Genomic DNA, 56,175 nt, shown 5'->3' with positions numbered 1-56,175 from the left:
CTGGCGAGCCGGTCGTCCGTGCTTGTCGTGGGGGTGTACGGGCTGCTGCTCGTCCTCTGCGGCCTGGTGATCGAACTCAGCAGGCGCGGCCGGACCCGGCTCGGCAGCTATCTCCTCGCCGTCGGTCTGGTGGCAGCCCTGGTCATGGACTGGGTGGTGCTTGCCTGACCGGCATGGGTGCTGGGTGCGGGGGATGAGAGGCGGGAAAGGCCTCGCCCGGGGACGAAAGAAGCCCCTCGCTTCCGCGAGGGGCTTCTTCCCGTCTGTGCGCCGCCAGGGACTCGAACCCCGGACCCGCTGATTAAGAGTCAGCTGCTCTAACCAACTGAGCTAGCGGCGCCTGCTGACTCGAAAATAATACCTGGTCCCGGAGGGTGCTCGGGACCGCCCGCGAGGCGTGCCTAGATCGCCAGCGAGAGCAGCACCGGCGCCGCCCCGCGGTTGAGCGTCTGTGCCGCTTCCCGCAGCCGGTGCGCGTGCTCCACCGGCAGGGAGAGCGCCAGGCAGCCGACCGCGGAGCCCGCGGTGATGGGGACGGCGGCGCAGACCGTGCCGACCGCGTACTCCTGGAGGTCGAGGACCGGGACCGTCGCGGGCTGGGCGGCAAGGCTGTTCAGGAGGACACGCTCGTTCGTGATCGTGCGCGAGGTGAGGCGGGCCATCTTGTGGCGGGAGAGGTGGTCCCTGCGGCCGTTCAGGTCGAGCTGGGTCAGCAGGCTCTTGCCGACCGCGCTGGCGTGCGCGGAGGAGCGGAAGTCCACCCACTCGTTGACCTTGGGGGTGCGGGGGCCGTCCGCGAAGTCGGTGATCTTGATTTCGCCGTCCTCGTACCGGCTGATGTAGACGGCGGCGCCGATCGAGTCGCGCAGCCCGTCGAGCGTCAGCTTCAGCTTGTCCCGCAGGGCCTGCTCGCGGCGGTGGGCCGAGCCGAGGCGGGCGAGGGACTCGCCGGACACGTACGCACCGTCGGCGACCTGCTCGACGTAGGCCTCGCGGCGCAGCATGCGCAGCAGGGCGGCGAGCTGGGGTGCGGGGAGTCTGGTCTGCCGGGCGAGCTCGGCGTCGGTGACGCCGCCGTCGTGCCGGGCGACGATTTCGAGCACCCGCAGGGCGCTCTGCACCGAGTGCTGCGGCGTGGTCGGCTCGTGCTTCAGCGCCACGGCTTCCCCCTGCGTGGAACGGTTCCGGACAGCTGGGCTCCGTCCCACGATAGCCGCCAAGAGGTGCATATGGAGCGGCTGTTGAGGAGATTGGTGGCGCGTTCCAGCTCTGTCAGCTGGAACGCGCCACTCTGGCATATGCCAGTGTCAAGCCCAAGCGCCATGGGTGCGGCTGATGCTCCTCAGATCCGCGAGTGATCGCAGTGCTCGACTGGGGAACCCGTGGATCGCGACCGCCGGGAGCTGGCGTCGAGGCCCATTCGATGAGACTGGGACATCCCGCTCTTCTCTAGCGAGCGGGCATGCGCCCACTGGCCCATCAAATTGCCGAGACAGATTTGGACTGACGTTGTACTTAACGCCCCCGGTCATCCGTGAAATCCGCCTATAGCCCCTGGGCAAATAAGGTCATGATGGATATTTGCGACAAGGGCCGCTTCCAGGCGAGATTCGAGTTCCAGCTTCCCGATGATATGTGTTATATGGGATTTCACTGTGCGCTCAGCTATGCCCAGTTTGCTGGCTAGGGCTCGGGTGGGCAAGCCGCCGCCCAGCAAGGCCAGCACCTGTCGCTCTCGCCCTGTCAGCCTATCCACTGGTGGCTGCGTTTCGTTCGCCTTTCGTGCTAGTTGACACGAGCAGAAGCCTTCGCTGAGTGAGGCTTCGTGAGGGCGATTTTGGTCATACGCACTCTTCGCCACAGACGTTCCACACCTTCCCCGTTTGACGTACCATCAGCTGGCATCCTAAGGGAATATCGCTCGTAGCGGGATGGAAGTGGAACGTTGCGTATCTCATTTCGAGGTTACTGAAATTGCCACCCTGCGCAGGCCAGGGCGGCGCACCCGCGACGATGACTAGAGGCCCGCTCCTCGCGAGCCCGTGACATCAGGCCCTGATGCAGACCTTTGCTTCGCTCCGTGCTGTGCTGTCGTCACCCGGGTGATTCACGTAGGTGTGAACGCAGATCTTCTGCTTGCCACGGGGGTTCTTCTTCTTCAGGATCTTGCCGTGCGTGTACTTACCGCCGCCGCCAAGGGTGGTCTTGGCGGGACGAAGAAGTCGTCCGTTGATGCTTATGACGCTGACGGTGACCTTCGGGGCAGCCCTCTTGCACTGGCCGTCCGCGACGCCTCGAATCGTGCGGCCACTGACGCTGAGCGCGGCATAGACCCGGCACTTCACCTTGTAAGCGGGCGGACCTAGCTTCGTCCAGTCACCGTACTTGTCCCTTGCAATCACTCGGCTAGCACCATTATCGCTCTGCGTGTCGTCCGGTGAGGCGGAGGCCGAGGGGGCGGTGCCCAGCAGACTGAGTGCAGCCATGGCGGCCACTGCGAAGGACGCTGTTCGCCGGGCGCGCGGACGGCGGACTGTGGATATGGACACGGTGCGGCTCCTGGGCGTTGGTAGTTCGGTGTGTGAGCAGAGTCTTCAATAGGCTTGCTCCGTCGCGCTATTGGACCTTTGGGAGGTGTCCAATGGGGCACTGCTCGACACTTGGTTGCTGGTACCGCGAGAGAAGCGAAAGAAAGGGCCCGGCCACCTGATCGGGGAGCCGGGCCCACGGCGTGTCGCCTTGACTGCTGGTGACTAGAGCACCGCGCTAAGGAACTCCCGAGTGCGTTCGTGCTCTGGCTCCGTGAAGATTTTCTCCGGCGTACCGGATTCGATGACGCGGCCGGAGTCAAACATCAGGACCTGGTCCGAGATGTCACGGGCGAAGTTCATCTCGTGGGTCACGCAGAGCATCGTGATGTCCGTGGTGTGCGCGATGTCCCTAAGGACATCGAGCACACCAGCCACAAGCTCGGGGTCGAGCGCGGATGTGACCTCGTCCAAGAGAAGCACCTGCGGGCGCATCGCGAGGGCACGCGCGATCGCCACTCGCTGCTGCTGTCCACCGGAGAGCTGCGTCGGATAGTCGTCGCAGCGGTCACCGAGGCCGACCAGGTCGAGGAGCTCGCGGGCCCGTTGTTCGGCCTCGTCCTTCGACAGCCCAAGAACGTTGACGGGGGCCTCCATGATGTTGCGAAGGACCTTCATGTTCGGGAAGAGGTTGAACTGCTGGAAGACCATCCCGATGTTCTTGCGGACCTCGCGGATGTGCTTCTCGCCGGCCGGGACCAGCTTGCCGTTCTTCTGCTCGTGAGTGAGGTACTGGCCGCCCACCTTGATCGTGCCCTCGTTGGGCTTGATCAAGGTCATCAGGAGCCGCAGGATCGTGGTCTTGCCGGAGCCGGACGGGCCGATCAGCGTGACGTGCTTGCCGGACGCCACAGAGAAGTCGAGCTCGTCGAGGACAGTGTTCGAGCCGAAGCGCTTGATGACCTTGTCGAAGCGGATCAGCTCGCTGCCGTCCACGCCGGGGTTGGCCGTTTCCTTCGAGAGGCTGTTGTCAGCGGACAAGACGACGCTCCAAGGCTCGGAGGAGGAGGGATGCCGGGTAGGCGATGACGATGAAGGCGACGCCGACGAGGGTCAGCGCCTCGGTGGTGAAAGTTTCGTCGCTGTACGCGCGGGCCTCACCGAGCATGTCGAGGGCGCCAATGATTGCGATCATTGGCGAGTCCTTCAGCATGGCGATCACGTAATTGCCGAGCGCGGGCACCACGCGCCGAATGGCTTGCGGCAGAATCACCGCGCGCCAGGTATGGGTGCGGGACAGGCTGAGTGCGGTACTTGCTTCCCACTGGCCGACCGGCACGGCGTCGATGCCGGCCCGGTAAACCTCGGCGGTGTACGTCGAGTAGTGCAGGCCGAGCCCGATTATGCCCGTGGTGAGCGGGGACATCGAAGGGCCCCACTCCGGCACCACGTAGAAAAGGAAGAACAGTTGCACCAGGAGCGGGGTGTTGCGGATGAATTCGGTGATGGCCGTGACCGGCCAGCGGATCCAAACCAGTGATGACCGCTGCGCGATGGCCCAGACGAGGCCGAGCGAGAACGCGATGAGCGAGCCGAAGAGCAGCGCCTGCAGCGTGACCTGCACGCCGTCCCAGAAGCGCGGCATGAAGTCGTCGATGACGCTCCAGTCCCAGTTCACTTGACACCTCCGGTACCGGTGATGACATCAGTGGAGGGCTTGGCACGCAGGCCGCTGAACAGGCCGGACTTGTCGGGTGCTCGGCCCACCTTCTTCTTGGCGTGCCGCTCAAGCACCCTCATGCCGCGCGTGAGGATGAAAGCGAAGACGAAGTAGAGGACGAGGAGCAGCGAGTAGATCGGAGCGCTCTCGTTCTTGGCCAGCCGAACGAGGCCACCCGCGAAGGTCATGTCGGCGACCGTGATGATGGAGACCAGCGCTGTGCCCTTCATCAGCTCGATCAGCAGGTTGTTGAAGGCTGGGACCATCTCGGGCCAGGCCTGAGGCAGCTCGATGCGGCGTAGACGCTGCATCTTCGTGAAGCTCAGCGCGACCCCCGCCTCGCGCTGGGCCGTGGGCACGGCGGCCAAAGCGCCGCGCACAACTTCGGAACCGTACGCGCCGTAGGTCAGACCAAGGGCCAGGACGCCCGAGGCCATGGGTACGAACTGCCATCCGGCGAGCAGCGGTAGGGCGAATGCCATCCAGAACATCAGGACAAGAGCCGACGTTCCGCGGAAGAGCTCGAAGTAGATACCTGAGAGGAATCGGACGATCCACAGCCGCGATGTGCGCAGCGTGCCGATGGCGAAGGCTACGACCAGGGCCAGAGCGGCGCTGTACAGCGTCACCTGGACAGTGATCCAGATGCCGGGCAGGAACCAGGTCTCGAAGAACTCGGATGTCATCATCAGCCGCACAACTCCTTGGCGGTGAGGTCCGTCATCTCGTCCTCGGTGAAGCCGAAGGGGCGCACGATGCGAAGGAGTTCGCCGGACTTCTTGAGCTTGTGCAACTCCTCGTTGAAAGCGTCGCGAAGGTTCTTCTCGAACTGCCGGAACGCGAACCCGCCAGCACCGTAGGCCGGCTTGCCGTCGACCTCGGGCTGGAACGGCTCGCTCGACTCCGCACGGTTGGAGCCCTTCACCACACCCTTGACGGTGACGTTCGTTCCGGCGAAGGCGTCGACCCGGCCTTGGGCCACGGCATCGAGTCCTGCCACCTGATCGGGCAGGATCATGACTTCCTTCACCCCTGCGGCCTTGGCGTAGTCAATCTCGGCGTATGACTTGCCGCTCGCCAGTTTGAGACCCTTCTTGGCCACGTCCTCGTACGTCTTGATCCCATGCGGGTTGCCCTTCTTCACGATGAAGGCGTCAAGCATGAGGTAGTCAGGGTCAGAGAACAGCACTTGCTCGCAGCGGACTGGGTTGATGTACATGCCTGCCGACACGACATCGAACTGTTGCGCCTTCAAGCCCGGGATCAACGCTCCGAACTCCACAGGGATCGCCCGGATCTCCGGCACACCAAGGCGCCTGAAGATGACGCGAGCGATCTCCGGTGCCTCTCCGGTGGCTTCACCGTCTTCGTTGATGTAGCCGAACGGCGGCTCACTCGCAATGCCTACCCGAACGCTCCCCGCGTCGCGGAGCCGGTCGAGGAGGCTACCTCCTTTGATCGTGCCCTCACTTGGGACACGACTGCAGCCCGCAGCGCCCACCGCACCAAGTGCGGCCATGCCCGCGAGAAGGGATCGTCGGCGCACACCGCGCCGCTCATCAGGTAGCTGAAGTTGGTCTCGTCTTGTCAGAGCCATGGGCGCGCAGCTACCCGAATGGACGCAAGGTATGCCGATAGTTTCCGGCCCTTTGTCGAGGTGGGCAGTTGGGTATCGAAGGCACCGAATCTGGCGATACTTCTTGTATGTCCCACGGTAACGAGGTGTACCCGATGGCCAGGTGAAGCCATCGGGTACGAACTCTGTTACTGACAGGGGCTGTTAGATGGAGGGGGGATGAACCCGGCTGTAAGCGTGAGCATCTCCCGGTCCCTGGAGCGCACTTGATACTCCGGGCAGAGCATGCCGGAGCACATGCTCTGAAGTGCGCACCCTGCAGGACGGTGGCACAGCGGACTTGTGACTGCGGGTTCTACGGGGCAGGTAGATACAGCTCTGCTTTGTCCTAGGAGTGTGTCTATTGGTTCCGTGTGGATTCCCTGGAATTCTCGTAGGGAACTACCATTTCATGCTGATCTTGGACGACTTTCGGTAGGGTACTACGAGCGTCAGCTTCCCCTTGGGCATGTTCTTGCACTTGAACTTCTTAGGCCCCCACTTTTCCTTGATTTCTCCCGCACAGAGAATGCGGCCCCGGTGTCGCACATCCCACCCCAAGGTGACGCTTTGGCCACCGTTGTTGTTGAGGCTCACGGTCACAGTTCCCCGGTGGGGGTGCGTGCGAGTGAGCTTGCAGTTGGCCCAGCCGTAGTCACAGGTTTTGCTGGTTCGTGGTGGCGGCGCCGCGTCCGCGGGGGCGCTTCCGAGCACGATGCTGGTAGTCAGTGTGAGCGCCAGGACTCCCAGCGAGGCGCTCCGCCCGGGACTCTTCGCACGCTTGACCATTGGCGTGGCGGTCTTCTGGGTCACGACAGGCAACTCCTTCTTCGGATCTTGCGGCACGCAAGATTGTTCCGGGCTGGATGTCTCGGCCGCTACTGACCTTTGGGGAGGTGGCTGAAGGGGCAGGAGTCGCGTGAGAGCGCGAGCGCGATCTGTAGATGATAGGAGGAACTCTGTGGCAGACCGATTCATCGAAGTCTCCCTCGCCAAGCGGGGAGTTCAGTGCACGGCAAAGCTGCTCGACGACCGGGCCCCGTTGACCTGTGCGGCGGTGTGGGAGGCACTTCCGCTCAGCGAGGACGTCTATCACGCGAAGTACGCCCGCAATGAGATCTACGCCCTCTTTCCGGCTTTCGCGGACCGTGAGCCACCTCTGGAGAACCCGACAGTCACCCCCATTCCCGGCGACCTCTGCTATTTCTCCTTCAACGGGACGCAGCTGGGCACGCAGGCCTATGGGTACGAACCGGCCGCGGACGTCAAGGCGGGCGCCACGGTCGTGGACCTCGCCCTCTTCTACGAGCGCAACAACCTGCTGCTCAACGGCGACGTCGGCTGGGTCCCCGGCATCGTCTGGGGGCAGGTGGTCGACGGCCTCGACCAGATGGCCGAGGCCTGCAACGACCTGTGGCGCGGCGGCGCGCAGGGCGAGACGCTGAATTTCCGCAGGGCGTAGACGCCCAGGGAGCTCAGTTCACCGCGGGCGGCGCGATCCTCGCGCTGCCCGCTTCGTACAGCGCGTGCGCGGCCCGCAGGACGAGCGCGTCCGCGTGCCGCGCCCCCACGAGCTGCACCCCGATCGGCAGCCCCTCCCCGTCCACCCCGCAGGGGACCGTCGCGGCCGGCTGCTGCGTCATGTTGAAGGGGTACGTGAACGGCGTCCATCCCGTCCACCGACGATGGCCGGAACCTTTCGGTACCTCCGCTCCCGCCTCGAACGCGGTGATCGGCAACGTCGGAGTGACCAGGAGGTCGTACGTCTGATGGAAGCGGCCCATGCGACGGCCGAGCTCCATGCGTACGTCAACTGCGGCAAGGTAGTCGAGCGCGCTGTACCGGGCGCCCTGCGCACAGATCTCACGCAACCCCGGGTCGAGCAACTCCCGGCGTTCGGGCGGCAGATGCTGCGTCACCCGCGCGGCGCCGCTGAACCACAGCGTGTGGAAGGCCTCCACCGGGTCCGTGAAGTCGGGGTCCGTCTCCTCGACGTAGGCACCCTGCGCGGCGAGGGACTCCACCGCCTGCCGCACCGCGGCGGCCACCGCGGGCCGCACCGCGACCTGGCCGCCGAGCGAGGGTGAGTACGCGATGCGCAGGCCGCGTACGCCGCCTTCGATACCCGCGCTGAAGCTGTCCGCGACCGGGCCGAGTTGAGACCAGTCTCGCGCGTCGGGCCCGCTGATCACGTCCATCACGAGCGCCGCGTCCGCCGCGTCCCGCGTCATGGGCCCGACGTGCGCCAGGGTGCCGAACGCGGACGCGGGGTACAGCGGCACCCGGCCGTACGTCGGCTTCAGCGCGAAGATGCCGCAGAAGGCGCCCGGGATCCGAACCGAGCCGCCGCCGTCCGTGCCCAGCGATACCGGCGCCGCACCGAGCGCCACGGCCGCCGCGCTGCCGCCGCTGGAGCCACCCGCGGTGCGCGAGGTGTCGTACGGATTGCGGGTGGTCCCGCTCTGCGGGCTGTCCGTGACGCCCTTCCAGCCGAACTCGGGCGTCGTCGTCTTGCCGATGAAGACCGCGCCGTGCTCACGCAGCCGCGCCACCGACGGCGCGTCCTCGTCCCAAGTCCCCTCCGTACGGACCGTCTTCGAACCCCGCAGCGTCGGGCCGCCGCGCTGCAGCAGGATGTCCTTGACCGAGACCGGGACCCCGTCGAGGAGGCCCCGCGGCTCACCGCGCCGCCACCGCTCGGCACTCGACTCGGCCTGAGCGAGGGCCTCCTCGGTGTCGACGCGCACGAAGGCGTTCACCGCGGGCTGCACTTCCTCGGCCCTGCGCAGCGCCGCCCGTGTCGCGTCGACCGGACTGACCTCGCCCTTGCGGTAGGAGTCGACGAGTTGAACCGCGGTGAGATCCGTGAGCTCGGTCATGCACGCTCCTCAGGGGGTGGGACGTGACGTTCGGCAGTGATCAATTCCCGGGTACATACCCACGTTTCTTGTCGACCACGTTGGAAAGAGGCCGCCCGGCCGCCCACTCCTCGTACAACTCGACGAACTGAGCGCCCAGTTCATCGCGCCAGCCCACCGTGTCGCCGCTCATGTGCGGGGAGACGATGAGGCCCGGCGCCGTCCACAGCGGGCTCTCCGGGGGCAGCGGCTCGTGCTCGAAGACGTCCAGCGCGGCGCCCGCGATCCACCTCTTCGACAGGGCGGCCGCGAGATCGTCCTCCACGACGAGCGCGCCGCGCCCGATGTTGATGAAGCGCGCCGACGGCTGCATCATCCCGAAGCGCCGCGCGTCGAACATGCCGCGCGTGTCGTCCGTGAGCGGCGCCGCGCACACCACCCAGTCGGCCCGCGCCATCAGCCGGTCGAGCTCGTCGGGGCCGTGCACGCCGCCCCGCGCGCTGCGCCCCACCAGGGCGGTGATGATCCCGAGCCCCTTCAGCATGCGGACGATGGCGTGCCCGATCGGTCCCGAACCCACCACGCACGCGCGCGTACGGGCGACTCGCTGGGTCTCGCGGTGGCGCCAGGTGCGCTCGCCCTGGAGCTGGAGGGTGCGCGGCAGATCCTTCGCCATGGCGAGGACGAGGGCGGCCACGTACTCGGCGATCGGCTGGTCGAAGACGCCGCGGGCGTTGGTCACCAGCGTGTCGGACTCGGCGAGCTCCGGGCACATGAGGCGGTCCACGCCCGCGCTCGCGGTGTGCACCCAGCGGGGCCTGCGGCCCTCGCCCGGCCAGGCGTCGCGCACGGCGTCCGAGAGGAAGTCCCACACCAGCAGCACGTCGGCGAGGGGGAGTTGGTCCGCCAGGGTGTCCGCGTCCGCGTGCAGGATCCGGGCGCGCCCGGTGAGGCTGCCGAGACGGGGCGGCGGAGCGGGGGACGGGGCGTCAAGGACCAGAACGGTTGTTTCGGACATCGGGTCCTTCGTCGATTCGGAGGCCGATTCGGAAGGCGAGGACATCGAGGACATCGAGGAGAAACCGCTTCGCAATGAGAGTCCGCTTCCCTTAGTTCTGTGTCGGCCAGAGCCGTCTGAGATGCGCGGATTGACCACGCTCGCACCTGAAACTACCTTCGTCAACAGAGGTGCTCTATCACAAGCACCCCACGGTTCAGTACGCTCCGTACGAGGCCGTAGCACACTCTGTAGCGCCTTCTCGGCGCCTTCTGCCCCATCCCGACGTCCCGGCGCGTCGCCGGTTCCGCATCTCCCGGCCCCCGGCCGGTCCCTCCAATGCACGCACGCACGAACTTGGGGCCTGCTCATGGACGTCTCCTTCCTCGGCGGACCACACCCTCAACGCGGTGTAGGTGTCGTCGCCCCTTTCGACTTCGCACTCGACCGGGAGCTCTGGCGCTGGGTGCCGGACGAGATCTCCCTCCACCTGACCCGCACCCCGTACGTCCCCGTCGAGGTAAGCCTTGACCTGGCACGACTCGTCAGCGAGCACGAAACCCTCGGCGAGGCGGTGCGCGCGCTGAGCGCGATCGGGCCCGAAGTCCTCGCGTACGCCTGCACATCGGGCAGCTTCGTCGGTGGGATCGCGGGCGAGCGCGCGATGTGCGAGGCCATGACCCGCGAGGGTGAGGTCTCCGCCGTCACCACGTCGGGCGCGCTGCTCGAAGCGCTCGAGGATCTGGGCGCGCGGCGCATCGCGCTCGTCACGCCCTACACCTGGTCCGTGACGCAGTCCCTGGAGGAGTACCTGGGCGAGTCGGGCGTGTCCGTCACCGGCCGCGCCTACCTGGGCCTGACCAGGCACATCTGGAAAGTCCCCTACAAGGACGTGGCGGACATGGCGCGGCGGGCGGTGCTCGGCGGGGCCGACGCGCTCTTCATCAGCTGCACCAACCTCGCCACGTACGACGTCATTCCGCAGCTGGAGGCCGAGCTGCGGATGCCCGTGATCTCCGCGAACCAGGTGACGATGTGGTCCGCCCTGCGCCGGTTGGGTACCCATGCCGTAGGGCCCTACCAGGCGCTGATCAATCCGAGTGCCAGGCCGGGCGCGGGCCCGGTCGCCGCGCCGGGTGAGCTGCCCGGTGTGGTACCGCTCGATCCGCCCCAGGGTCTGCCCGAAGGACCACCAACGCTGCCTTGAAGGAGGCTGGAAGTGACCGCACTTGGTTTCCTCTATCCGGGTCACTCGGCTGAGGACGACTACCCCCGCATGGAGCAGATGCTGGGGAGTGATGTCCGGCTGCAGGTCGTCCACACCGACATCGGCGAGGACGCGCACCGGGTCGACGCACTCCTGGAGATGGGGTCGACGGCACGGCTCGCCGCCGGGGTCGAGGAGCTGCGTCTGTCCGGGGCCGAGGCGGTGGTGTGGGCCTGCACCAGCGCGAGCTTCGTCTTCGGCTGGGAGGGTGCGCACGACCAGGTCCGCGCCCTCGCCCGCTCCGCGGGCCTGCCGGCTTCCAGTACGTCCTTCGCGTTCGCGCACGCGGCGCGGGAGGTGGGGGCGGGTCGAGTCGCCGTCGCCGCCACGTATCCGGAGGACGTGGCGGGGCTCTTCGCCTCGTTCCTCAAGGCGGCCGGCGTGGAGGTCGTGTCGACGCAGTCGAACGGCATCATCACGGCTGCGGAGGTGGGTACGTGGGGTTGGGAGCAGGTCAAGGCCATGGCCCAGGCGGGCGACCACCCCGACGCGGAGGCGCTCCTGCTTCCCGATACGGCGCTGCACACCGCGGCGTACATCCATGAGCTGGAGCAGGACCTGGGCAAGCCGGTCCTGACGGCGAACCAGGTCACGGTCTGGGAGGCGCTACGCCTGGCGTCCCGGCGGGTGAACGCCCCTTCCCTGGGCGCACTCTTCACTAAGGAGCCGGTGGTGCAGGCTCGGGGGTAGCGCGGGTCCGTCCGTCCGTGCGTCCGTCCGTCCGTGTGTGGGTGCGGGGCCGCGCCGGTATGTCCGTCCTCGCTATCGTCCGGCGTCCGTTGGGTTGCTTCGGTTCCGGAGCCTTCGGGAACCGTGCTCCGGGCAGACATACCGGCACGTCCCCTTGCGTGTGCTGCCGGCTGCGGGCGCGTGGGACTTCGGGGCCGGTCCTCCCTTGGGTGCGGGGCCGCGCCGGTATGTCCGTCCTCGCTATCGTCCAGTGACCGCAGGGCTACTTCGCTCCCGGAGCGCCGCGAACTGCGCTCCGGGCAGACATACCGGCACGTCCCCTTGCGTGCGCTGCCGGCTGCGGGTGCGTAGGGCTTCGGAGCCGGTCCTCCCTTGGGTGCGGGGCCGCGCCGGTATGTCCGTCCTCGCTATCGTTTGGTGGGCGCAGGGCTACTTCGCTCCCGGAGTGCCGCGAGCCGTGCTCCGGGCAGACATACCGGCACGGCCCCTCCCGCGCGCTACCGGCTGCGGGTGCGTGGCGCTGCCTGCCCAGGCGGCGTGCCCCCCCCACCCAGCCGCTGGTGGTAGGGGCCGTTCGTCGCCCCCCCGGTCGGCCCCTTCCCCCCCTTCTCGGGCCCGGCTGCCCCAATCCCACCCGCCCGATACGCCCACCCACCCCCTGTCACCGCGGGGCAATCGGGTGGGTGGGAGGGAAAGGCTTGTTCGTTCACCGGTGGATGCGGGGTGATCGAGTGGGTGGGTGGGAGAGGTTGTTCGGGTAGGGGGATGCCGGGGGAATAAAACGGAGCCCGCCTCCTGTTGGGGCGGGGAGTAGGAATTCGTACCGCGCAGCAGGAGGCTGGACCCCGTGACAGTGGACCCGAGCGACGACATCCGCGGCGAGCGGCACGGCAGCGCGCCGGTCCCGCTCTCCGTACTGGACCTGGTGACCGTGGGCGCGGGGCGGACGGCCACCGACGCCCTGCAGAAGAGCGTGGAGATCGCCGGGCTGGCGGAGAGCCGCGGATACCACCGCTACTGGGTGGCCGAGCATCACTCCATGCCGGGAGTCGCCTCCTCCTCCCCGGCAGTCATCCTCGCCCACCTCGCCGCCCACACCGACCGCATCCGCCTGGGATCGGGCGGCGTCATGCTCCCGAACCACGCCCCCCTCGTCATCGCGGAGCAGTTCGGCACCCTGGAAGCCATGGCCCCGGGCCGCATCGACCTGGGCCTGGGCCGAGCCCCGGGCACCGACGGCGCGACCGCCGCAGCGCTCCGCAGGACGGACCGCCTGAACGAAGGCGCCGACGATTTCCCGCAGCAGCTCGCCGAGCTGACCCGCTTCCTGGACGACGATTTCCCCGACGGGCACCCGTACGGCCGTATCCACGCCGTCCCGGGTCCGGTCCAGGCCACCTCACCCGGCGGCGTCCAGTCCCCGCACCGCCCGCCCCTGTGGCTGCTCGGTTCCTCCGGGTTCAGCGCCCGCCTCGCCGGAGTCCTCGGCCTGCCCTTCGCCTTCGCCCACCACTTCTCCGCGCAGAACACGATCCCGGCCCTCGACCTCTACCGCGAGTCCTTCAAGCCGTCCGCCGTCCTCGACGCCCCGTACGCCCTCATCGGCGTCTCCGCGCTGGCCACCGACGACGAGCAGGAAGCCCGGCGGCAAGTCCTCGCCGCCGCGCTGAACATGGTCCGCCTCCGCACCGGGAAGCCGGGGCTCGTCCCGACTCCCGAGGAGGCCGAGGCGTACGAATTCAGCGAGATGGAGCGGGAGTTCATCCAGAATTGGAACTCCAATGTCCTTCATGGCACCGCTGACCAGGTTCGCACCGGCCTCGACGACCTCGCCAAGCGCACCGGTGCCGACGAGATGATGATCACGGCCAACGCCCACAGCGGTGAAGTGCGTCTGCGTTCCTACGAGTTGATCGCCGATGCGTATGGGCTGCCCAGCGCGTAGTCCTTAACCCGCCGCCAGCAAGGCGGAGATACGATCCGGCGCCACCGGGCGGGAGTACAGCCACCCCTGCCCGGTGTCGCAGCCGATCCGCCGCAGCCGCGCCGCCTGGGACGAGGTTTCCACGCACTCCGCCGTGACGGTCAGGCCGAGCCGGTGCGCCAGTTGCACCAGGGCCTCGACGATGACCTCGTCGGCGGGGTTGATGTGCGCCTCGCCCGCTTCCGCGTCGTACTGGAAGCCGCGTACGAAGGAGCCGTCCAGCTTGAGGACGGAGACCGGCAGCCGGCTCAGGTACGCGAGGTTCGAGTACCCCGTGCCGAAGTCGTCGATGGCGATCCGCACCCCCATGTCGCTGAGCGACTGGAGAGCTTGGAGCGGGCGGCCCGCCGAGCCCATCACCGCTGATTCCGTGAGCTCCAACTGGAGGAGCTCGGGGGAGAGTTCCGTTTCGGCGAGGATCTCCGCCACATCGGCCACCAGGTCCGAGTCCCACACCTGCCGCACCGCGACGTTGACGCTCACGAAGACCGGCGGCCGCTCCGGGTGCTCCAGCTGCCACTGCCGGGCCTGGCGGCACGCCGTCCGCAGCACCCAGCGGCCCAGCTGCACGATCGAACCGTCCTCCTCCGCCAATCCGATGAACCGATTCGGCGTCAGAAGACCGAAGCGCGGATGCTGCCACCGCACCAGCGCCTCGACCCCCCGCACCCCGCCGTCCTCAAGTCGCACCAACGGCTGGTAGTCCAGCAGGAATTCACCGCGCTCGACGGCGGGGCGAAGGGAACTCGACAGCGTCTGGCGGGTCATGCGGTGGGCGTTGCGCTCGGGGTCGAAGAGCGTCCAGCGCGCCTTGCCGTCCGACTTCGCCCAGTACAGCGTCGTGTCGGCCGCCTGCATGAGACACGTGGTGGTCGTCCCGGCCGCGCGGCGCTCCACCACGCCGATCGACGCCGAGACCGAGAGCCGCTGGCCCGACAGGTCGAAGGGGTCCTGCAGCGCCTTGAGCGCAGCGTCGGCGAGGTCCGCGAGCTGGTCCGTGCCCGTCGAGTCCTCCACGAGCAGCGCGAACTCGTCGCCACCGAGCCGCGCGACCAGTGGCGTCGAGGCCCTGCCGTGACCGGCCTCGTCGGCGCACCGCGTCAGCCGCTCCGCGACCGCCGCCAGCAGCCGGTCGCCGACCCGGTGGCCGAGGGTGTCGTTGACCGCCTTGAACCCGTCCAGGTCCAGATAGCAGAGCCCGATCCGGCCGGTGCCCGTGTCGTCGTACGCCCCCGCTTCGAGCGCGGCGGCCAGCCGCTCGAAGAACAGGCTGCGGTTGGGCAGCCGGGTCACGGGGTCGTGCATCTGCAGATGCCGCAGCCGGGCCTGGAGCTCGCGGCGCGCGCTGATGTCGGTGGCGGCGAGCAGCACCGTACGCCCGCCGGGCATCGGCGAGACGGTGATCTGGACCCACAGCGAGTGCCCGTCGGGGTGTTTCAGGCGCCGGGTGCAGCGCAGCTTCGCCTGCCGGCCGCGGAGTACCTCGCGGTAGGCGTGCCAGGTGCGCGCGTCCGACGCCAGGTCCACCAGATCGGCGGCGAGACGGCCCACGAGCTCGTCCGGGGACGCGCCGAGCAGCTCGGCGAGCGCGTCGTTGGCATCGACGACGAGGCCCTCGCCGTCCACGACCCCGAGGGCGAGAGGGGCGGCGGCGAAAGCGGCTCGATGGTCGGGCCGCTGCCCCCGATGGCGACGCTCCGTGATGGGCGCCCTGGCGAGGTCGGGTGCTGTGACCGCTGTGGGCGCTTGGCCTTCAGACGTTCCGTTCACCACTTGCTCCCGCAGTGCAGTTGTTCGGCGAGGCCGGGCCCGCGCAGGAAAGTGTGCCGATCATAGGGGCTGGCCCGAGGGCGCATCCAGCCACAGAGCGGCGGCGCGTGGCGGCCACGGTAGGCATAGGACAGGCGCATGCCCGGCGCGGATGTGGCGCCCACCCGGCGGCAGATCGTTTCTGCTCGCACGTGTACTGCTTCCTTTACGCCTCGATCCGCCCGGCGACAACTTGTGACGTTCCGTGAGCGCTCCGGGAGTGGCGCGTCACCCGGCTGGGTCAGTCAAACAGGGCGTAATGGAAAAAAGCGGCACAGGGTGGGTGGGATGCCCCGTAACCCGCACCCGGAGGTCGACGTGCCGCGTCAGCTACCCCCCTGGGGACTCACCCGTGGAGGGGAGAGACCCCGGTTGCGCAGCACGGCCGCCGCCTTTACGTCCCTGACCGCACTCGCCGCCACGGGGCTCGTCGCGGGACCCGCGATCGCCGAGACCCCGGTGGTCCCGTGCGCACTCCAGCGCACACCGGCGCATCACTCGGAGGGCCTCGACTCCTGGAACGGCGCCTACACGCGCCCCGACCGGTCCCTCGACGCGGTGATGGTCTTCCTCTCCTTCCCCGACTCCCCGCCCCAGATCGCCCCCGAGGAGCTTGCGGCCGACTACTTCCCCGCCACGAGCCAGTTCTTCGACCGCGCCTCCTACGGCAGGTTCGCCCTGCGCCCGCACCCGCAGCGCGAGTGGGTGGAGATGCCGGACGACTCCACCTCGTACGCCATACAGCGCGACTGGAACGCCTCCAAGCGCAGCGCCTACCTGCGGGACGCGGTGAGCGCCGCCGATCCGCACGTCGACTTCTCGCGGTACGACGTCGTCTACTTCGTCGCCGACCCGGACGCGCCGGGCGTCAACTCGGACGCGACGAAGGTCGTCAATTTCGACCGGCCGATGCGGGCCGACGGTACGGACATCAAGCGCATCGTCACGGTCTTCGAGCGGCATCCGCCGGACCGCAACGTCCTCGCCCACGAGACCGGCCACGTCTTCGACCTGCCCGACCTCTACCACCGGCCGACGGAGGGCGAGGGCGACTGGGACACGCACGTCGGTGACTGGGACGTCATGGGCAGCCAGTTCGGGCTCTCCCCCGACCTCTTCGGCTGGCACAAGTGGAAGCTCGGCTGGCTCGACCGGCGGCAGGTGGCGTGCGTGGAGGGCGAGGGGCGGCGGCTGACGCTGGAGCCGCTGTCGAAGCGGCCCGCGCGCGGGGGCGTCGGCGGCACCAAGCTCGCGGTCGTCCGCACGGGGCGCGGCAGCGCGATCGCCTTCGAGGCGCGCGGGGCACAGGGCAACGACCGCGCGACGTGCACCGAGGGGGTGCTCGTCTATCGCGTACGCAACGAGGCGCCGTCCGGCGGTGGCCCGGTCGAGGTCCTCGACGCCCATCCGGAGTCGGAGGCGTGCTGGGGCGACTCGGTGTATCCGCCGCTCGCTGACGCGCCGGTGGTGGCGGGGGAGAGCTTCACGGTGCCGGACGAGGATGAGGGCGAGGCCGTGCGCGTCGAGGTCGAGGGGCGGACGGCGTCCGGGGCGTGGACGGTGAACGTGTCGGTGGGCTGAGGTGGTCTACGCCGGCGGGTGGCTCACTGGCGGGTGGCTCACCGGCGGGTGCTCACCGGGGCAGCGGGCATGAAAGAAGCCCCCCGCTTGCGCGAGGGGCTTCTTTCTGTCTGTGCGCCGCCAGGGACTCGAACCCCGGACCCGCTGATTAAGAGTCAGCTGCTCTAACCAACTGAGCTAGCGGCGCCTGCTGACGTCGTAGACCTTAGCACCCTGATCGCCGCCAGGAAAAATCGATATACGGACCGCGGAGCCGGCCGCCGAGCGGGCCGCGCGGACGCAGGCCCAGAGCATGACCTCGGGCCCGGGAAGCCAGGGATGCCGGGCGTCGGGGGCCACCAGCCAGCGCGATTCGAGGTGGCCCTGGGGGTGACCGGAGGATGCGGCATCGCGGGTTTTCGCGGTGACCGGCGGCACCGTCACGGCGTCCCCCGTGCCGTGGCAGAGGATGCCGGGCACTGCACGGCCCCACTCCTCCCACTCGAGGAGCGAGGGCAGCCGCTGGGCGGTCCCGGGGGCGGCGAACAGCAGTGTGCGCCCGCGGTGCGCGGCCACGGGTCCCGAGCCGGGGCCGTCCTCCCATAAGCGGTCGAGCATCCGCCGGCCGAACACCGCGGGGACGCTCACCACGTCGAACACGGAGCCGCAGGGGAGGACGGCGGGGGCGGTGGGGCGGCTGCGCCAGTGGGCGAGCGTGCTGCGCGGATACGTTTCCGCGGAGGCGAGCCAGGCGGCTCCCTCGGTGGTGACGTCGGAGATGTCCTGGGCGGGGGCCGGGTGGAGACGTGTGCTGCTCATGGCAACTACATCTACCGGTAGTGAGGGTTCCAGTTCGGAGAGTTGCCAGAAACCGGGACAACAGGGGGTGGGAGGGAGTACCTTGCCCCGTGGCATATGCCCCGCGACCTTCTCGCGGAGGACTCCTCCGGGGGCGCCTCAGGCCTCCGGGCCGCCGCCACCGGTACCGGCCCCGCGCAGGAGATCCCGGCCGAACTCGACCATCTTCTTCGCGTAGTCCTCGGTCCACTGCGCGCGCTCGGCGATCGCGGCGGGCGTCAGCCGGTCGAAGCGCCGGGGGTCGGCGAGCTGGGCCGCCGCGATCGCCTGGAACTCGACCGAACGGTCCGTCGCGGCCCGGAAGGCGTGGGTCAGCTCGGTGGCACGGGCCAGCAGCTCCCGAGGGTCCTCCATCGACTCCAGGTCGAAGAAGTGCTCCGGGTCGGCGACGGCTTCCGCGGGCTCGAAGAGCAGGGGCGCGGGTCGCATGCGCTGCTCGGTCCGGGACCGCTCGGGCTCCGCCATGGTTCGTCCTCCTCGTACGTTCTCCGGCCGTGGGGCCATCTTCCATTCTCCCTTGCCGCGCAAGGGGGCCGGGGGCCTGTGGGTGTGGGGCTTCCCGCCGCCCTCCGGCGGCTAGGGGATGTGGGATGTCACGGCCGCCACGCCACGCGATGCTCGGCCAGGCGGGCCAGTACCGCGTGGTTGGCCTCCCAGCCGTCCGGGAACTTCACCGTTACGCCCAGTTGGACCGGTTCCGTTGACGGGTGGTCGTCCAGTAGTTCGCTGACGCCTGCGCGGCAGATCACGATGCAGGCGTGGCGGTGGCGGGATGCCAGGACGCAGAGGCGGCCCGTCTCCAGGTGGAACGCGGTGGCGTCCGGGCGGCCGGAGAGCGGGTGCAGGACGACCGTCACGTCGAACTCGCGGCCCTGGAGCCGGTTGGCGGTGTCCACCGTGACGTCCGTGACGCCGAGCTCCGTGAGGGCCGCGCGCACCGCCGCCGCCTGGTCACGGTGCGCGGTGCCGACGGCGATGCGGTCCGCCGTCAGGGGAGTGGGTTCCGGGCCGCGCTCCGACGTGGCCGCGCCGCCGCGGTCCAGGAGGCGCCGGACGACCTGGGCCACCGCGCGTACGGCCTCGGGGTCGGTGCGCGGCGTGTTCCGCGCGGGCAGTTCGAGCAGGCCCCAGCCCGAGTCCGCCGCCTCGTCGATCACCCGGTCCGGCCCCGAACCATCCGGCGGCACAGCGAAGTTGAGTCGCCGGTCGCCGTGGTCCGTGCCGCTGCGGAACGGCGTGTACGGATAGAACGCGGCCGAGACCAGCGGGGCCGCCGACGCCGGAAGCCGCCAGGACACCGGCAGGCGGTGCTGCGGCAGCTCGGGGTTGTGGGCGAGCAGGGTCGTCACGGCGCTCGCCGAAGGGTCGTACGCGAGACCGGCCCACTGCTCGGCGCCCACGATCGAGAACGGGTCGAGCTGGCCCGGGTCGCCCACGAACAGGGCCCGCTCGAACAGCCCGGCCACCGCGAGCAGCGCGTCCGAGCGCATTTGATACGCCTCGTCCACGATCGCGTGCGGCCAGGGCGCGTCGAGCTTGCCGGCCTCGACGTGCGCCCACTTCGCCGCGGTCGACACCACGATGTCGAGCCCGGCGAGATCGGCGGCCTTCGTGGACGTACGCACGAAGGGCAGGTCGTCCAGGGCCTTGTCGTACGCGTCCGGGTCGCTGCTGTGCAGCCGGCCGACCGGCAGCTCGGGGTCCTTCTCGGCGATGCGCAGGATCAGGTCGTCCACCTGGGCGTTCGTCTGCGCGATCACCATCAACGGGCGCCCCGCGGCGGCCAGTTCCCGGGCAGCGCGGACCACGAGCGTCGACTTGCCCGCGCCGGGCGGCGAGTCGACGACGACGCCGCGGTGCGCGCCGTGCAGCGTGTCGTGCAGGATCGCGTCCGTGGCACGGCCGGCCGCCGCGCCCGGGTCGAACGAGGCGCGGTCGAAGGGAGCGGTCGGACTCACAGGGTGTCCTCCGGCGTCACGGGGTCAGGGCGCTCGGCGGCTTCGCCCGGCGGGCCGCCGTGGGTCCACGGCGTCTCCTCGGGGTCGGGGAGCTTGGGTCCGCCGCGCTGCTCGTGCTCGAAGAGCGTCCAGCAGATCCGGTCGCCCTTCTCCGGCACGGAGCCTGGCTCGGCCTCCTTGCCGCGGCCCATCTTGTCGAGGACGCGCAGCACGACAGAAGCGCCACCGCCCTCCGCCTCGTACCTCACGAACTCGGCTGTCTGCGGCTTGCCCTGGAGCGAGCGGTACACCTTCACGCGCTCGGCCAGGTGCGGGCGGTCGTCCGTGCGGACGGTGAGCAGGGGGCGTGGCCTCGGGCTCTTGCTCTCGCTGTACGCCATGACCACCTCGGTCACCTCACCGGCGAAGGCCTCGCCCGCGAGCCGGCGGCCCGCCATCACCAGGGGGTCGTCGAGCGCTTCCTGGGCTTCGAGCCTGGCCTGCTCGCGCTCGCGCGTGGCGAGCTTGTTCGCCGCGGTGACCGCGTCGTCCATGCGGGGCTGCGGGGGTTCGCCCGCCGTCACGCGGTCGCGGTGGCCGGTGAACGACCAGCGGTCGCGGGTCCAGCGGTCGGCGGCGCGGGGGGCCTGGGGGAGCGTGCAGAGCGCGTCGAGGCCGCGCCACACCGCGTCCCAGGTGGGGCGGGTCCTGCTCTCGATCAGGGAACGGATCTCCCGCTCGGCCGCGGCGAGTTCGGCGAGACGGATGTCCGACTGGATGCCGTCCTCGGCGGTGGCGAGGGCGCCGCGCGCGCGGTCGTAGCGCTCGATGGCCGGGGCGAGGAGGTGGTTGTCGAACGCCGGGTCCGTGGCGGGGCCCGCGGGCGGGCAGAGCAGCTGGCCGTCCGCGTCCCGCGCCAGCTCGGCGCGGAGCGCGGCGTCGGCCCCGGATGTTCCTTCCGGGGCCTCGATCCAGGCGAGCAGGGCGCCGAGGTGCTGGTCCTCCAGGCTGGACTGACCGGTGGCCCAGTGCCGGGAGAGCAGTTCGGTCATCGCGACGAGCAGCGAGGAGCCGGGGACGCGGGCCCGCTCCCCGAAGTGGGTCAGCCAGCGGCCGAGGAGGGGGACGCGGGGCGGGGCGGGGTACGGCGTCTCCGGGTCCTGCTCGGCGGTGCGGCGGAAGCGGGTCGAGCGGCCGATGAGCCGTACGAAGTCGATGCCGGCGCGGCTCGGGACGATCAACTGCGGGGCTTCGGAGCAGAGTTCGACCTCCACCTTGACCCGCTTGCCGGTCTCCGGGTCCGTCTCGCTGCGCTCCGCCGCCTCGACGTCGTCCGTGAAGAAGTCGACGTACTCCAGGACGGTGTCCGCGAGTTGGGCAAGGAAGGTGAAGCGGAGGTCGCGGTCGCGGGGCTGGGGTACGACGAGGAGGCGGGGCGAGGTGCGCTCCGTCCCGACGAGCGCGCCGAGCGGGGCGCCTGCCTCGCCGGCGGTGATGAGGGGGACGAGGACGAGGGGGCGCTGGGAGAGGTGGCGGTGCCGTGCCGTTGCTCTCGGCTGGGCTCGGCCTGTCGCGACCGCCTCCAGGCGGGCGAGGTTGTCGATCAGTGACATCGGGCTGTCGTCCTCCCCTGCGGGGGCGCTGCGCTGGGCTTTTGCGGTGTGTGGTCCGTCGGCGGCTGCGGGCCGCCGTCCCTCGCCCCGCCGCTTCGCGGCGGATTTCCCCCACCCACCCACCCGATCACCGAAGAAAAGACGACGGCAGCCGGACGCGAGCGACGTGCGCCCGCCCGAAGGCTCCAGAGCGGGTGGGTGGGCGGGAGAGAAACGGCAGCCGCCGCCGCGCAGTGGTACCAGCGGCGGAGAACACCGCCCTGCACCGACCCCGGCAGCGCCCAGCGCCCCCGCACCCCCGTGCAGCCACGCATGCCCCGGCGGTGCGACGCCTCGCGTGGCCGGGTCGTGGAGGGCGTCAGCATTCCGAACCCCCCGCCCCGCCCGAGGCGCCCCCGCCGGACAACGCCTCGGCTCGCAGTGTCGCCGCTCTCCTCAGTGCCGCCACTGTCGGGTCCGCGGGGTCGCCCGAGGTGCCGGTGGCCGCGGACAGGACCGCCTCGACCGTCGTCAGGCCGCCCAGCTCCCCCCGCACCGAGCGGCCCAGGGACGTCACCGAGCCCTCGTCGCGGGAGCGTTCGCGGCAGTGGAAGGCCAGTTCGCAGGCGGCCAGGCACTCGGGGGCGTAGGTCGCGGGGACCGATTCGACCGCCGCCGTCAGGTCGGGCGCGGGGCGGTTCACGTCGAAGGTGGTGCCCTCCGGGAGCGCCGCCGCGATGTCCTCGATGCGGGTCAGGCGGGCCAACTGGCGCCTCGTCACCGAGAGTTGTTTGCGGACGTCGATCGCCGATGCCGTGGGGAGGTTCGAGAAATCCTTGGGGCAGACCAGGAGCACGTGGTCCCGGATGCGGGGCGCGGGGTCCATGTGCGCCGCGACCCGCTCCAGCGCCAGGGCGTACACCGCGGCCTGGCGCGCCGCCGCGCCCACCTTCGCCGCGTCCGCCGAACCGTCGATCATCGGGAAGGACTTGATCTCGACGACCGTCCAGCTGCCGTCGGGATGGACCACCACCGCGTCCGGTTCGAGGAAGGCGGGCGTCCCCGCGACGTCCAGCGCCAGCATCGGGTGGTCCAGGAGGGTCCAGCGCCCCGTCGAAGTCGCCTCGGTGGCGACGGTCGCCTCGGTCGCCTCCCGCAGCGCCAGCGAGGTGCGGGCCGCGCGGCCTTCGGGGCCCACCGCGGTCAGGTCGGGGACGGACGACTCGCCCGGCACGGGCTCCGGTCCGCCGCCGAGCCGGCCGTGCACCAGGCGAAGCAGCTCCGCGCCGCCGTCCGCCTTGACCTTCGCCTCGAAGGCATTGCCCCGCATGAACGCGAACTGCGACTGACCGAAGGGTGCGGGGGAGCCGAGCGACTGGGCGAGCGCCGCCTTGTCCACGCCCGCACCGTCCAGCAGGGCCCGCCGTCGGCACCCCGGATTCGCGGCGAGGGCCGCGAGCGCGCGGGCGTCCAGCGGCGCCGCGGGCACGTCAGGTCCGCGCAGTTCAGCGAGCCGCTGTCTTAGCGCCGTCCCCCGCTTCGGCGGGGCGGGCACTCGGCTCGGCGCCTGGCTCGGCAGGCCGCTGACGCGGCCGGGGAATTCGCTCACCCGTCGAAGTCTGGCACCCGCCACTGACAAGTGAGGAATCCGGGGCGGAAGAGGCGGAGGGTGAGCCCGCGAAGGACCTGGACCGCGACCCGGCCTGTACGTCGGCCGCGGGCCGCGCGGCGTCGAACGGCAGTCCGACCCTGGCCTTCACCCGGTCCGCGAGCCGCAGCACCGGCCGTGCGAGGAGCAGTCCGACGCCCATCACCGCGGCGCCCGCGACGGCATCGAGGAAGTAGTGGTTCGCGGTGCCCATCACGACGATCGTGGTGATCAGGGGGTAGGCCACCCCCGCCGCCCTGACCAGCGGCGAACGCCCGTGACGCCACAGCATGACCCCGCACCACAGCGCCCACCCCACGTGCAGGCTCGGCATCGCCGCGTACTGGTTGGTCATGCCGCCGAGCCCGCGCGGCGCGCTCGCCTCACCGCCCCACCAGCCGAAGTCGCTGTACTGCGCCATGGTGTCGACGAAGCCGTACCCCTCGCTCAGGAGGCGGGGCGGGCAGGTCGGCATGAGCGTGAAGCCGATCAGGCCGATCATGGTGGAGGTCATCAGCCACGCGCGTGCGGCGCGGTAGTGGACCGCGCGGCTGCGGAAGAGCCAGACGAGGACCAAGGGCGTGACCAGGTAGTGCAGGGACGCGTACCAGAAGTCGGCGGGGACGCCTATCCAGGAATGGTCGGTGAACAGACGGTTCAGCGGGTGTTCGGCGTTGAGGCGCAGGAGCTTCTCGACGTGGAGTATGTCCAGGCCGTTGTCGACGGCGCCCGACACGTCACCGCGGGCCAGCAGCCGTCCCGCCGAGTACGCGGCGTACACCAGCACGAGCAGCGGCAGCTCGGTCCACCAGCGAAGCCGGCGCCCGACTATGCCCCCGGTGCCCGGAGCGTGGGTCTGCGGCATCCGGTCGGTCCCCCATCTGTCTTTGGTCATGCGGTGTTCGCCGCCGCCTCACTTTACGGCGTACGCGAAAGCCCGCTGAGGCGGTCCCCGGTGGTCTTAGACGCTGAGATCGACGAGCGGGTTGCTCCTCGCGGGCACGCGTGATCGCGGCGGGGTGCGTGAGTGATGATGGAGGGTACGGACGGTTCGCTGTCCCCAGAATTCGCTCTATGGCAGCCAATGGCCCTGATGGTCTCGGCCGACGGCTGTCGGCTCGGAAAGGCTCGACATGGCACCGCGCATCCTGCTGGCCCGCCACGGACAGACGGAGTGGTCCCTGTCCGGGAAGCACACCGGCAGGACGGACGTCCCGCTCCTGGAAGAGGGCCGCGGCGGCGCGAAGCTCCTTGGCGAGCGCCTGCACCGCGCCCCCTTCGGCGGCCTCCCGGACGTCGAGGTGCGCACCAGCCCGCTCTCCCGCGCGCGGGAGACCTGTGAGATCGCCGGCTTCGGGGACCGTGCCATCACCTGGGACGCGCTCATGGAGTGGGACTACGGCTCCTACGAGGGCATGACCCCGGCCGACATCCAGGGCGTACGCCCCGGCTGGTTCATCTGGCGCGACGGCGTCCCCAGGGGCGAGACCCTGGAGCAGATCACCGCCCGCGCCGACGAGGTGGTGGCCTGGGCCCGCAGCGCGGACCGTGACGTCCTGGTCTTCGCGCACGGGCACATCCTGCGTTCCATCGGAGCGCGCTGGCTGGGCCTCGGCATCGACTTCGCCGCCCGCATCCGCCTCAACCCGACCTCGATCTCCACCCTGGGCTGGGCCTACGGCGAACCGGCCATCGAGTCGTGGAACGACACCGGGCACCTGGCGCAGCAGTAGCAGTAGCAGTAGCAGTAGCAGTAGCAGTAGCCAGGGGAGCGGGGTCGGCTATACCGCCCGCGGCAAGGAAGCGTGCCGTTCCAGGAAGCCGCACACGCCAGAGGCCCGCCGGTGCGGGAGCAGCACGCGGGCGGTCGTGGCGAGCATCGACTGGATGCGCGAGGACTGCACCTCGTCCAGGAGCCCGAGCACGCGCATCCCCGCCGTCGCCGCCTCGTCCGGGCGGCCCGCGCGGGCCAGGTCGTCGGCGAGCTGCGCGGAGTAGAGGGCGATGTTGCGGGTGAACTGCGGGGTCTGCGCCGACGCGATGCCCGCCGCGCGCCGTGCGTGCCGGGCGGCCCGCTCCCAGTCGCCGAGCGCCGACCAGCACTGGGCCTCGAGGACTTCCAGCTCGCCGGGGCCGTAGAAGGTCATCCACTCCGGGTCGGCGTCCGTGGGGCCCCGGTCGAAGAGGGCGTGCGCACGGGACAGTGACCGCTCGCAGCCCGCCCGGTCGCCGAGCCCCGCCCAGCCCCCGGCCTCCCGCAGCGCGAGGAGCGAGAGGAGCCGCGGCGACGAGAGGTGCCGGGCGGCCCGCGTCGCCGCCTGCGCCGCCCGCACGGCCTCGCGGGGCCGCCCGGCGTCGCGCGCGAGGAAGGCCGTGTTGCAGAAGGCGTGTGCCTCCAGGGCCGGGTCACCGGCCATACGGGCCGTCGCGAGAGCCTCCGCGTAGTGCGAGCGGGCGTCGTCGAAGCGGCCCGAGTCGTGCGCCAACCAGCCCACGGAGATGGAGAGTTCTCCGGCCCCCGTGTAGAGCCGGTCGGCCATCGCCTGGCGGGTGGTGCCCGCGTCGAGCAGCGCGTAGGCGGTCCGCAGCGGGTCCGCCGCGCGTCGGTACAGGCCGTCGGCGCCGTGCCGGTCGTCGAGCAGCCTGATCCTGCGCACGGCCTCCTCGACCGCGCTCGCCTCGGCCTCGCCGGCCCGGCCGCCGGACTGTGCGGTGGCTTCGGCAGGGCTCGGTTCCGCGAACCCGAAGGGGCCCAGAGAGGCGGCGGCCACGGTGGCCGTACCGCTCATAAATGCGCGACGCCGCACGTCGATCTCCTCGTGACTCTGGATCTCGTACGGGTCGCACTCGTGCAGTTCGGGGCCCACCGGCCCGGACGGGGGAGACTCATACAGCTGGATCGTGGTGTGTGATGCGGGCGCGTCGGACTCGGTGCGCGCCCCCCGTCCGCGCACCGCGGAGCGGGGTGCGAACCCCAGATCCGCCAGCGTCCGGCCGGGGAACATGTGCAGGAACACCCGCTCGTACGCGTAGTTGGGGCAACGGATCTCGCCCGCCTCCACGCGTCCGATGTACCGGGCGTCGCAGCAGACGCGCTCACCGATCTCGCGAGCGGCCCTGCGGATCAGCGCGGCGAACTCGCCCGGCGAGCGCTGTCCGCGCAGCTGCCGGAAGGAAAGATTCGGTCGTGGGGACGGAGTTGACGATGCCATCGGTGACGACGCCATGGCCTGACCCTCTCGTACGGATCGTGCCGGATCGCGCCGAATCCTGTGGATTCGACGAGGCTGCCCCTGTTCCGGCGGAGCACGAACGTACCCGCTGTGATGGGGACGGCACGCGGAGTTTGGCTACAAACCGGATATCTCACCCACGATCCGCCATGAACTGCCATCCTTTGCGGCGGCATTGCGCCGTAGCTGTTGACGCCGTCCCGCGTTGAACCATGTGGAGAGGGAGCGACGCGGCTTCCACCCTGGCGAGGAGGGGTCCCCTTGTTGGAGATCGGCGTGGAGAACGGCGAATCGCGGGCGTCGCTGACCACGGCACGGCACCTGCCCACCCAGGACCGCAGCGCACCACCCCAGCAGGGCGCCCGCCCCGCGGAGCCGGCCGACTGCTGCGATCTCGTCACGGTCCCGGCCCGCCAGGGCCTCGAAGCCGTCGACATCCTGCGCCGCGGGGCGGGCGACGCCGTCGGCCCCGTCCTGCACGACGGGAGCTGCGACACCCTCGGCTTCCTGGTCCCGCCCGGCACCGCCGACGCGTGGGACCTGCCGGGCAGCGCCTGTACGCAGACCTCGGGCCGAGGCATGCGCCTGCACGCCGAGCCGGAGCCCGTCCCCGCGCCGCCCCCGGTCGCGGGCACCGGCTGGCTGCTGCCCCCCGACGAGACCGATCCGGTCACCGACCCCGCCGTCCTGCGTGCGGCGCTCGGCCAGGCGGCCCGCACCATCGAGGCCGCCGACAACTGCCGCTGAGCCCGCGACGGGGCAGTGCTCCAAGGTCATCGGGCCGCCCACCGCGCGCAGGCCGATAATGGTCCGATGGCAAGGAACAGGCGGTCCCGGGAAGAGGCGGAAGCCGTCGTCGAGGAGGTGGACGGCGGGCTCGCCGAGCTGATGCCCGACCGGGACAGGCCGCGCGCGTGGACGCTGCTCGTGGACGGCGCCCCGCAGTCCCACGTCGACCTCGACGACCCGGCGTATCTCGACTTCGAGTACCAGCGCAGGCTCGGCCACGTCGCCGACCTGGTCACGCCGCCCGGCAAGCCCATCCAGGCCCTGCACCTGGGCGGCGGCGCCTTCACCCTCGCCCGCTACATAGCCGCGACCCGGCCGCGCTCCACCCAGCAGGTCATCGAGCGCGACACGGCGCTCATCCAACTCGTACGCCGCGCACTGCCGTTGGACCCGCAGGCGCGGGTCCGGGTGCGCGGCACCGACGCCCGCGAAGGCCTCGCGAAGATCGCGGACGGCTGGGCGGACCTCGTCATCGCCGACGTCTTCAGCGGCGCCCGCACCCCCGCCCACCTCACCAGCGCCGAGTTCCTCGGTGACGTACGCAGGGTCCTGAAGCCCGGCGGTCTCTACGCGGCCAATCTCGCCGACGGGCCGCCGCTCGCGCATCTGCGCGGCCAGCTCGCCACCGCCGCCACGCTCTTCCCGGAGCTCGCGCTCATCGCCGACCCGGCGGTGCTGCGCGGCAAGCGCTTCGGCAACGCGGTGCTCGTCGGCTCCGACCGGCCGCTGCCGATCGCCGAGCTGACCCGGCGCAGCGCGGGGGACTCGCATCCGGCACGGGTCGAGCACGGCAGGGCGCTCATCGACTTCAGTGGGGGAGCGGCGGCGGTCACGGACGCGAGCGCGGTGGCGTCACCGGCGCCGCCGCCCTCGGTGTTCCGCTGAGGCCGGTCCGCGGAGGACGGCGGTCCGCTGAGGACGTTCCGCCGGAATTTCTGAAGTCTGGTCGTTCCGCCGAACCGACCGGTCAGTACTCGTCGATCTCTACGGCCGGGGCGTGGTCGTGCCAGGTGCAGAACACCGAGACCTTGTCGGCGCCCGAAGTGAACTCCACCCTGATCCAGGTGTCCTGCTTCCACACCTGGACCGACCAGCCGGCCGCCGGCGTCGCCGACACCAGCGTCGCGGACTTCTTGCCGAGGTCGAAGACGACCCGGCCGCCCTCGGAGGAGTAGCTCTTCACGTTGCCGGGTGCGGGGGCGGGAGCTGAGGGACTGCTCGGCTTCCCTGTCCTCGTCTTCGAGGGCTTGCTCTCGGGGGGCTTCGACGACTTCGAGGGCTTCTTCGACTTCGAGGGTGCCGAGGGCGTCGGCGTCGGGTCCGCGCGGTGCGTGGACGAGGAGAGCGGCTCGGCACGCTCGCCGTCGGACGCGAGCGGGACGGCACGTGGCGGGTCGTAGGCGGTGCCCGCCATGACGGTGTGGACGCCCCACCAGGAGAGCGTGACCGCCGCGCCCGTGGCGAGCGACCAGGCCATTGCGTGTATGAGTCCTCTGCGCATCGCGAGCCATACTGCACCACGGGAGCCGTCGGCGTCGCCGGAGGACCGGGCAGGACCGGGGAGGACGAGGAGGACCGGGGTCACTCATATGGCGTACGGTGCCGCCCATGGCAAGTGTGCTCGTCGTCGAGGATGACCAGTTCGTACGCTCCGCTCTCATCCGGCATCTGACCGAGGCATCGCATACCGTGCGCAGCGTCGGCACCGCTCTTGAGGCGCTGCGCGAGGTGGCCCATTTCCAGTTCGACGTGGTGATCCTGGACCTCGGTCTGCCCGATCTGGACGGTTCCGAGGCGCTGAAGATGCTCCGCGGGATCACCGACGTCCCCGTGATCATCGCCACCGCGCGCGACGACGAGACCGAGATCGTCAGGCTCCTGAACGACGGCGCCGACGACTACCTGACCAAGCCGTTCTCCGTCGAGCACCTCTCGGCCCGGATGGCCGCCGTCCTGCGCCGCTCGCGCGTCACGGCGGGCGAGGCTCCGCCGAGCCGGGAGATACGGGTCGGCGGGCTCGCCATCGACCCGCTGCGCCGCCAGGCGGAACTGGACGGGGCGCGGCTCGATCTGACCCGGCGCGAGTTCGACCTGCTCGCCTTTCTCGCGGGGCGGCCCGGAGTCGTCGTACCCCGCAAGGAGTTGCTCGCCGAGGTGTGGCAGCAGAGTTACGGGGACGACCAGACCATCGACGTACATCTGTCGTGGCTGCGGCGGAAGCTGGGCGAGACGGCTGCCCGGCCGCGCTATCTGCACACGTTGCGGGGTGTCGGCGTCAAGCTGGAGCCACCGCTGTGAGGTGGGCACTGGTCAAGGTGTGCCTGGCCGTCACGACGATGGTCGTGGTCGCCTTCGCGGTGCCGCTCGGCCTGGTCATCCAGGAGATGGCGCGCGACCGTGCCTTCTCGAACGCCGAGCGGCACGCGGCCGGCATGGGCCCCACGCTCTCCATCACCACCGACCGCGATCAGCTGACCCGGGCCGTCGCCACCTCCGAGGCGGGCGGCGAGGGCCGCATGGCCGTGCACGTGCCGCCCATCGGCAAGGCGCCCGCCCTGGAGATCGGCGACCGGCGGGCGGACGCGCACGCGGTGGAGACCACACGCAAGGAGGGCCGGGCCCGGACGGCGACCGTCGACGGCGGCTTCGCGCTGCTCCAGCCGACGGCGCTGAGCTCCGGCCAGATCGCCGTGGTCGAGATCTTCGTGCCCGAGGGCGACGTCAGCAACGGTGTGACCACGGCGTGGCTGGTCCTCGCGGGCGTCGGCGTCGCCCTGATCATCGGCTCCGTGGCGGTGGCGGACCGGCTCGGCGTACGCATGGTGCAGCCCGCCAAGCGGCTCGTGGGCGCGGCGCAGTCGCTCGGCGACGGAAAGCTGGGCGCGAGGGTCCAGGAAGAGGGGCCGACCGAACTGCGCCTGGCCGCCGTGGCGTTCAACTCCATGGCCGACCAGGTGGTGCAGCTGCTCGCCAACGAACGGGAGCTCGCGGCGGACCTGTCGCACCGCCTGCGCACCCCGCTGACGGTGCTCCGGCTCAACGCGGCCTCGCTGGGTGACGGCCCGGCGGCCGAGCAGACCCGTATCGCGGTGGAGAAGCTGGAGCGCGAGGTCGACACGATCATCCGCACCGCCCGCGACGCCAAGCCGCAGACCGCCGCGGTCGGCCCCGGTGCGGGCTGCGACGCCTCCGAGGTGATCCAGGACCGTATGGCCTTCTGGTCGGCGCTCGCGGAGGACGAGGGGCGCGAGGTGCGGGTCGCGGGGGTGGAGCGGCCGGTGTGGATCCCGGTGGCGCGCCCCGAACTGGTCGCCTCCCTCGACGCGTTGCTCGGCAACGTCTTCCGGCATACGCGGGAGGGAGCGGCGTTCGCGGTGGACGTGCACAGTGGCGAGGACGCGGTGATCGTTCTGGTGTCGGACGCGGGGGCGGGGATCGCCGATCCCGAGGCGGCGTTGGCGCGGGGCGCGGGGTCGGGGGCTGATGGGTCCACTGGCCTGGGGCTCGACATCGTGCGGCAGCTCGCGGAGTCCACCGGTGGTGATGTCCGTATCGGGCGGTCCGTGCTGGGCGGCACGGAGGTGCGGATCTGGATTCAGCTGGACGGGCGTCGGCCTGTCGCCGGGGGGCGGGGGCATCGGGGTGCCGCTGTACGCCGCCGGAAGCGAACCCCGAGTGTCCGCTAGCCCCTGAACCGCCGCTTCGCGGCGGAATTTTCCCGCCCACCCACCCGATTACCCCGCAGTCTCCCGCGATCATTAATCAGCCCCGATCGCTCCCTTAAGCCCGCCCTAAGTTCCAGGCCCAGCGTCCGATTGGCCCGAAAAGCCGGATCAAGCGCGGCTAGCGTGCTGCACGCACCCCCACCCCCCCCGCACAGCTAAGGCAGGCACGCGATGAGCAGCACGCATCGACGCACGGTGAGCACCAAGTCCAAGGTCATAGGCGGGCTCGTGGCCGCAGGCCTCGTAGGCGGCGGCGCTTTCCTCTTCTCCGGGACCGCACTGGCGACGAAGGCTCCCGCGCAGGACACCGCCAAGGCCGCGGAGAGCGCCAAGTTCGCCCCGTTCGTGGACACTTCGCTCGCCCCCGCCTACGACCTCGTCGACACCGCGGAGAAGACCGGCGTCAAGGAGTTCACCCTCGCCTTCATCACCTCCGGAGGCAGCTGCGAGCCGCTCTGGGGCGGCACCACCGGGCTCGACGACGACAAGGTCGCCTCGCAGATCGATGCCCTGCGGGCCAAGGGCGGCGACGTACGCGTGTCCTTCGGTGGCGCGGCGGGCTCGGAGCTGGGCCTCAAGTGCAACAGCGCCGACGAGCTGGCCAAGGCGTACGGCAAGGTCGTCGACAAGTACAAGCTGACGAAGGTCGACTTCGACATCGAGGGCGCCGCCCTTCCCGAGACCGCCGCCAACACCCGCCGCGCGCAGGCCATCGCGCAGCTCCAGAAGGAGCACGAGGGCCTTGACGTCTCGTTCACGCTGCCCGTCATGCCCGAGGGACTCACCCAGCCGGGCGTCGACCTCGTCGCCGACGCCAAGAAGAACGGCGTGAAGGTCTCCGCCGTCAACATCATGGCGATGGACTACGGCCCGTCCTACAGCGGCGACATGGGCAAGTACGCCATCGACGCGGCCACCGCCACCCAGAAGCAGATCAAGGGCGCCCTCGACCTGTCCGACGAGGCGGCCTGGAAGGCCGTCGCGGTCACCCCGATGATCGGCGTGAACGACGTCACCACCGAGGTCTTCAAGGTCGACGACGCCACGGAGCTGGTGAAGTTCGCCGAGGAGAAGGGTCTTGGATGGCTGGCCATGTGGTCCTCGACCCGTGACAAGGCCTGTGAGGGCGGCGCCAACAATGGTGCGCAGCCCACCTGTTCGTCGATCGAGCAGGAGCCGCTCGCCTTCACGAAGGCGTTCGCCGCCTTCAAGTAGGCCCGAAGCCACCACCCCCCACGGCGCCTCGACCGGCATCCCCCCACCCGGTCGGGGCGCCACTCGTGCGGTCAGGCCTTGCTCGCCTGCCACTCCGACGCGTAGTCGTTGAAGATCGCGCGCAGGTGGTGCCCGATCTTCAGGTAGTCGAGGTCGTCCAGGTTGGCCAGTGACACCCGCACCGACCACTCCGGGCCCTCGAACCCGCCGCCGTTGAGGAGCACCACATGGGTCTGCTCGGCGAGCCTGAACAGGGGATCGACCGGCTCGTAGTTCTTCTCCAGGAAGGCGGCGAAGTCCTTGCCGTGGACGCGTTCGGCCTCGGCGAGCAGATCGAGCTCGATGTAGTAGCAGGCCCGCTCCGGGTCCTCCGAGATCTTCATCTCGGCGCCCTCAAGCAGCAGTTCGAGCCGCTGGCGCACGATCGCGCGGATGCGGTGTTTGTACGCCTGCCCCTCCTCCAGCATGTCGAAGAGGGAGAAGAGGGCCATCATCATCTGCTGTGGGAGCGAGAGCCCCGAGGTGTGGTTCAGCGCCACCTGCCGGGAGTCCGCGACCAGGCGGTCGATGAACTTGATCTTCTCCGGGTCGAGTGTCAGCGTCCCGTACCGCTTGGCCAGCCGGTCCTTCTCGTCCTGCGGCAGCGCGGCGATCAGCTCGTCGATGACGTTGTCGTCGTGCAGCCCGATGACGCCGAGCCGCCAGCCGGTGGCGCCGTAGTGCTTGGAGTACGAGTAGACGAGCAGCGTGTTGCGCGGCAGGTCGGCGGCGATGGAGCGGAAGCCCTCGACGAACGTCCCGTACACGTCGTCCGTCACGATCAGGAGGTTCGGGTTCGACGTGGTGACGATCTGCTCGATCTGGTTCGCGACCCGCCGACTGAGCGCGAGCGAGGGCGGGTTGGAGGGGTTGACCAGGCAGACCATCTTGATGTCGGGGTCCGCGAGCTTGGCGACCTCCTCCTCCGGGTAGCGCCACTCCCGCACGCCCGCCTCGGCGAACATGCTCGCCTCGATGTACGTCACGTCGAACTCGTACGTGTCGAGCTCGGGAATCTCGATGTACGGCGTGAACACCGGCACCATCAGGGCGATCTTGTCGCCCTTGTGCAGGACGCCGTTCTTCATGAGCGAGTCGAAGATGTAGCACATGGCGGCCGTGCCGCCCTCGGTGGCGAAGAGCGTCAGGTTGTCGGCGGGCGGCTTCTTGTCGAACATCTCGTCGGCGACGTAGCCGCGCACGATCTGCTCGGCGTGCTTCAGCATCCGGTCGGGCACCGGGTAGTTGTCGCCGACCGAGCTGTCCGTCAGCTCGTGGATGAAGTCGTCCCGGTCGAAGCCGAACCGCTCGATGGCGTGCTCGACGCACTTCTGGAGCAGCTCGATGCCGGGCAGGTCCGGGTGCTGCCGTACGAAGGTGTCGAAGCGGGCGCCCGACCCCTTCTTCTCCGGCATGCCGCCCAGGTCGTCGGCGGTCCAGACGCGGCGGGACTCGGAGAGGGCGAAGTAGCCGAGCGCGTAGAACGCCTCGCGGGGGCCGGTGGCGACCCAGTTGGGGTTGCCACGGCCCGCGTTGAGCAGCTGGACGCTGGACGTCTCCTTCTGCCCCGGCTTGTCCGCCTGTACCGCCTGGGCGATCTGGATGAACTTGTCCTTCAGCTCGAAGGGGCTGAGCTGCGCGAAGGACTGGATCTCCGCGCGGGTGAAAGTGGTCTTGGGCACGGCTCGTTCCTCACGTGGGGGGGAGCGGGGGTCAGTGGTGGAGCAGGACGATGACGGCGCCCCAGATGGTCAGGAGCACGTTGCTGATGGCGTACGGGATCGTGTAACCGAGCGTCGGGATCTGGGACTTGGACGTTTCGTTGATCGCGCCGATCGCCGCGGTGGTGGTCTGGCCGCCCGCGAGGACGCCCATCAGGATCGGGAAGCGGATCTTCTGCACGTAATGCCCGAAGAGGAAGCCGACGATCAGCGGGATCACCGTGGCGATCGCGCCGAACAGGAGCAGCCCCCAGCCCGCCGTCGAGAGCCCGGAGGTGAAGCTCGGCCCGGCGTTGATGCCGACGACCGCGACGAAGAGGCAGAGCCCGAGCGTGTCCATGAACCACTGCGCGCCGGGCGGGACGTTCCCGTACGTCGGGTACTTGCCGCGGATCCACCCGAAGACGAGCCCCATGATCAGCGCGCCGCCGGAGGTGGAGAGCGAGATCGGCACGCCGCCCGCGGTGAGCGCCGGGATGCCGATGCAGCCGCCGAGGAAGATGCCGAGGCCCACCCAGATCATGTCGGTGGCGAAGGACGTCGGCACGGGCTTGCCGAGCTCCTTGCCCGCCGGATCGACCAGGCGTTTGGGGCCGGTGAGGATCAGGGTGTCGCCGCGCTCCAGCTTCGTGGAGAGGCGGTAGGGGAACTCGGCGCCGGAGCGGTACAGCTTGTCGACGTAGACGCCGACCATGAAGGGCTCGCGGCGCAAGTCCCCGATGGTCTTGCCCAGTTGCTCCTTCTCCGAGGCCACGACGTGCAGTGACTCGGTCTGGTAGCCGAGGAGTTCCACGTCGTCGGTCTCCGAGCCGATGTGCGTACGGGGGTCGAACTCGACGAGCGAGCCGCGCAACGCGCTCAGCGCGATGACATCCCCTTCGCGCAGGGCGGTGTGCTGATCGTGGTCGAGGATGTTCCCTTCCCTGCGTACGCGCGTGATGTAGAGGCGGCGGCCCAGCTCGCGCTGCTGGTTCTCGAAGTCCTCGATGGTGCGGCCCGTGAGGTCCGGGCGCTGGATGGTGTAGGCGCGCAGGACGACCTCGTAGTAGCCCTCGGCCAGGTCGGGGTTGTCGCCGGGCGCGTCCAACTCGCGTGCCAGCGCCGCCGATTCGGCCGCGAGGTCACGCCGGTAAAGCTTGGGCAGGACGTTGGCGAGCAGCATCGCGCAGAGGATCGTGCCGAGGGGGTACGTCACGGCGTACCCGATGGCGACCAGGTTCGACTCGCTCTTGGCCTGCGCTGAGCTGAGCCCCGGCAGGTTGGAGATCGCGTCGCCCGCGACGCCGATGACCGCGGACTGCGTGAGCGCCCCGCCGAGCAGCCCCGCCGAGAGGCCGGGGCCGTACCCGAGCATCGCGGCGAACGCCCAGCAGACGAGCAGTCCTGTCACGCAGACCACGACCGCGTTGAGGACCTGCGGAAGGCCGTCCTTCTTCAGCCCGCGGAAGAACTGCGGGCCGACCTTGTAGCCGAGGGCGAAGAGGAACATCGTGAAGAAGAGGTTCTTCACCGTCCCGTCGATCTCGACCTTGAACTGCGCCCCGAGCAGCAGCCCCGCGATGAGGCAGCCGGTGACCGCGCCGAGCCCGATGGCCCGGTAGCGCAGCTTCCCGAAGAGGAAACCGAGCGCCACGGTGATGAAGACGAGCAGCTCGGGATGGGGCTGGAAGATGTTCCGGTTGAGGAAGTCGATCATTGTCTAAGCCCCCAGTACGCCGACGAGGATGGGCCCGGTCAGAGGCAGCAGGAAGTTCGAGAGGGCGTAGGTGATCGTGTAGCCGAGCAGCGGGACCGAGCTCTGGGCCACCTGGGTGACGGAGGTGATAGCCGGGGTCGAGCACTGCTGGCCCGCGATGGCGCCGATGAGGAGCGGTTTCTCGATCTTCAGGAGCTTGCTGCCGACGACGAGCGAGATCGTCGCGGGTACGAGGACCATCGCGATCCCGGCGAACGGCAGCAGTACGCCGTACTCCTTGAGCAGCGGCCAGGCCTGCGGCCCCGAGACGAGCCCCGTACAGGCGATGAAGATCGCCAGGCCCATGTCCTTGAGCGTGTTCGCGGCCTGCGGCGGAAACGCCCCGAAGGTCTGCTTGCGGGAGCGGAACCAGCCGAAGAGCAGCCCGGAGACCAGACAGCCGCCGCCCGTGCCGAGCGACATGGGCACGTCGCCGAAGTGCACGACGACCTGGCCGAGCAGGGAACCGGCCGCGATGCCGAGCCCCAGGTAGATGAAGTCGGTGGCGTCGTTCTTGACGACCGCGCCGATCCTGCCGACCAGCTTGTTCAGGCCCGAGCGCGCGCCCACCAGGGTGAGCACGTCACCGCGGCGCACGGTGGTGTTGCCTGCCGCCGGCAGATGCTGGTCACCGCGCAGTACGTCGGTGACGTACACGCCGTCCTTGATGAACTCGGGGTGCGCGCGCTGGAGCGCGTCCACGCTCAGGCCGTCCGACGACTTCTCGGTGACGGAGACCTGGGCCGTGGCGAGCGGGGTGTCGACGCCGGGGATGCCGGGGGTCTCGGGGCCGATGAGGTGCCCGGACTCGATGACGTTGGCGCGGCGGCCGACCACGAGGACCAGGTCGGAGAGGGTGAGCGTCAGGCCGGGCGCGGGCGTGAGCTGCTTGCTGCCCCGCTTGACGGCCTCGACGGTGACCCGTCCTTCCAGCTCGGACTCCAGGTCGCCGACGGTCCTGCCGTCGCCCGTGGTCACCAGGTAGGTGCGGCCGACCATGCCGGGCAGTGCCTGGCGCTCGTCGGCCTCCAGGCCGCCGCTCGCGCCGCGCATCTTCTCCCACAGCTCGCGCGAGGCGTCCCGCAGGTTGATGCGCAGCATCATCGGCATGATCTGGCTGGTGTAGAGCACGATCGTGATCAGGCCGAACAGGTAGCAGACCGTGTACGCGGTGGCGACGTGCCCTTGGTACTGGGTGATCTGGTCCGGGGTGAGGCCGTCGAGCTTGCCGATGGCCTCGGTCGCCGTGCCGACGACGGCCGACTCGGTGGCCGCGCCCGCCAGGATGCCCGAGGCGGTGCCGACGTCCAGGTCGAAGGCCTTGGCGAGGCCGAGCGCGATACCGAGGACGCAGACGAGCTCGATGCCGCAGAGCACGAAGAAGCGCAGGCTCTCGCGGTTGAGGTTGGAGAAGAACTGCGGGCCCGCGAGATAGCCGAGGGCGAAGATGAAGAGCGCGAAGAAGATCGTCTTGACGTCGTCGGAGACGACGACCTTGGCCCACGCGCCGAGCAGCAGCGAGACGATCAAGGTGCCGCAGATGCCGCCGAGCGTGATGGGGCCGACGCGCACCTTGCCCACGAGGTAGCCCAGGGCGAGGCAGATGAACAGTGCGAACTCGGGGTGATCACGGAGGACGCCCACCGGCGCTCACCGTGCCCGTTCTCTTGCTGTATGTGCCATATGGGCAACCTAAGGAGCCGAGTGTCACGGTGCCACTCGGCCCCTCGGGGCTGCCGGACCCGCAGGTCAGTCCGCGACGTACTCGCGCGGCAGCTCACCGCCGGCCGCGACGCCCGCGTACCAGTGGGCGCTGGACTTGGGGGTGCGGGCCTGCGTGTCGTAGTCGACGTACACCGCGCCGAAGCGCTTGCTGTAGCCGTAGGACCATTCGAAGTTGTCCAGCAAGGACCAGAGGTAGTAACCGCGGACGTCGGCGCCGTCCGTGATGGCCCGGCGGACGGCCGCCAAGTGGCCGTGCAGGTAGGCGATGCGCTCCGGGTCGTGGACGCGGCCCTCCGGATCGGGCTTGTCGTCGTAGGCCGCGCCGTTCTCGGTGATGTACAGCGGCAGGCCCGGCGCCTCACGGGTGTAGCGCATGATCAGCTCGTGCAGGCCCGTGGGGTCGATGGTCCAGCCCATCTCGGTGCGGTCGCCCGGCGTCTGGTGGAAGGCCACGTGGTCGGAGCCCGGCCACGAGGAGTGCTCGCTGGCGCCGTGCCCGTCGTTGCGTGCGTTGGCGGGGTCGTTCCGCGCGGCCGAGACCAGCGCGGGCGTGTAGTAGTTCAGGCCGAGGGCGTCCAGGCGCTGATGGGCGGCGGCCAGGTCGCCGTCGCGCACGAAGGACCAGTCGGTGACCCGGGCCGTGTCGGTGAGCAGGTCCGCGGGGTAGGCGCCGTGCAGCATCGGGCCGTGGAAGACGCCGTTGGCGAGGTTGTCGATGCGGCGGCGGGCGTCCTGGTCCTCGGGGCTGTCCGAAACCGCCCTGACCACCGCGGAGTTGAGGCTCACCGCGACTTGGGCGCGGGCCGGCAGGGCGGCGCGCAGCGCCTGGGTGCCGAGGCCGTGCGCGAGGTTGAGGTGGTGCGCGGCCTGCAGGGCTGCCGCCGGGTCGGTGCGGCCGGGGGCGTGCACGCCCGAGCCGTAGCCGAGGAAGGCGCTGCACCACGGCTCGTTGAGCGTGATCCAGGACTCCACGCGGTCACCGAGGGCCTCGGCGACGAAGCCCGCGTACTCGGCGAAGCGGTAGGCGGTCTCCCGCGCGGGCCAGCCGCCCGCGTCCTCCAACTCCTGCGGCAGGTCCCAGTGGTAGAGGGTCAGGGCGGGCTTGATGCCCTTGGCCAACAACTCGTCCACGAGCCGCCGGTAGAAGTCGAGGCCGCGCTGCACGGCCGGGCCGCGCCCGGTGGGCTGCACCCGCGACCAGGAGACGGAGAAGCGGTAGGCGTTCAGGCCGAGGTCCGCCATGAGCGCCACGTCGTCGCGGTAGCGGTGGTAGTGCTCGACGGCCACGTCACCCGTGTCACCACCGGCCGTCCGGCCCGGCGTATGGCTGAAGGTGTCCCAGATGGAGGGGGTGCGGCCGTCTTCACGTACGGCGCCCTCGATCTGGTACGCGGACGTGGCGGCGCCCCAGAGGAAATCGGCCGGAAAGGTGAGGGATTCAGGCATGGAAGCGCTCCCATGGGTGGGGTGAGAGGACAGGGGAAGAGAGAAGCGGGGTGCCGGGGCCGAGGTGGCGGCCCGGCCCTGGCACCCGGCGGCGCGGCGGGTGGCGGCCCCGGCCCTTGGCGGGCGGCGGAGGCCTCAGCCCTTGACGGCGCCCTGCATGATGCCGCTCACGATCTGCTTGCCGAAGAGGATGAACGCCAGGAGCAGCGGCAGCGTGCCGAGCAGCGCGCCCGCCATGATCACCGCCCGGTCCGGGATGTAGCCCGTACCGAGGGAGTTGAGCGCCACCTGCACGGTGGGGTTGGACTGGTTCAGCGCGATGATCGGCCACAGGAAGTCGTTCCAGGCCATCACGAACGTCAGCAGGCCGAGCACCGCCATCGCGGGCCGCGCGGCGGGGAACACCACGTGCCAGATGATGCGCAGACTGCTCGCCCCGTCCATCCGCGCCGCCTCGATGAGCTCGCTCGGCAGCGCCTGCACCAGGTACTGCCGCATGAAGAACACCCCGAAGGCGCTCACGAACGTCGGCAGGATCACCGCCTGGAGCTGATTGGTCCACTGCAGGTCGGCGACCCACAGATAGAGCGGTACGACACTCAGCTGCGGCGGCACCATCATCGTGCCGATCGTCAGCAGGAGCAGCACACCGCTGAACCTGAACTTCAGCTTGGCGAAGGCGAATCCGGCGATCGTGGAGAACAGGACGGTGCCGATGGTGATGGTGCCCGCCACGATCGTGGTGTTGAGCATCGCGTCACCGAGGCTCGCCTCGGTCCAGGCCCGCTCCAGGTTCTTGAAGAGGTTCCCGCCGAACCACAGGGGCGGCGGGGTCTGGGCGAGCCGCCCGCTCGTACGGGACGCGGCGATCGCCGTCCAGATCAGCGGGGCCAGCGATACGGCCGTGAATAGCGCGAGGACGACGTAGGTCACGGGCCCGGCGTGCATCGTGCGACCGGCCTTGAGCCCCAGCGGGCGGGCCGGCTTCGTGCCAGGGGCGGGGCCCTTCCTCGGGCTCGTGATCACGTCGCCCGGCGGATCGGGGGCGAGGTCCGTCGTGGGGCCCGATGTGCGCGGCTTCATCGGTCCTTCCTCAGACGTCGGGCGATCAGCAGATTGACCGCGGCGATGAGCAGCAGGATCGCGAGCATCAGCCAGGCGACGGCCGATGCCCGGCCCAGATGGCCGTTGATCCAGCCCTGGTCGTACAGGTAGAGACCGAGCGTCTGGAACTGGTGGTCGGCGCCGCCCTTGGACCCGGCCGTGCCGCCGAACAGCAGCGGCTCACCGAAGAGCTGGGTCGCCCCGATGGTCGAGACGACCACCGTGAACAGGATCGTCGGCCGCAGCATCGGGATGGTCACGTGCCGGAACTGCTGCCAGCGCGACGCGCCGTCCAGCGCGGCCGACTCGTACAGGTCGTGCGGCACGGCCTGCATCGCCGCCAGATAGATCAGCGCGTTGTAGCCGGTCCACCGCCAGATGACGATCGAGGACACCGCGAACTGCGAACCCCACGACGACTCACGCCAGTTGACGGGATCGATGCCCACGGACCCGATGATCCAGTTCACCATCCCGCCGTCCCACGCGAAGAGCAGCGTGAAGACCAGCGAGGCGCTCGCCACCGACGTGGCGTACGGAGCGAGCATCGCCACCCGCCACAGAGTGGAGCCGCGCAGCTTGTAGTTGAGCAGATGCGCGATGCCGAGCGCCACGGCGAGCTGGGGGACGGTGGAGATGACGCCGATGGTGAAGGTGTTGCCGAGCGCGTTCCAGAAGTAGTCGCTCTGCAGCAGGTTGGTGTAGTTCTCCAGGCCGATCCAGGTACTGCCGTCGAGGTTGGTCAACGACAGGCGGTGCAGCGACGCCCAGCCCGTGTACAGCAGCGGGAAGAGACCGAAGGCACCGAAGAAGAGGAAGAAGGGGGCGACGAAGACGTACGGCGACGCCTTTATGTCCCAGCGGTACAGGCGACTGCGCCACGAGGACGTGGGGGAGGCCGTGCGCCTCCCGGACGCGGCCGGGGCCGCGTCCCCCTCACCGGGGGACGCGGTCTCGGCGTACTCAGCGGTCTCGGACATGCGCGTCACTGTCCCAGAACATCCTTGATCTCCTTCTGCGCGGCCTCCCAGCCCTGCGCCGGAGACTTGCCCTGTTGCTCCACCTGGAGCACACCGATGTCCGTGATGGACTGGCCGATCTGGGCGTCCTTCAGGCCGTAGACGGCCGAGGGGGTGTTCTTCGCGATGTCGGCGAAGATCTCCGTGATGGGCGCGTCGTTGAAGTACGCCTTGGTCGCGGGCGACGGCTTCAGCGTGTCGTACGCCGACGGCGTCGACGGGAAGCTGGCCTGCTTGGCGAAGACCTTCGCGAGCTGCTCGGGCTGCGTCAGCCAGACGGCGAGCTCGGTCGCCTCCTTCTTGTGCTTGCCCGCGCTCGGCACGCCGAGGAACGTCCCGCCCCAGTTGCCGTCCGTGGGCGCCTTGGCCATGTCCCACTGGCCCTTGCCCTCGGGGCCCGTCTTCTCCTGGATGTATCCGGCCATCCACGCCGGGCAGGCCACGGTGGCGAACTTGGCGTTGGCGAAGCCCTGGTCCCATGTCGGGTCGAACTGCTTGAGCTTGGACGACATGTCACCGTCCGCGACCTTCATCGCCGCGTCCCAGGCGTCCTTGCGGCCCTGGCTGTCCTCGTAGATCTCCTTGCCGCTCTTGTCGTAGTACCGCTCTTTCGCACCGGCGAAGACGGCGTTGTAGACGCTGGAAGCGGAGTCGACGAACTTGGTGCCGTCGGGGGCCTTGTCCATGTACTTCTCGCCGAGCGCGACGTACTTGTCCCAGTCGCCGGCCCACTCCTTGGCGAGCTCCTCGCGGTCCGTGGGCAGACCGGCCTTCTTGAAGAGGTCCTTGCGGTAACACAGCGCGGTGGGGCCGATGTCGACGCCGAGGCCGACCGTCTTGCCGTCCTCGGTCGTGGCCTGCTTCCACTTCCAGTCGAGGTACGTGGACTTGTCCACACCCTCGGCCTTGCCCAGGTCCTCGAACTTGGCGCCCTGGGTCTGCACGACCTCGGTGATGTTGCTGACTTCGATGGCGGCGACGTCATTGACACCCGCGCCGGACTGGAGCTGGGTGAGGAGCTTCGGGTAGTAGGCGTCGTTCCGCTCGATGACGTTCTCTTTGATCTTGATGTTCGGGTGCGACTTCTCGTACTCGGCGTAGAGACCGGCCTGCTTCAGGCCAAGCACACCGAACGTGCCCACATTGAGCGTGACCTTGCCGTCACCGCCCTCGGAGCTGGTGTCGTCGTCGCTGGAACAGCCGGCCAGCAGGCTGCCGGCCAGCGCGGTCACGGCCGCGAAGGCCACCAGCCGACCGGGTCGGCGGGAACTCGTGTGCATGTCGTCCTCCTGTTGCCTGACGTGCCGACCCCCCGGCCAACTGCACTGCTTGCCCCGTTGCTTGACTCTTCGGCTCGGGCGGGGAACGTGCGGGATGTGTACGTGTCAGGTAGTGTGGGAGCGCTCCCACACGTGATGAGTTGAAGAGTCGTGGCTGGGGGCGGGGGTGTCAAGGGACCGGACAGAGACACATGTCTTCAGTTATCGGGCTGTTACGAGGGGGCTCGCGCCGTCACGTGTGCGCTCCCGCGTTCGGCCCATCGGACCGGTGAAGATCGGGCTGTTACATTCCTCTACATTCCTCGCCCGGGGGATTGCGACGGGAGGCGGACCATGCCAGCTCACGGACCACGCGGCCGCAGCGGCGGGCGACCGACGCTGGAGGAGGTCGCCGCGAGGGCGGGGGTGGGCCGCGGGACGGTCTCCCGGGTCATCAACGGCTCACCCCGGGTGAGCCAGGCGACCCGTACGGCGGTCGAGGCAGCCGTAGCCGAACTGGGGTACGTCCCGAACACCGCGGCCCGCGCCCTCGCCGCCAACCGCACCGACGCCATCGCCCTGGTCGTGCCGGAGCCCGAGACCCGCTTCTTCGCCGAGCCGTACTTCTCCGACGTCCTGCGCGGCGTCGGGGCGGAGCTCAGCGAGACGGAGATGCAGCTCCTGCTGATCTTCGCCGGGAACGACCGCAGGCGTCAGCGCCTCGCCCAGTACCTCGCGGCCCACCGCGTGGACGGCGTCCTCCTGGTCTCCGTCCACGCGGACGACCCGCTGCCGGACCTCCTGGCCCAGCTGGAGATCCCGGCGGTGATCAGCGGCCGCCGCTCGGCCGACGAGGCGCTGCCCTCGGTCGACTCCGACAACTTCGCCGGTGCGCACTCGGCGGTGGAGCACCTCCTGACCCGCGGCCGCACGCGCATAGCCACCATCACCGGCCGCCTGGACGTCTACGGCGCCCAGCGCCGCCTGGACGGCTACCGCGCCGCCCTGTCGGACGCGGGCCGCGAGGTGGACGAGCGCCTTGTCGCGCCGGGTGACTTCACCGAGGAGGGCGGCCGCAGGGCGATGACGGAGCTGCTCGCGGCCTGCCCCGAGGTGGACGCGGTGTTCGCGGGCTCCGACGTGATGGCGGCAGGCGCCCGCCAGGTCCTGCGCGAGGCCGGGCGCCGGATACCCGACGACGTGGCGCTCGTCGGCTTCGACGACTCGGCGATCGCCCGCCACATGGACCCACCGCTGACCAGCGTGCGCCAGCCCATCGAGGAGATGGGCCGGGCGATGATCGACCTGCTGCTCGCCGAGATCGCGGACGACCGCCCGGCATCCGCCCGCCGCCTCGATCACCGCCAACTGGTGCTGCCGACGGAACTGGTGGAGCGCTCGTCGTCCTGAGGGGCCGGCGAGAGGCGGGGTGGGGCGGGCCGCCGACGCGGGAGGCAACCGACGGCCCTTGCGCCCCGAAGCCCCGTACCGACACGGACCTCACGAAGCGCCACACGCACTCTGCACCGCCCCCGCACGAGCGGGAAGGGTGCGCGCGGCCCGTACCTGAGCCCGGCTTTCACGCCCCGTGTGAGAACGCACCAGCCCGGCAGGAACGGCCCGCGGCCTCGACGTCGCATCCGTGCTCGTACAGGCGCACGATGGAGACAGAGGGGCCGGCCATCGGCCTTGGCGGCCCCGAACGCCCGAACGCGTATGCCGGAAGGGGGTGCGACGCCATGTCCCAGTTCATGGACGTCCACCACGGGATGAAGGACATCACGGCCGACCAGCTGATGCAGGCCCACCAGGCGGACCTCGCCATCGAGAAGGAAGAAGGGGTCCACTTCAAGAAAGCCTGGGCGGACCCGGAGTCCGGGACGGTCTACTGCCTCTCCGACGCGCCATCGGCCGACGCGGTCCAGCGCATCCACGAACGCGCGGGCCACAAGGCCGACGAGGTCCACCCCGTGCCCCTGACGGTCTGAGCGCTCCGAACGGTCGTAACCGTGCACGGACATGACGAAGGCCCGGTCTGCTTTCGCAGGCCGGGCCTTGATCAATCAGGGTGAGTGACGGGACTTGAACCCGCGGCCACCTGGACCACAACCAGGTGCTCTACCAACTGAGCTACACCCACCATGTCCGGTCGTTCTGCGTTCTTCCGACCGGCCGAGAAAAAGTGTACAGGGTCCGAAGGGGTGCTCGCGCACGCCTTTTCCGGACCCCGTACACGAGGGGTTCGCGGAGGTTACTCCGCAGGCAGCACGTGCTTGGCCGCGATCGTTTTGGCCGTGTCCGAGTCGGGGCCCGGCTGCGGCACGAAGATCGCCTCGCGGTAGTAGCGCAGCTCGGCGATGGACTCGCGGATGTCCGCGAGCGCCCGGTGGTTGCCGTTCTTGTCCGGGCTGTTGAAGTAGGCCCGGGGGTACCACCGCCGGGCCAGTTCCTTGATCGAGGAGACGTCGACGATGCGGTAGTGGAGGAACTCCTCCAGCGTCCCCATGTCGCGCAGCAGGAAGCCCCGGTCGGTACCGACCGAGTTCCCGCAGAGCGGAGCCTTGCGGGGCTCCTTGACGTGCTCACGTACGTACGCCAGGACCTGCTCCTCGGCGTCGGCCAGCGTCGTGCCCGACGCCAGCTCGTCGAGGAGCCCCGAGGTGGTGTGCATCTTGCGCACCACCTCGGGCATGGTCTCCAGCGCCGCGTCCGGCGGGCGGATCACGATGTCCACACCTTCGCCGAGCACGTTCAGTTCCGAGTCGGTGACCAGTGCGGCCACCTCGATAAGTGCGTCATCCGTCAGCGAGAGCCCGGTCATCTCGCAGTCGATCCACACCATGCGATCGTTCATGCGTCTTACCCTACGGCGCGCTCCTCTGGCCGGGCAGTGGCGGACGGCCTGGCGCGTACACATCCGAGCTCGGCTTCCCCGGGTCCGCGGACAGCGAAGCCGACGGGCCGACGGCACTCGCCGCCGCCGTACGCCGTGTCTGCGACGGGACGGGACCCGTGCTCTCCGCGTTCACCGTCGCCGTGGTGGGCATGGGCGGCGCGGATTCCAGCAGCGCCCGCTCGCCCCCCTGCGGCCTGCGGGCGCGGTAAGCGGCCCGGTAGGCGGCGGGCGACGAGCCCAGCTGGCGCCGGAAGTGGCCACGCAGGGCCACGGGCGAGCGGAAGCCGCAGCGGCCCGCGACCTCGTCGACGGAGTAGTCGGAGGTCTCGAGCAGCCGCTGTGCCTGCAGTACGCGCTGAGTGATCAGCCACTGCAGGGGAGCGCTCCCGGTGAGCGAGCGGAACCTGCGGTCGAAGGTGCGCCTGCTCATGTACGCGCGCGCGGCCAGCGTCTCCACGTCGAACTGTTCGTGTAAATGCTCCAGCGCCCAGGCGACGACCTCGGCCAGCGGGTCGGCGCCGATCTCCTCGGGCAGCGACCGGTCGAGATACCGCTCCTGGCCGCCTGCCCGGCGCGGAGGCACGACAAGCCTGCGGGCGAGCGCGCCCGCGGCTTCGTTGCCGTGGTCCGTGCGCACGATGTGCAGGCACAGATCAATTCCGGCCGCGGTCCCCGCGCTGGTGAGGACATCCCCGTCGTCGACGAAGAGCTCGCGCGGATCCACATGGACGGATGGATACCGCTTGGCCAGCGTCGGTGCGTACATCCAGTGCGTGGTCGCCGGGCGGCCGTCGAGCAGACCTGCCGCGGCGAGTACGAACGCGCCGGTGCAGAGCCCCACGATGCGGGCGCCCTCCTCGTGCGCGCGGCGCAGCGCGTCGAGTGCCTCCGGCGGTGGCGGCGAGGTGATCGACCGCCAGGCCGGCACCACGACGGTGCCCGCACGCCCGATGGCCTCCAGGCCATGTGGCGCGGTGAGTTCGAGCCCCCCGGTCGTCCGCAGTGGTCCCTCTTCACCGGCGCAGACCAGCAGCCGGTAGCGGGGGACCCCGGCGTCCTGCCGGTCGATCCCGAACACGGAGAGCGGTATGGAACTCTCGAAGATGGGGCCACCGCTGAACAGCAGCACCGCGACAATCTCCCTGCGGCGGCGTCCGGAAAGCTTCCGCGACGCGGCTTCTTGCACGGCAGTGGAGTCGTGGCTCATGGCGCTAAGCCCCCCTCGGTCGTCGCGGCTCCCTGTTCTTGGCGTGCTCTGTTTTCTCTTTGTTTTCCGTGGTCTCTGTGGTCTCTGCGTTCCCGGCGCTCTTGGCGTTCCTGTCGGACCTGTCGCTCCTGCACGTTTCCCCTCGGTCCTCCACCAGTCCCCCGCCGTAATACAGTCATGATCGAATCTACTGCGTCCCGTGCTGCCGGGGTGACCAGTTAAGGACCCGGCACTATGTCGACATGGCAACTTGGCGTGAAGCAGTCGATCACGAAGCGTTGCACTCACGGGCGTTGCTGGGAAGTGCGCCTCGGCTCCGTGGCCGGTCCCCGTAGGGTTCAGGCGCCCTCCGCATGCCTTTCAGCCCTGGTGGGACCGGGGTTGGGCACCCCTTCGGCCAAGGAATGCATGGCCATAGGAAGTTGGCTGAAAAGTTACGGGTGAGTGCGCGCGAATCGGTCAGTCCCCCGGCGTGGACCCACCAGCATGCCGACCGCCCCTGTGCGCCCCCGAACCCACCCGCCCGCGCCGCCCCCGGCCCTGCTCCTCGACCAGCCGCACCGCCCCGCGCTCCGACTGCCGCAGCAGCAGCCGGCACACCCCTGTCACGGCCACGAGCCCGAGGGCCGACCCGGCGGCTCCCGCCAGTGAGGTCCCGTACCCCACCAGGACGACGGGAACCAGGACGCAGCTGAACGCCGCCCAGCGGACGACATCGCTCGCGGAGTCCTGCGCGGGCGGGGGTGGTGTCCCCTCGGCGCGTGGTGAGGGGACACCGCCGCGCGGGCGCTCACGCGCCCCCTCCGGCGGGCGTCGGTGGCTCTGCGTCGTGACGTGTGAGGACACGGACGGCGGTCCAGGCACGGCGGGCTCCCTGTGGCGGTGGCGTACCCACGTTCAACGCGTGGTCACGCGGCCGGTCACTGGCGTGAACCTTGTGGCCGAAGGCGGCCCACGCGGCTGGGTGCCCAAACCGCCTGTACAAGGCAGCAACCATTGCCATACGGGCGCCGCTCATGCATGCTCCGGTGAACGCCGTGAGGCTCCCGCAGGGCCGGAAGCAAGCTCTGGGCAGGAGAGGAGTGTCGCCGTACCCTTGGGGGTATGGGGTTGGGAAGATGATTCCCGGACACAGCTCCGGTGGTCGCCGCTCCTCCGTCCCTGCCCGATCCTGTCCGTATCGCTCCCCAACTGCGCCGTACGACCCGAACAGAGCCGACCCTCCCACAGAGGACTCCTTCGCCGAGACACCCATGGCCGGTCACGAATACTCCGAACCAGCGGACCGCAAGCGGCAGGTCGCCGATCCCACGGCGACCCCCCAGGCGGCGGAAGAACCACGTCATTCCTGCGATCCGGCCTTCCGGCACGGGGTCGTCGTCGGTTTCGACGGCTCGACCTCCAGTGAGCGCGCTCTCTCGTACGCGATCGGGATGGCCCATCGCTCCGGATCCGGCCTGATCATCGTGCATGTGGCCAACCGGCTCCCCACCACGGTGTGGGCCGGCTGCGAGCCGCCTGTCTTCGTCGATGTGCCGGACCACCGCACGGAAGTGCTCGGTCTCGAACTGGCCTGTGCGGACTATCTCGCCGAAGTCCCGTGGATCCTGGTCGAGCGCGGCGGCGACATCTGCCACGAACTCGAAGAGGTCGGCCGGGAGTACTCCGCGGACGCGATCGTCGTCGGATCGACGCACGGAATCGTGGGGCGCATCTTCGGCTCGGTCGCGGGCCGGCTCGCGCGCCGCGCGCAACGCCCCGTCGTCGTCATTCCCTGACGCCCCTTCGTCCCAGGTGGGGTGAGGGTGGCGAGGCGTCAACTTCCTTGCCGTGTAGATAAATCTACTCGTGCGTACAGGTGGGTTGTGCCCTTGTGAAGGGTACGTACAGGTGGCACGACCACCTGCCGGCCGGGGCAGTGACGGCTACCGGATGAGGCAGGCGCGGGTCGGGGGAATGGGCGCCCCTGGCCCCTGAAGAACGACCCCTCGCACGCTTGGTGGCACGCGCGAGGGGTCGTTCATTTTCTGCGGGTCGTGCTGAGCGGTGGGACTACTCGACCGTGACCGACTTCGCCAGGTTGCGCGGCTTGTCGATGTCCCGGCCGAGCGCCAACGCCGTGTGGTAGGCGAGGAGTTGCAGCGGGATGCCCATCAGGATCGGGTCCAGCTCGTTCTCGTTCTTCGGGACGAGGATCGTCTGGTCGGCCTTCTCCTGCTCCTGGTGCGCGACCGCGAGGATCTTGCCGCTGCGGGCCTTGATCTCCTCCAGGGCGGCGCGGTTCTTCTCCAGGAGGTCGTCGTCCGGGACGATCGCGACCGTGGGGAGAGCGGGCTCGATGAGCGCGAGCGGGCCGTGCTTGAGCTCGGAGGCGGGGTAGGCCTCGGCGTGGATGTACGAGACCTCCTTGAGCTTCAGGGAGGCCTCGCGGGCGACGGGGTAGCCGCGTACGCGCCCGATGAAGAGCATCGAGCGGGCCTCCGCGTACTGCTTGGCGATCTTCTTGATCTCGTCCTCCTGCTTGAGGATCTCCGAGATCTGTCCGGGCAGCTTGCGCAGGCCCTCGATGATCCGCTTGCCGTCGGAGACCGACAGGTCACGGATGCGGCCCAGGTGCAGGGCGAGCAGGCCGAAGGCGACCGTGGTGTTCGTGAAGCACTTGGTGGAGACGACGCAGACCTCCGGGCCCGCGTGGACGTAGACGCCCGCGTCGGCCTCACGGGCGATCGCGGAGCCGACGACGTTCACGACGCCCAGGACGCGGGCGCCCTTGCGCTTGAGCTCCTGGACGGCGGCGAGCACGTCGTACGTCTCGCCGGACTGCGAGACCGCGATGTAGAGGGTGTCGGGGTCCACGACCGCGTTGCGGTAGCGGAACTCGGACGCCGGCTCCGCGTCGGCGGGGATGCGGGCCAGCTCCTCGATCATCTGGGCGCCGATCATGCCCGCGTGGTACGAGGTGCCGCAGCCCAGGATCTTGACGCGGCGCACCTTGCGGGCGTCGTGCGCGTCGAGATTCAGGCCGCCCAGGTGCACGGTGGAGAAGCGGTCGTCGATGCGGCCGCGCAGGACGCGGTCCACGGCGTCGGGCTGCTCGAAGATCTCCTTGTGCATGTACGTGTCGTGGCCGCCCATGTCGTACGACTCGGCCTCCCACTCCACGGTGGTCGGCGAGGCGGTCGTGCGCGAGCCCTCGGTCGTGTACGTGCGGTAGTCGTCGGCCTTGATGGTGGCCATCTCGCCGTCGTCGAGGGTGACGACCTGGCGGGTGTGCGAGACGAGCGCGGCGACGTCCGAGGCGACGAACATCTCCTTCTCGCCGATGCCGAGGACCACGGGGGAGCCGTTGCGGGCGACGACGATGCGGTCGTTGAAGTCGGCGTGCAGGACGGCGATGCCGTACGTGCCCTCGACGTGGCGCAGGGCCTCGCGGACCTTGTCCTCCAGCTTGTCGGCCTGGGCGCGGGCGATGAGGTGGGTGAGGACCTCGGTGTCCGTCTCGGAGAGGAACTCGACGCCGTCGGCGGTGAGCTTGGCGCGCAGCTCGGAGGCGTTGTCGATGATGCCGTTGTGGACGACGGCGACCTTGTCGTCACCCGACATGTGCGGGTGGGCGTTCTCGTCGGACGGGGCGCCGTGGGTGGCCCAGCGGGTGTGGGCGATGCCGGTGGTGCCCTTGAAGCGGGCGGGCACCTTGGCCTCGAGGTCGCGGACGCGGCCCTTCGCCTTGACCATCTTCAGGCCGGTCGCCTTGGGGCTGGTGATGACGACGCCCGCGGAGTCGTAGCCGCGGTACTCCAGGCGCTGGAGGCCTTCGAGGAGCAGCGGGGCGACGTCACGCTTGCCGATATAACCGACGATTCCGCACATGGAGGGTGTCCTAGCCGTAGATGATGCGGCGCAGCTGCCTGAGGGTGAGCTCGGGCGGCGCGACCGCGCGGTAATGGAGATCCGCCGAGATCTGTTCGAAGATCGCCGCGTTCAGCAGGCCCTGACCCTGCAGTTCGCGGTGGCGGCGACGGACGAAATCCTCGGTCGTCTCGTCGAAGTAGGCGAGCACGTCCTGGATGACACGCAGCGCTTCGCCCCGCTGGAGCGGGGTGCTGCGGGTCAGGTGATCCACCAGGTCGTCGTGCATTCGTTGATCCTGAACGAAGAGCCCTCCGGGTGCAACAATCCTGCCCGATTCCGGGCAGGATCGCGTCGAAAATCAGCCCCGATGCGGGGTGATCGGGTGGGTGGGAGGGAAGGTTCTTGGCTCACAACCAGAAACTCCGAGGGCTCCGCCAAAGCCGCCGGTTGGTCTACTTCGGCGGCGCCTAGGTCGGCGCGTGCCGGACGGTGAAGCGGAGGCAGCCGTTCTCCAGGCCCACCGCGGGCTGCCACTCCACGGCCGCGACCTCGGAGAGGGCCAGGAAGCTCGCCGTGCCGTCACCCGCCGACACCGACAGCGGCACCGAGGGGCCCGGCAGCAGATAGCTGTCGCAGGAAGCGGCGGACACCCGCAGTCTCAGCCGGCCCGACTTCTTGCCCTGTTCGAAGGCGATGCCCGCCAACGCGCCCAGCGGTACAGCCAGTTCTCCGAGCGACTTACGCAGCAGCGACACGTTCTTGTCGCGTCCCGGCACCAGGCGCAGTGTCTCTCCGTCGAAGGTCCATGTCCCGTCGCGCTGGATGATTTCCGCCATGCGAGGATTCTTCCATCGGAGGGCGGCGGAAGTGGTCTACACCCTTGACCCGCTCCGGGGCGCAAGGTACCCATGGTGACCGTTCGATTGCGATGCACCACAGTGATGGCCCGTCGAAGGGACCCGCTCGTGAGACAGCACCACAGATCGACCCGCCTGTTCGGCTCGTTGCTGCTCGTCGCCGCGGCCGGATTCTCCTCCGTGGCCGCCGCGCCCGGTGGTGGCAGCGGTGCGAAGGAGGCAGCCACGGCCACCACACCGACCCCGCTCGGCCAGGTCATCCCGGCCCCCGCGTCCACCGACCCGGGCGGCTCCCCGTACGAGATCAACTCCAAGACCCGCATCCGGGTCGACGACTCGCGTGACGCGAAGCGGATCGGCGGTTATCTGGCGGGCGTCCTGCGTCCCTCCACCGGCTACCCCCTGAAGATCACCGACGACGAGGGCCGCGACGGCATCCGGCTGCGGCTGAACTCCAAGGACAAGTCCCTCGGCAGCGAGGGCTACCGCCTGGAGTCGAAGCGCGGTTCCCTCACCATCACGGCCCGCAGGCCCGCGGGCCTCTTCTTCGGCGTCCAGACGCTGCGGCAGCAGCTGCCCGCGGCCGCCGAGAAGACGACCGAGCAGAAGGGCCGCTGGCTGGTCGCGGGCGGCACCATCAAGGACGCGCCCCGCTACGAGCACCGCGGCGCGATGCTCGACGTGTCGCGGCACTTCTTCTCGGTCGACAAGGTCAAGCGCTACATCGACCAGATGTCGCTCTACAAGGTCAACAAACTGCACCTGCACCTCAGTGACGACCAGGGCTGGCGCATCGCCATCGACTCCTGGCCCAAGCTCGCCACGTACGGCGGCTCCACGCAGGTCGGCGGCGGCAAGGGCGGCTACTACACGAAGGCCCAGTACAAGGACATCGTCCAGTACGCGGCATCGCGGCAGCTCGAAGTGATCCCCGAGATCGACATGCCGGGCCACACGAACGCCGCGCTCGCCTCGTACGCCGAGCTGAACTGCGACGGCGTCGCGCCCCCGCTCTACACCGGCACCGAGGTCGGCTTCAGCTCGCTGTGCGTCAAGAAGGACGTGACGTACGACTTCGTGGACGACGTCATCCGCGAGATCGCCGCCCTGACGCCCGGCAAGTACATCCACATCGGCGGGGACGAGGCGCACTCCACCAGTCACGAGGACTACGTGGAGTTCATGAACAAGGTCCAGCCGGTCGTCGCCAAGTACGGCAAGACCGTGGTCGGCTGGCACCAGCTCACCGGCGCCACGCCCGCCAAGGGCGCCCTCGCGCAGTACTGGGGCTACGACGCCACCGGCGCCGCCGAGCGCGAGCAGGTCGTGAACGCGGCGAAGAAGGGCACGCAGCTGGTCCTCTCGCCCGCCGACCGTTCGTACCTCGACATGAAGTACGACAAGGACACCCCGCTCGGCCTGTCCTGGGCGGGTTACGTGTCGGTGCAGCGCAGCTACGACTGGAACCCGGGCACGTATCTGGCGGGCGCGCCCGCGGACTCGATCAAGGGTGTCGAGGCGGAGCTGTGGTCGGAGACGCTCTCGACCTCCGCGCACATCGAGTACATGGCGTTCCCGCGGCTGCCCGGCATCGCCGAGCTCGGCTGGTCGCCCGCGTCGACCCACGACTGGGACACGTACAAGGAGCGGCTCGCCCAGCAGGGGCCGCGCTGGGACGCGCTCGGCATCGGCTACTTCAAGTCGCCCGAGGTGCCCTGGCCGTCGAAGTGACACCCGCCTGAGCACGAGAGTGGGGCTCCCGAGGACCGTCTCGGGAGCCCCACTCGGCTTGTGTGTCCTGCCTACGCGATCGGGTTCTTCAGCGTCCCGATCAGCTGCAGCGCACCGGCCGGATCGGCGAGGTCCACCATCTGTTCGTTGTCCCGCAGCTGGAGCCGGTTCAGGCAGGAGCGGGCGAACTCCGGGGCGAACATGTCGTACTGCTTGAATTTGTCGGCCAGTTGGGGCGTGGCCTCCTGGTAGGTCGTCACGCACTCGGCGACGGCGCCCCAGAACGTCTCCTCGTCCACCAGGCCCTCGGTGACGAGGTTCGCGGACAGGAAGCGCAGGAAGCAGTCGAAGACGTCCGTGAAGATCGACAGGAGCTTCTGGTCGTCGGGGACCTCGACCCGCAGGCGCTCCACCGCGGGCGGGAGCACCGCGTCCGGGTCCATGACCGCGATCTCCTCGGCGATGTCCTTGAAGATCGCCCGCTGTACGACGCCGTCCTTCAGGACCAGGATGACGTTCTCGCCGTGCGGCATGTAGACGAGGTCATACATGTAGAAGCTGTGCAGGAGCGGCGTCAGGTAGGCGTGCAGATAGCCGCGCAGCCACGCGGCGGGGGTGAGCCCGGAGCGCTCGATGAGGGCGCCCGCGAAGGACGCGCCCTCCAGGTCTGTGTGCAACAGCGAGGCCATGGTGGCCAGTTGCTCGCCGTCCGCCAGGGACGTGACAGGGCTCTCGCGCCACAGGGCGGCGAGCATTTTGCGGTACGGGGAGTAGCGGTCGGTGGCGGCCTCGTACTCCAGGTGGCGATAGCCGACGGCCGCGCGCTCGCGGATGATCGTCAGGCCGGTCGACTTGAGGGTCTCGTCGGTTTCGATGAGGTTCGCGAGCCAGTCGTTGATCGCCGGGGTCGCCTCCATGTATGCGGCCGAAAGCCCGCGCATGAAGCCCATGTTGATGACCGAGAGCGCCGTTTTGACGTAGTGCTTGGCCGGGTCGCTCTTGTTGAAGAAGGTGCGGATCGACTGCTGGGCGAGGTACTCGTCGTCGCCCTCGCCGAGGCACACCAGGTGCCGCTGGGCGACCTCCGCCGCGAAGGTCACGGAGAGCTTGTTCCACCACTGCCAGGGGTGGGCCGGGATCAGGAGGTAGTCCTCGGGGTCGAGGCCCTGGTCACGGAGTTTGCGGTCGAAGCGGTCCAGGGTCTCCTGGCCCAGCTCGGCGCGCAGGAACGACTCGTAGTCGATGCCGGCGCCCGCGGTGAACGCGGCCCGCTTCTTGCTCGCGGCCAGCCATACGAGCCGTACGGGGCTCGCGGTCTCGGGGGCGTACGAGAGGTACTCGTGCACGCCGAAGCCGAGCCGGCCGTTGTTGGCGACGAAGCAGGGGTGGCCCTCGGTCATGCCGGTCTCGATCTCCTGGAAGCCGGAGCGGGAGAGCTCGGCGGCCGGGATCGCGGGCTTCGTGAGTTTGTAGCAGGTGCCGGAGAGCGTGGAGGAGATCTCCTCCAGGTAGACCGGCAGGATCTCGTCGCTCAGGCCGAGGGCCGTACGCAGCTCGATGAAGAAGTCGAGGGCGTTCAGCGGGAGTTCGGTGCCGTCGCGGTGCCGGGAGATCGAGTCGGCGTCGACCTGCCAGTGGTCGAGCCGCAGCCGCTTGGCGGTGAAGCGGTAGCGGGTCAGGGCGTCGTCGCTGCGGATGACGTATTTGTCGTCGCCCAGGGGCTCGGGTGTGAAGAGCCGCTCGTGCGCGAACTCGGCGATGGCTTTGCGGATGAGGAGGCGGTTGGCCTGCTCCCAGCGCTCGGGGGAGAGGTGCGCCGTGGCGTCGGACAGGGTCATATCGCCAATTCCCTTTCGCGTACTGCGTGTTCGAACTGCTCGCGGGTGCAGAAGCTCAGCAGAGCTTTCTTCTCCGGCTTCTGGATGACCTCGGCCGGCCGGAACCCGACGGCTTCGTTGAGGGCGTGCACGGCCGTGTTGTCGACGTCGGGCTCGACCACGACGCGCCGGGTCGCCGGGTCGGCGAAGAGCGTCCGCATGACCTCGGTGATCACGTCACGGGTGAAGCCGGGGATGCGGACGTCGGACGGCGCGGTGAGGAAGTGCATGCCGACGTCGCCGGGCTGCGGCTCGTAGAGGCCGACGAGCTCGACGTAACGGGGGTCGTAGCGCTCCATCAGGAAGGCGGGAACGCCTTTGTGCAGGCCGATGAACGCGTCGTGGTGCTCGTGGGCGGCGATCGCCATGTACTCGCGCTCGACGTCCGGCAGCGTCGCGTCCTGCATCATCCAGAACGAGGCCTTGGGGTGGGTGACCCAGCCGTGCAGGAGCTCGGCGTCCTTCAGGGGGTCGAGGGGGCGCAGGGTCAGCGCTGTTGTGGTGCTCATACGGCGAACTCCTGGTACGCGATGGACTTCTCGACGGGGTAGTACTCGGAGCCGAGCAGCTCACCGATGATGTACGCGTTGCGGTAGGGGCCCATGCCCAGGTCGGGGCTGGTCAGCGAGTGGGTGTGCACGGCGCCGTTCTGCAGGAAGATGCCGCGCCCCGTGGTGTCGATCGAGTAGTTGCGGGCGACCTGGAAGCGGCCGCGGCCGTCCCAGCAGAGCCTGCCGCGGACGGGCTCCAGGAAGTCGGGCGTGACGTACTGGTAGCCGGTGGCCAGGATCAGGCCCTCGGACTCCAGCTCGAAGTCCTTGCCCTGCTCGTCCTGGTGGAGACCGAGGGTGTACGTGCCGTTCTCGTGACGGGCGCTCTGCAGCGAGGAGTTGGTGAGCAGACGCGTCGGGACCGGACCGCCGATGTTCTTCTGGTAGAGCAGATCGAAGATGTCGTTGATCAGGTCGCCGTCGATGCCCTTGAAGAGCGTCTTCTGCTGATCCTGGAGGCGGTAGCGGGTCGCCTCCGGCAGCGCGTGGAAGTAGTCGACGTACTCCGGAGAGGTCATCTCCAGCGTCAGCTTCGTGTACTCCAGCGGGAAGAAGCGCGGGGAGCGCGTGACCCAGTTGAGCTGGTAGCCGTGGACGTCGATCTCGCTCAGCAGGTCCTGGTAGATCTCGGCGGCGGACTGGCCGCTGCCGACGAGCGTGATCGACTTCTTGCGCTGGAGCTCCGCCTTGCTCTGCAGATAGCGGGAGTTGTGGATGAAGTCCCCGCCGAGGCCCGCGCAGGACTCGGGGATGTGCGGCGGTGTGCCGGTGCCGAGGACGAGGTGCCGGGCGCGGATGGCGTCGCCGGTGGAGGTGTGCACGACGTAGAGATCATTCTCGTACGTCACCTCGGTCACCGTCGTGCTGAAGCGGACCGAGGAGAGCTTCGCGGCGGCCCAGCGGCAGTAGTCGTTGTACTCGGTGCGCAGGGGATAGAAGTTCTCGCGGATGTAGAACGAGTACAACCGTCCCGATTCCTTCAGGTAGTTGAGGAAGGAGTAGGGGGACGTCGGGTCCGCGAGGGTGACGAGGTCCGACATGAACGGGGTCTGGAGGTGAGCGCCCTCCAGGAACATGCCCGAGTGCCACTCGAAGTCCGGCTTGGACTCCAGGAAGAGGCCGTTCAGCTCG

Annotated in this window: 49 protein-coding genes, 3 tRNA genes and 2 pseudogenes (2 of these 54 cut by a window edge); 16 read left to right on the top strand and 38 right to left on the bottom strand. The window is 69.5% G+C overall.

Annotation, left to right across the window (positions count from 1 at the left end):
- On the top strand, positions 1–168 hold the 3' portion of the coding sequence (locus ACIBCK_RS05370; RefSeq protein ID WP_160505209.1) for a hypothetical protein. Its footprint begins 114 nt before the window's first position; the window shows 168 of its 282 coding nt (coding positions 115–282); the start codon falls outside the window, past its left edge; its stop codon occupies positions 166–168.
- A gap of 98 nt (positions 169–266) precedes the next feature.
- Here ACIBCK_RS05370 and ACIBCK_RS05365 read toward each other — a convergent pair.
- From ACIBCK_RS05365 to ACIBCK_RS05325, 9 genes are all read right to left on the bottom strand, one after another.
- Positions 267–340, bottom strand: a tRNA-Lys gene (locus tag ACIBCK_RS05365).
- A gap of 61 nt (positions 341–401) precedes the next feature.
- A complete protein-coding gene (locus tag ACIBCK_RS05360; protein WP_399386866.1) occupies positions 402–1,160 on the bottom strand; it encodes an IclR family transcriptional regulator in 759 nt (252 codons plus the stop codon).
- 368 nt (positions 1,161–1,528) lie between these two features.
- Positions 1,529–1,756, bottom strand: a complete 228-nt coding sequence (locus tag ACIBCK_RS05355; protein ID WP_399387268.1) for a helix-turn-helix transcriptional regulator — start codon at positions 1,754–1,756, stop codon at positions 1,529–1,531.
- Between the two features lie 292 nt (positions 1,757–2,048).
- On the bottom strand, positions 2,049–2,495 hold the full coding sequence (locus tag ACIBCK_RS05350; protein WP_399386864.1) for a hypothetical protein: 447 nt from the start codon (positions 2,493–2,495) through the stop codon (positions 2,049–2,051).
- A gap of 258 nt (positions 2,496–2,753) precedes the next feature.
- Complete coding sequence (gene ehuA, locus ACIBCK_RS05345) at positions 2,754–3,524, bottom strand: ectoine/hydroxyectoine ABC transporter ATP-binding protein EhuA (RefSeq protein ID WP_399387266.1); 771 nt, start codon at positions 3,522–3,524, stop codon at positions 2,754–2,756.
- A 34-nt stretch (positions 3,525–3,558) separates the two neighbouring features.
- Entirely contained in the window at positions 3,559–4,206 is a 648-nt protein-coding gene (ehuD, locus tag ACIBCK_RS05340) for an ectoine/hydroxyectoine ABC transporter permease subunit EhuD (protein WP_399386863.1), read from the bottom strand.
- Positions 4,203–4,937, bottom strand: coding sequence for an ectoine/hydroxyectoine ABC transporter permease subunit EhuC (ehuC, locus tag ACIBCK_RS05335; RefSeq protein WP_399386861.1), 735 nt, complete (start codon positions 4,935–4,937; stop codon positions 4,203–4,205). The genes ehuD and ehuC overlap by 4 nt, the downstream gene beginning before the upstream one ends.
- Positions 4,937–5,767: an ectoine/hydroxyectoine ABC transporter substrate-binding protein EhuB gene (ehuB, locus tag ACIBCK_RS05330; protein WP_399386859.1), complete on the bottom strand. Its 831-nt coding sequence runs from the start codon at positions 5,765–5,767 to the stop codon at positions 4,937–4,939. Before ehuB ends, ehuC begins: the two co-directional genes overlap by 1 nt.
- 498 nt (positions 5,768–6,265) lie before the next feature.
- Positions 6,266–6,676: a hypothetical protein gene (locus ACIBCK_RS05325; protein WP_399386858.1), complete on the bottom strand. Its 411-nt coding sequence runs from the start codon at positions 6,674–6,676 to the stop codon at positions 6,266–6,268.
- Positions 6,677–6,824: 148 nt separating this feature from the next.
- Here ACIBCK_RS05325 and ACIBCK_RS05320 point away from each other — a divergent pair, with 148 nt between their 5' ends.
- Positions 6,825–7,325 carry a DUF3830 family protein gene (locus tag ACIBCK_RS05320; protein ID WP_399386856.1) on the top strand — a complete coding sequence of 167 codons (501 nt, stop codon included), beginning with the start codon at positions 6,825–6,827 and terminating at the stop codon, positions 7,323–7,325.
- A gap of 13 nt (positions 7,326–7,338) precedes the next feature.
- Here ACIBCK_RS05320 and ACIBCK_RS05315 read toward each other — a convergent pair whose 3' ends face one another.
- Positions 7,339–8,742, bottom strand: a complete 1,404-nt coding sequence (locus tag ACIBCK_RS05315; RefSeq protein ID WP_399386854.1) for an amidase — start codon at positions 8,740–8,742, stop codon at positions 7,339–7,341.
- Between the two features lie 40 nt (positions 8,743–8,782).
- Positions 8,783–9,739, bottom strand: coding sequence for a D-2-hydroxyacid dehydrogenase (locus ACIBCK_RS05310; RefSeq protein WP_399386852.1), 957 nt, complete (start codon positions 9,737–9,739; stop codon positions 8,783–8,785).
- A gap of 349 nt (positions 9,740–10,088) precedes the next feature.
- On the opposite strand from ACIBCK_RS05310, the gene ACIBCK_RS05305 reads away from it, so the two are divergent.
- From ACIBCK_RS05305 to ACIBCK_RS05295, 3 genes are all read left to right on the top strand, one after another.
- The gene (locus tag ACIBCK_RS05305; RefSeq protein ID WP_399386850.1) at positions 10,089–10,925 is read left to right on the top strand and encodes a decarboxylase; all 837 of its coding nucleotides are present in this window, start codon (positions 10,089–10,091) and stop codon (positions 10,923–10,925) included.
- Between the two features lie 12 nt (positions 10,926–10,937).
- A complete protein-coding gene (locus ACIBCK_RS05300) occupies positions 10,938–11,675 on the top strand; it encodes an aspartate/glutamate racemase family protein (RefSeq protein WP_399386849.1) in 738 nt (245 codons plus the stop codon).
- Positions 11,676–12,522: 847 nt separating this feature from the next.
- A complete protein-coding gene (locus tag ACIBCK_RS05295) occupies positions 12,523–13,620 on the top strand; it encodes an LLM class flavin-dependent oxidoreductase (RefSeq protein WP_399386848.1) in 1,098 nt (365 codons plus the stop codon).
- A 3-nt stretch (positions 13,621–13,623) separates the two neighbouring features.
- Here ACIBCK_RS05295 and ACIBCK_RS05290 read toward each other — a convergent pair whose 3' ends face one another.
- Positions 13,624–15,429 carry a putative bifunctional diguanylate cyclase/phosphodiesterase gene (locus ACIBCK_RS05290; RefSeq protein ID WP_399386846.1) on the bottom strand — a complete coding sequence of 602 codons (1,806 nt, stop codon included), beginning with the start codon at positions 15,427–15,429 and terminating at the stop codon, positions 13,624–13,626.
- A gap of 327 nt (positions 15,430–15,756) precedes the next feature.
- Between ACIBCK_RS05290 and ACIBCK_RS05285 the strand changes: the two genes are divergently transcribed.
- On the top strand, positions 15,757–17,049 hold the full coding sequence (locus ACIBCK_RS05285; RefSeq protein WP_399386844.1) for a M6 family metalloprotease domain-containing protein: 1,293 nt from the start codon (positions 15,757–15,759) through the stop codon (positions 17,047–17,049).
- A gap of 113 nt (positions 17,050–17,162) precedes the next feature.
- On the opposite strand, the gene ACIBCK_RS05280 is transcribed toward ACIBCK_RS05285, so the two are convergent.
- The 7 genes from ACIBCK_RS05280 to ACIBCK_RS05250 all read right to left on the bottom strand — a co-directional run bounded on the left by ACIBCK_RS05280 (position 17,163) and on the right by ACIBCK_RS05250 (position 23,928).
- Positions 17,163–17,236: transfer RNA gene (locus ACIBCK_RS05280), tRNA-Lys, on the bottom strand.
- Positions 17,227–17,847 carry a bifunctional DNA primase/polymerase gene (locus tag ACIBCK_RS05275; RefSeq protein WP_399386842.1) on the bottom strand — a complete coding sequence of 207 codons (621 nt, stop codon included), beginning with the start codon at positions 17,845–17,847 and terminating at the stop codon, positions 17,227–17,229. The genes ACIBCK_RS05280 and ACIBCK_RS05275 overlap by 10 nt, the downstream gene beginning before the upstream one ends.
- A 138-nt stretch (positions 17,848–17,985) precedes the next feature.
- On the bottom strand, positions 17,986–18,351 hold the full coding sequence (locus ACIBCK_RS05270) for a hypothetical protein (RefSeq protein WP_399386840.1): 366 nt from the start codon (positions 18,349–18,351) through the stop codon (positions 17,986–17,988).
- Between the two features lie 128 nt (positions 18,352–18,479).
- A complete protein-coding gene (locus ACIBCK_RS05265; RefSeq protein ID WP_399386838.1) occupies positions 18,480–19,844 on the bottom strand; it encodes an AAA domain-containing protein in 1,365 nt (454 codons plus the stop codon).
- Positions 19,841–21,436 carry a hypothetical protein gene (locus ACIBCK_RS05260; protein WP_399386836.1) on the bottom strand — a complete coding sequence of 532 codons (1,596 nt, stop codon included), beginning with the start codon at positions 21,434–21,436 and terminating at the stop codon, positions 19,841–19,843. The genes ACIBCK_RS05265 and ACIBCK_RS05260 overlap by 4 nt, the downstream gene beginning before the upstream one ends.
- 358 nt (positions 21,437–21,794) lie before the next feature.
- Entirely contained in the window at positions 21,795–22,970 is a 1,176-nt protein-coding gene (locus tag ACIBCK_RS05255) for a hypothetical protein (protein WP_399387265.1), read from the bottom strand.
- Complete coding sequence (locus ACIBCK_RS05250; protein WP_399387263.1) at positions 22,921–23,928, bottom strand: phosphatase PAP2 family protein; 1,008 nt, start codon at positions 23,926–23,928, stop codon at positions 22,921–22,923. The genes ACIBCK_RS05255 and ACIBCK_RS05250 overlap by 50 nt, the downstream gene beginning before the upstream one ends.
- A 268-nt stretch (positions 23,929–24,196) precedes the next feature.
- Here ACIBCK_RS05250 and ACIBCK_RS05245 point away from each other — a divergent pair, with 268 nt between their 5' ends.
- Complete coding sequence (locus ACIBCK_RS05245; RefSeq protein ID WP_399386834.1) at positions 24,197–24,796, top strand: histidine phosphatase family protein; 600 nt, start codon at positions 24,197–24,199, stop codon at positions 24,794–24,796.
- Between the two features lie 48 nt (positions 24,797–24,844).
- On the opposite strand, the gene ACIBCK_RS05240 is transcribed toward ACIBCK_RS05245, so the two are convergent.
- Positions 24,845–26,290, bottom strand: a complete 1,446-nt coding sequence (locus ACIBCK_RS05240; protein WP_399386832.1) for a tetratricopeptide repeat protein — start codon at positions 26,288–26,290, stop codon at positions 24,845–24,847.
- A gap of 267 nt (positions 26,291–26,557) precedes the next feature.
- On the opposite strand from ACIBCK_RS05240, the gene ACIBCK_RS05235 reads away from it, so the two are divergent.
- The gene (locus ACIBCK_RS05235) at positions 26,558–27,043 is read left to right on the top strand and encodes a hypothetical protein (RefSeq protein ID WP_399386831.1); all 486 of its coding nucleotides are present in this window, start codon (positions 26,558–26,560) and stop codon (positions 27,041–27,043) included.
- A 66-nt stretch (positions 27,044–27,109) separates the two neighbouring features.
- The gene (locus ACIBCK_RS05230) at positions 27,110–27,970 is read left to right on the top strand and encodes a spermidine synthase (RefSeq protein ID WP_399386829.1); all 861 of its coding nucleotides are present in this window, start codon (positions 27,110–27,112) and stop codon (positions 27,968–27,970) included.
- Positions 27,971–28,052: 82 nt separating this feature from the next.
- Here ACIBCK_RS05230 and ACIBCK_RS05225 read toward each other — a convergent pair whose 3' ends face one another.
- Positions 28,053–28,586: a hypothetical protein gene (locus ACIBCK_RS05225; RefSeq protein WP_399387261.1), complete on the bottom strand. Its 534-nt coding sequence runs from the start codon at positions 28,584–28,586 to the stop codon at positions 28,053–28,055.
- A 107-nt stretch (positions 28,587–28,693) separates the two neighbouring features.
- Here ACIBCK_RS05225 and ACIBCK_RS05220 point away from each other — a divergent pair, with 107 nt between their 5' ends.
- From ACIBCK_RS05220 to ACIBCK_RS05210, 3 genes and pseudogenes are all read left to right on the top strand, one after another.
- Entirely contained in the window at positions 28,694–29,383 is a 690-nt protein-coding gene (locus ACIBCK_RS05220; RefSeq protein ID WP_367042139.1) for a response regulator transcription factor, read from the top strand.
- Positions 29,380–30,771, top strand: coding sequence for a sensor histidine kinase (locus ACIBCK_RS05215; protein ID WP_399386827.1), 1,392 nt, complete (start codon positions 29,380–29,382; stop codon positions 30,769–30,771). The genes ACIBCK_RS05220 and ACIBCK_RS05215 overlap by 4 nt, the downstream gene beginning before the upstream one ends.
- A 363-nt stretch (positions 30,772–31,134) precedes the next feature.
- A pseudogene (locus ACIBCK_RS05210) lies at positions 31,135–32,025 on the top strand (chitinase); the annotation flags it as partial.
- Between the two features lie 71 nt (positions 32,026–32,096).
- Here the strand turns inward: ACIBCK_RS05210 and ACIBCK_RS05205 are convergent.
- The 7 genes from ACIBCK_RS05205 to ACIBCK_RS05175 form a co-directional block, all read right to left on the bottom strand.
- Complete coding sequence (locus ACIBCK_RS05205; protein ID WP_399386825.1) at positions 32,097–33,746, bottom strand: bifunctional aspartate transaminase/aspartate 4-decarboxylase; 1,650 nt, start codon at positions 33,744–33,746, stop codon at positions 32,097–32,099.
- Between the two features lie 31 nt (positions 33,747–33,777).
- Positions 33,778–35,481 carry an aspartate-alanine antiporter gene (gene aspT, locus ACIBCK_RS05200; protein WP_399386823.1) on the bottom strand — a complete coding sequence of 568 codons (1,704 nt, stop codon included), beginning with the start codon at positions 35,479–35,481 and terminating at the stop codon, positions 33,778–33,780.
- 3 nt (positions 35,482–35,484) lie between these two features.
- On the bottom strand, positions 35,485–37,164 hold the full coding sequence (gene aspT / locus ACIBCK_RS05195; RefSeq protein ID WP_399386821.1) for an aspartate-alanine antiporter: 1,680 nt from the start codon (positions 37,162–37,164) through the stop codon (positions 35,485–35,487).
- 105 nt (positions 37,165–37,269) lie between these two features.
- Positions 37,270–38,691 (bottom strand): GH1 family beta-glucosidase, encoded by a 1,422-nt coding sequence (locus tag ACIBCK_RS05190; RefSeq protein ID WP_399386819.1) that lies wholly within the window; start codon positions 38,689–38,691, stop codon positions 37,270–37,272.
- Positions 38,692–38,826: 135 nt separating this feature from the next.
- Entirely contained in the window at positions 38,827–39,639 is an 813-nt protein-coding gene (locus ACIBCK_RS05185; protein WP_399387260.1) for a carbohydrate ABC transporter permease, read from the bottom strand.
- A gap of 131 nt (positions 39,640–39,770) precedes the next feature.
- Entirely contained in the window at positions 39,771–40,775 is a 1,005-nt protein-coding gene (locus ACIBCK_RS05180) for a carbohydrate ABC transporter permease (RefSeq protein ID WP_399386817.1), read from the bottom strand.
- A 5-nt stretch (positions 40,776–40,780) separates the two neighbouring features.
- A complete protein-coding gene (locus ACIBCK_RS05175; protein WP_399386815.1) occupies positions 40,781–42,094 on the bottom strand; it encodes an ABC transporter substrate-binding protein in 1,314 nt (437 codons plus the stop codon).
- Between the two features lie 333 nt (positions 42,095–42,427).
- Here ACIBCK_RS05175 and ACIBCK_RS05170 point away from each other — a divergent pair, with 333 nt between their 5' ends.
- Entirely contained in the window at positions 42,428–43,483 is a 1,056-nt protein-coding gene (locus tag ACIBCK_RS05170; RefSeq protein WP_399386813.1) for a LacI family DNA-binding transcriptional regulator, read from the top strand.
- A 329-nt stretch (positions 43,484–43,812) separates the two neighbouring features.
- Positions 43,813–44,061 carry an SCO4226 family nickel-binding protein gene (locus ACIBCK_RS05165; RefSeq protein WP_399386812.1) on the top strand — a complete coding sequence of 83 codons (249 nt, stop codon included), beginning with the start codon at positions 43,813–43,815 and terminating at the stop codon, positions 44,059–44,061.
- Positions 44,062–44,140: 79 nt separating this feature from the next.
- Here ACIBCK_RS05165 and ACIBCK_RS05160 read toward each other — a convergent pair.
- From ACIBCK_RS05160 to ACIBCK_RS05145, 4 genes are all read right to left on the bottom strand, one after another.
- Positions 44,141–44,213, bottom strand: a tRNA-His gene (locus ACIBCK_RS05160).
- Between the two features lie 111 nt (positions 44,214–44,324).
- Complete coding sequence (gene orn, locus ACIBCK_RS05155; protein WP_399386810.1) at positions 44,325–44,927, bottom strand: oligoribonuclease; 603 nt, start codon at positions 44,925–44,927, stop codon at positions 44,325–44,327.
- 10 nt (positions 44,928–44,937) lie between these two features.
- On the bottom strand, positions 44,938–46,176 hold the full coding sequence (locus ACIBCK_RS05150) for a GlxA family transcriptional regulator (protein WP_399386808.1): 1,239 nt from the start codon (positions 46,174–46,176) through the stop codon (positions 44,938–44,940).
- Between the two features lie 459 nt (positions 46,177–46,635).
- Positions 46,636–47,022, bottom strand: coding sequence for a hypothetical protein (locus tag ACIBCK_RS05145; protein WP_399387258.1), 387 nt, complete (start codon positions 47,020–47,022; stop codon positions 46,636–46,638).
- A 407-nt stretch (positions 47,023–47,429) separates the two neighbouring features.
- On the opposite strand from ACIBCK_RS05145, the gene ACIBCK_RS05140 reads away from it, so the two are divergent.
- Positions 47,430–47,954, top strand: a complete 525-nt coding sequence (locus ACIBCK_RS05140) for a universal stress protein (RefSeq protein ID WP_399386806.1) — start codon at positions 47,430–47,432, stop codon at positions 47,952–47,954.
- 274 nt (positions 47,955–48,228) lie between these two features.
- Here ACIBCK_RS05140 and glmS read toward each other — a convergent pair whose 3' ends face one another.
- From glmS to ACIBCK_RS05125, 3 genes and pseudogenes are all read right to left on the bottom strand, one after another.
- A complete protein-coding gene (gene glmS, locus ACIBCK_RS05135; RefSeq protein ID WP_399386805.1) occupies positions 48,229–50,046 on the bottom strand; it encodes a glutamine--fructose-6-phosphate transaminase (isomerizing) in 1,818 nt (605 codons plus the stop codon).
- Positions 50,047–50,056: 10 nt separating this feature from the next.
- Entirely contained in the window at positions 50,057–50,314 is a 258-nt protein-coding gene (locus ACIBCK_RS05130; RefSeq protein WP_399386804.1) for a hypothetical protein, read from the bottom strand.
- Between the two features lie 184 nt (positions 50,315–50,498).
- Positions 50,499–50,864, bottom strand: a pseudogene (locus ACIBCK_RS05125) (DUF4429 domain-containing protein); the annotation flags it as partial.
- 129 nt (positions 50,865–50,993) lie between these two features.
- Here ACIBCK_RS05125 and ACIBCK_RS05120 point away from each other — a divergent pair.
- Complete coding sequence (locus ACIBCK_RS05120; RefSeq protein WP_399386802.1) at positions 50,994–52,616, top strand: beta-N-acetylhexosaminidase; 1,623 nt, start codon at positions 50,994–50,996, stop codon at positions 52,614–52,616.
- Between the two features lie 71 nt (positions 52,617–52,687).
- On the opposite strand, the gene ACIBCK_RS05115 is transcribed toward ACIBCK_RS05120, so the two are convergent.
- The 3 genes in view from ACIBCK_RS05115 to ACIBCK_RS05105 are tightly spaced (each overlapping or abutting the next) and all read right to left on the bottom strand, a layout consistent with a single transcriptional unit that may run on beyond the window.
- Positions 52,688–54,454 (bottom strand): IucA/IucC family protein, encoded by a 1,767-nt coding sequence (locus ACIBCK_RS05115; RefSeq protein WP_399386800.1) that lies wholly within the window; start codon positions 54,452–54,454, stop codon positions 52,688–52,690.
- A complete protein-coding gene (locus tag ACIBCK_RS05110) occupies positions 54,451–55,002 on the bottom strand; it encodes a GNAT family N-acetyltransferase (RefSeq protein ID WP_399386798.1) in 552 nt (183 codons plus the stop codon). The genes ACIBCK_RS05115 and ACIBCK_RS05110 overlap by 4 nt, the downstream gene beginning before the upstream one ends.
- On the bottom strand, positions 54,999–56,175 hold the 3' portion of the coding sequence (locus tag ACIBCK_RS05105; protein ID WP_399386796.1) for a lysine N(6)-hydroxylase/L-ornithine N(5)-oxygenase family protein. 98 nt of this gene lie beyond the right edge of the window; only the last 1,177 of its 1,275 coding nucleotides appear in the window; its start codon lies off the right edge, out of view; the stop codon is at positions 54,999–55,001. The genes ACIBCK_RS05110 and ACIBCK_RS05105 overlap by 4 nt, the downstream gene beginning before the upstream one ends.

The organism is Streptomyces sp. NPDC051218, from assembly GCF_044455475.1.
GTDB lineage: Bacteria > Actinomycetota > Actinomycetes > Streptomycetales > Streptomycetaceae > Streptomyces.
This window is presented reverse-complemented; position numbering and strand designations above follow the sequence as displayed.

What these genes read in the sequence shown, in the direction of transcription:
- ehuC (WP_399386861.1), bottom strand. Translation starts at nt 4,937, where the DNA reads ATGATGACATCCGAGTTCTTCGAGACCTGGTTCCTGCCCGGCATCTGG.
- ehuB (WP_399386859.1), bottom strand. Translation starts at nt 5,767, where the DNA reads ATGGCCGCACTTGGTGCGGTGGGCGCTGCGGGCTGCAGTCGTGTCCCA.
- ACIBCK_RS05315 (WP_399386854.1), bottom strand. Translation starts at nt 8,742, where the DNA reads ATGACCGAGCTCACGGATCTCACCGCGGTTCAACTCGTCGACTCCTAC.
- ACIBCK_RS05310 (WP_399386852.1), bottom strand. Translation starts at nt 9,739, where the DNA reads ATGTCCGAAACAACCGTTCTGGTCCTTGACGCCCCGTCCCCCGCTCCG.
- ACIBCK_RS05305 (WP_399386850.1), top strand. Translation starts at nt 10,089, where the DNA reads ATGGACGTCTCCTTCCTCGGCGGACCACACCCTCAACGCGGTGTAGGT.
- ACIBCK_RS05285 (WP_399386844.1), top strand. Translation starts at nt 15,757, where the DNA reads ATGCCCCGTAACCCGCACCCGGAGGTCGACGTGCCGCGTCAGCTACCC.
- ACIBCK_RS05275 (WP_399386842.1), bottom strand. Translation starts at nt 17,847, where the DNA reads ATGAGCAGCACACGTCTCCACCCGGCCCCCGCCCAGGACATCTCCGAC.
- ACIBCK_RS05270 (WP_399386840.1), bottom strand. Translation starts at nt 18,351, where the DNA reads ATGGCGGAGCCCGAGCGGTCCCGGACCGAGCAGCGCATGCGACCCGCG.
- ACIBCK_RS05260 (WP_399386836.1), bottom strand. Translation starts at nt 21,436, where the DNA reads ATGTCACTGATCGACAACCTCGCCCGCCTGGAGGCGGTCGCGACAGGC.
- ACIBCK_RS05250 (WP_399387263.1), bottom strand. Translation starts at nt 23,928, where the DNA reads ATGCCGCAGACCCACGCTCCGGGCACCGGGGGCATAGTCGGGCGCCGG.
- ACIBCK_RS05245 (WP_399386834.1), top strand. Translation starts at nt 24,197, where the DNA reads ATGGCACCGCGCATCCTGCTGGCCCGCCACGGACAGACGGAGTGGTCC.
- ACIBCK_RS05240 (WP_399386832.1), bottom strand. Translation starts at nt 26,290, where the DNA reads ATGGCGTCGTCACCGATGGCATCGTCAACTCCGTCCCCACGACCGAAT.
- ACIBCK_RS05230 (WP_399386829.1), top strand. Translation starts at nt 27,110, where the DNA reads ATGGCAAGGAACAGGCGGTCCCGGGAAGAGGCGGAAGCCGTCGTCGAG.
- ACIBCK_RS05225 (WP_399387261.1), bottom strand. Translation starts at nt 28,586, where the DNA reads ATGCGCAGAGGACTCATACACGCAATGGCCTGGTCGCTCGCCACGGGC.
- ACIBCK_RS05220 (WP_367042139.1), top strand. Translation starts at nt 28,694, where the DNA reads ATGGCAAGTGTGCTCGTCGTCGAGGATGACCAGTTCGTACGCTCCGCT.
- aspT (WP_399386823.1), bottom strand. Translation starts at nt 35,481, where the DNA reads ATGATCGACTTCCTCAACCGGAACATCTTCCAGCCCCATCCCGAGCTG.
- ACIBCK_RS05190 (WP_399386819.1), bottom strand. Translation starts at nt 38,691, where the DNA reads ATGCCTGAATCCCTCACCTTTCCGGCCGATTTCCTCTGGGGCGCCGCC.
- ACIBCK_RS05185 (WP_399387260.1), bottom strand. Translation starts at nt 39,639, where the DNA reads ATGCACGCCGGGCCCGTGACCTACGTCGTCCTCGCGCTATTCACGGCC.
- ACIBCK_RS05180 (WP_399386817.1), bottom strand. Translation starts at nt 40,775, where the DNA reads ATGTCCGAGACCGCTGAGTACGCCGAGACCGCGTCCCCCGGTGAGGGG.
- ACIBCK_RS05175 (WP_399386815.1), bottom strand. Translation starts at nt 42,094, where the DNA reads ATGCACACGAGTTCCCGCCGACCCGGTCGGCTGGTGGCCTTCGCGGCC.
- ACIBCK_RS05170 (WP_399386813.1), top strand. Translation starts at nt 42,428, where the DNA reads ATGCCAGCTCACGGACCACGCGGCCGCAGCGGCGGGCGACCGACGCTG.
- ACIBCK_RS05165 (WP_399386812.1), top strand. Translation starts at nt 43,813, where the DNA reads ATGTCCCAGTTCATGGACGTCCACCACGGGATGAAGGACATCACGGCC.
- orn (WP_399386810.1), bottom strand. Translation starts at nt 44,927, where the DNA reads ATGAACGATCGCATGGTGTGGATCGACTGCGAGATGACCGGGCTCTCG.
- ACIBCK_RS05150 (WP_399386808.1), bottom strand. Translation starts at nt 46,176, where the DNA reads ATGAGCCACGACTCCACTGCCGTGCAAGAAGCCGCGTCGCGGAAGCTT.
- ACIBCK_RS05140 (WP_399386806.1), top strand. Translation starts at nt 47,430, where the DNA reads ATGGCCGGTCACGAATACTCCGAACCAGCGGACCGCAAGCGGCAGGTC.
- glmS (WP_399386805.1), bottom strand. Translation starts at nt 50,046, where the DNA reads ATGTGCGGAATCGTCGGTTATATCGGCAAGCGTGACGTCGCCCCGCTG.
- ACIBCK_RS05130 (WP_399386804.1), bottom strand. Translation starts at nt 50,314, where the DNA reads ATGCACGACGACCTGGTGGATCACCTGACCCGCAGCACCCCGCTCCAG.
- ACIBCK_RS05115 (WP_399386800.1), bottom strand. Translation starts at nt 54,454, where the DNA reads ATGACCCTGTCCGACGCCACGGCGCACCTCTCCCCCGAGCGCTGGGAG.
- ACIBCK_RS05110 (WP_399386798.1), bottom strand. Translation starts at nt 55,002, where the DNA reads ATGAGCACCACAACAGCGCTGACCCTGCGCCCCCTCGACCCCCTGAAG.